This is a genomic window from Methylocystis sp. (assembly GCF_021731785.1).
GTDB lineage: Bacteria > Pseudomonadota > Alphaproteobacteria > Rhizobiales > Beijerinckiaceae > Methylocystis.
Window position 1 is genome coordinate 1 of sequence record NZ_JAKFWS010000061.1, and the last position, 56,800, is coordinate 56,800.

49 protein-coding genes, 2 other RNA genes and 1 pseudogene (1 of these 52 cut by a window edge) are annotated in these 56,800 nt (G+C 63.7%); 24 read left to right on the plus strand and 28 right to left on the minus strand.

The genetic code is table 11. From position 1 onward, the window contains the following. The 4 genes and pseudogenes from QZ964_RS11440 to QZ964_RS11455 all read left to right on the plus strand — a co-directional run. A pseudogene (locus QZ964_RS11440) lies at positions 1 to 177 on the plus strand (IS630 family transposase); the annotation flags it as partial. A 47-nt stretch (positions 178 to 224) separates the two neighbouring features. After that, entirely contained in the window at positions 225 to 770 is a 546-nt protein-coding gene (locus QZ964_RS11445; RefSeq protein ID WP_292531790.1) for a porin, read from the plus strand. A gap of 720 nt (positions 771 to 1,490) precedes the next feature. Next, complete coding sequence (locus tag QZ964_RS11450) at positions 1,491 to 2,159, plus strand: DUF4239 domain-containing protein (RefSeq protein ID WP_292531791.1); 669 nt, start codon at positions 1,491 to 1,493, stop codon at positions 2,157 to 2,159. 52 nt (positions 2,160 to 2,211) lie between these two features. Beyond that, on the plus strand, positions 2,212 to 3,045 hold the full coding sequence (locus tag QZ964_RS11455; RefSeq protein WP_292531792.1) for an SAM-dependent methyltransferase: 834 nt from the start codon (positions 2,212 to 2,214) through the stop codon (positions 3,043 to 3,045). A 109-nt stretch (positions 3,046 to 3,154) separates the two neighbouring features. On the opposite strand, the gene murC is transcribed toward QZ964_RS11455, so the two are convergent. From murC to rnpB, 11 genes are all read right to left on the minus strand, one after another. Next, positions 3,155 to 4,564 carry a UDP-N-acetylmuramate--L-alanine ligase gene (gene murC / locus QZ964_RS11460; protein WP_292531793.1) on the minus strand — a complete coding sequence of 470 codons (1,410 nt, stop codon included), beginning with the start codon at positions 4,562 to 4,564 and terminating at the stop codon, positions 3,155 to 3,157. Positions 4,565 to 4,566: 2 nt separating this feature from the next. Continuing rightward, on the minus strand, positions 4,567 to 5,676 hold the full coding sequence (murG, locus tag QZ964_RS11465; RefSeq protein ID WP_292531794.1) for an undecaprenyldiphospho-muramoylpentapeptide beta-N-acetylglucosaminyltransferase: 1,110 nt from the start codon (positions 5,674 to 5,676) through the stop codon (positions 4,567 to 4,569). Positions 5,677 to 5,689: 13 nt separating this feature from the next. Further along, on the minus strand, positions 5,690 to 6,844 hold the full coding sequence (locus QZ964_RS11470) for an FtsW/RodA/SpoVE family cell cycle protein (RefSeq protein WP_292531795.1): 1,155 nt from the start codon (positions 6,842 to 6,844) through the stop codon (positions 5,690 to 5,692). Further along, complete coding sequence (murD, locus tag QZ964_RS11475) at positions 6,841 to 8,268, minus strand: UDP-N-acetylmuramoyl-L-alanine--D-glutamate ligase (RefSeq protein ID WP_292531796.1); 1,428 nt, start codon at positions 8,266 to 8,268, stop codon at positions 6,841 to 6,843. Before murD ends, QZ964_RS11470 begins: the two co-directional genes overlap by 4 nt. Positions 8,269 to 8,270: 2 nt before the next feature. Then, positions 8,271 to 9,353 (minus strand): phospho-N-acetylmuramoyl-pentapeptide-transferase, encoded by a 1,083-nt coding sequence (gene mraY, locus QZ964_RS11480; protein ID WP_292531797.1) that lies wholly within the window; start codon positions 9,351 to 9,353, stop codon positions 8,271 to 8,273. A gap of 9 nt (positions 9,354 to 9,362) precedes the next feature. Next, the gene (locus QZ964_RS11485) at positions 9,363 to 10,781 is read right to left on the minus strand and encodes a UDP-N-acetylmuramoylalanyl-D-glutamyl-2,6-diaminopimelate--D-alanyl-D-alanine ligase (RefSeq protein WP_292531798.1); all 1,419 of its coding nucleotides are present in this window, start codon (positions 10,779 to 10,781) and stop codon (positions 9,363 to 9,365) included. Next, positions 10,778 to 12,229, minus strand: coding sequence for a UDP-N-acetylmuramoyl-L-alanyl-D-glutamate--2,6-diaminopimelate ligase (locus QZ964_RS11490; RefSeq protein ID WP_292531799.1), 1,452 nt, complete (start codon positions 12,227 to 12,229; stop codon positions 10,778 to 10,780). Before QZ964_RS11490 ends, QZ964_RS11485 begins: the two co-directional genes overlap by 4 nt. After that, the gene (locus QZ964_RS11495; RefSeq protein WP_292531800.1) at positions 12,229 to 14,004 is read right to left on the minus strand and encodes a penicillin-binding protein 2; all 1,776 of its coding nucleotides are present in this window, start codon (positions 14,002 to 14,004) and stop codon (positions 12,229 to 12,231) included. Before QZ964_RS11495 ends, QZ964_RS11490 begins: the two co-directional genes overlap by 1 nt. Continuing rightward, positions 14,001 to 14,414, minus strand: coding sequence for a hypothetical protein (locus QZ964_RS11500; RefSeq protein WP_292531801.1), 414 nt, complete (start codon positions 14,412 to 14,414; stop codon positions 14,001 to 14,003). The genes QZ964_RS11495 and QZ964_RS11500 overlap by 4 nt, the downstream gene beginning before the upstream one ends. Next, positions 14,414 to 15,415 (minus strand): 16S rRNA (cytosine(1402)-N(4))-methyltransferase RsmH, encoded by a 1,002-nt coding sequence (gene rsmH / locus QZ964_RS11505; protein WP_292531802.1) that lies wholly within the window; start codon positions 15,413 to 15,415, stop codon positions 14,414 to 14,416. The genes QZ964_RS11500 and rsmH overlap by 1 nt, the downstream gene beginning before the upstream one ends. A gap of 308 nt (positions 15,416 to 15,723) precedes the next feature. Next, positions 15,724 to 16,104: RNase P RNA component class A (gene rnpB / locus QZ964_RS11510), an RNA gene on the minus strand. A 159-nt stretch (positions 16,105 to 16,263) separates the two neighbouring features. On the opposite strand from rnpB, the gene smbP reads away from it, so the two are divergent. Together smbP and QZ964_RS11520 are read left to right on the plus strand one after the other, a co-directional pair. Continuing rightward, complete coding sequence (gene smbP, locus QZ964_RS11515; RefSeq protein WP_292531803.1) at positions 16,264 to 16,626, plus strand: small metal-binding protein SmbP; 363 nt, start codon at positions 16,264 to 16,266, stop codon at positions 16,624 to 16,626. A 230-nt stretch (positions 16,627 to 16,856) separates the two neighbouring features. Further along, positions 16,857 to 18,113 carry an NAD(P)/FAD-dependent oxidoreductase gene (locus tag QZ964_RS11520; RefSeq protein WP_292531804.1) on the plus strand — a complete coding sequence of 419 codons (1,257 nt, stop codon included), beginning with the start codon at positions 16,857 to 16,859 and terminating at the stop codon, positions 18,111 to 18,113. A gap of 21 nt (positions 18,114 to 18,134) precedes the next feature. Here the strand turns inward: QZ964_RS11520 and QZ964_RS11525 are convergent, their stop codons facing one another. Then, the gene (locus tag QZ964_RS11525; protein ID WP_292531805.1) at positions 18,135 to 18,626 is read right to left on the minus strand and encodes a hypothetical protein; all 492 of its coding nucleotides are present in this window, start codon (positions 18,624 to 18,626) and stop codon (positions 18,135 to 18,137) included. A 99-nt stretch (positions 18,627 to 18,725) separates the two neighbouring features. Between QZ964_RS11525 and QZ964_RS11530 the strand changes: the two genes are divergently transcribed. Then, positions 18,726 to 20,969, plus strand: coding sequence for a primosomal protein N' (locus tag QZ964_RS11530; protein ID WP_292531806.1), 2,244 nt, complete (start codon positions 18,726 to 18,728; stop codon positions 20,967 to 20,969). A gap of 23 nt (positions 20,970 to 20,992) precedes the next feature. Here QZ964_RS11530 and hrcA read toward each other — a convergent pair whose 3' ends face one another. The 4 genes from hrcA to QZ964_RS11550 all read right to left on the minus strand — a co-directional run bounded on the left by hrcA (position 20,993) and on the right by QZ964_RS11550 (position 25,737). Beyond that, positions 20,993 to 22,078 carry a heat-inducible transcriptional repressor HrcA gene (gene hrcA / locus QZ964_RS11535; protein WP_292531807.1) on the minus strand — a complete coding sequence of 362 codons (1,086 nt, stop codon included), beginning with the start codon at positions 22,076 to 22,078 and terminating at the stop codon, positions 20,993 to 20,995. Positions 22,079 to 22,161: 83 nt separating this feature from the next. Further along, positions 22,162 to 22,938 (minus strand): outer membrane beta-barrel protein, encoded by a 777-nt coding sequence (locus QZ964_RS11540; RefSeq protein WP_292531808.1) that lies wholly within the window; start codon positions 22,936 to 22,938, stop codon positions 22,162 to 22,164. 159 nt (positions 22,939 to 23,097) lie between these two features. Then, positions 23,098 to 24,372: a glycosyltransferase gene (locus tag QZ964_RS11545; protein WP_292531809.1), complete on the minus strand. Its 1,275-nt coding sequence runs from the start codon at positions 24,370 to 24,372 to the stop codon at positions 23,098 to 23,100. A 99-nt stretch (positions 24,373 to 24,471) separates the two neighbouring features. Continuing rightward, a complete protein-coding gene (locus QZ964_RS11550) occupies positions 24,472 to 25,737 on the minus strand; it encodes a glycosyltransferase (RefSeq protein ID WP_292531810.1) in 1,266 nt (421 codons plus the stop codon). A gap of 155 nt (positions 25,738 to 25,892) precedes the next feature. Here QZ964_RS11550 and QZ964_RS11555 point away from each other — a divergent pair, with 155 nt between their 5' ends. Both QZ964_RS11555 and QZ964_RS11560 read left to right on the plus strand, forming a co-directional pair. Further along, positions 25,893 to 26,786, plus strand: coding sequence for a hypothetical protein (locus tag QZ964_RS11555; RefSeq protein ID WP_292531839.1), 894 nt, complete (start codon positions 25,893 to 25,895; stop codon positions 26,784 to 26,786). Between the two features lie 118 nt (positions 26,787 to 26,904). Next, positions 26,905 to 28,074 carry an LptF/LptG family permease gene (locus QZ964_RS11560; protein ID WP_292531811.1) on the plus strand — a complete coding sequence of 390 codons (1,170 nt, stop codon included), beginning with the start codon at positions 26,905 to 26,907 and terminating at the stop codon, positions 28,072 to 28,074. Here QZ964_RS11560 and QZ964_RS11565 read toward each other — a convergent pair. Beyond that, positions 28,053 to 28,814 (minus strand): ABC transporter ATP-binding protein, encoded by a 762-nt coding sequence (locus tag QZ964_RS11565; protein ID WP_292531812.1) that lies wholly within the window; start codon positions 28,812 to 28,814, stop codon positions 28,053 to 28,055. The genes QZ964_RS11560 and QZ964_RS11565 overlap by 22 nt on opposite strands. Then, positions 28,804 to 29,628, minus strand: a complete 825-nt coding sequence (locus QZ964_RS11570) for an ABC transporter permease (protein ID WP_292531813.1) — start codon at positions 29,626 to 29,628, stop codon at positions 28,804 to 28,806. Before QZ964_RS11570 ends, QZ964_RS11565 begins: the two co-directional genes overlap by 11 nt. Before the next feature lie 184 nt (positions 29,629 to 29,812). Here QZ964_RS11570 and QZ964_RS11575 point away from each other — a divergent pair, with 184 nt between their 5' ends. Continuing rightward, positions 29,813 to 31,345, plus strand: coding sequence for an FAD-dependent oxidoreductase (locus QZ964_RS11575; RefSeq protein ID WP_292531814.1), 1,533 nt, complete (start codon positions 29,813 to 29,815; stop codon positions 31,343 to 31,345). A gap of 3 nt (positions 31,346 to 31,348) precedes the next feature. Here QZ964_RS11575 and glmS read toward each other — a convergent pair whose 3' ends face one another. Both glmS and glmU read right to left on the minus strand, forming a co-directional pair. Then, positions 31,349 to 33,178: a glutamine--fructose-6-phosphate transaminase (isomerizing) gene (gene glmS / locus QZ964_RS11580; protein WP_292531815.1), complete on the minus strand. Its 1,830-nt coding sequence runs from the start codon at positions 33,176 to 33,178 to the stop codon at positions 31,349 to 31,351. A gap of 96 nt (positions 33,179 to 33,274) precedes the next feature. After that, the gene (gene glmU, locus QZ964_RS11585) at positions 33,275 to 34,636 is read right to left on the minus strand and encodes a bifunctional UDP-N-acetylglucosamine diphosphorylase/glucosamine-1-phosphate N-acetyltransferase GlmU (protein WP_292531816.1); all 1,362 of its coding nucleotides are present in this window, start codon (positions 34,634 to 34,636) and stop codon (positions 33,275 to 33,277) included. Positions 34,637 to 34,880: 244 nt separating this feature from the next. Here glmU and QZ964_RS11590 point away from each other — a divergent pair, with 244 nt between their 5' ends. From QZ964_RS11590 to fae, 5 genes are all read left to right on the plus strand, one after another. After that, a complete protein-coding gene (locus QZ964_RS11590; protein ID WP_292531817.1) occupies positions 34,881 to 36,425 on the plus strand; it encodes a glucan biosynthesis protein in 1,545 nt (514 codons plus the stop codon). Then, entirely contained in the window at positions 36,413 to 38,641 is a 2,229-nt protein-coding gene (mdoH, locus tag QZ964_RS11595; protein WP_292531818.1) for a glucans biosynthesis glucosyltransferase MdoH, read from the plus strand. Before QZ964_RS11590 ends, mdoH begins: the two co-directional genes overlap by 13 nt. Before the next feature lie 28 nt (positions 38,642 to 38,669). Beyond that, positions 38,670 to 39,014, plus strand: a complete 345-nt coding sequence (locus QZ964_RS11600; RefSeq protein WP_292531819.1) for a DUF952 domain-containing protein — start codon at positions 38,670 to 38,672, stop codon at positions 39,012 to 39,014. After that, the gene (locus QZ964_RS11605) at positions 39,011 to 40,075 is read left to right on the plus strand and encodes a quinone-dependent dihydroorotate dehydrogenase (protein WP_292531820.1); all 1,065 of its coding nucleotides are present in this window, start codon (positions 39,011 to 39,013) and stop codon (positions 40,073 to 40,075) included. The genes QZ964_RS11600 and QZ964_RS11605 overlap by 4 nt, the downstream gene beginning before the upstream one ends. A 94-nt stretch (positions 40,076 to 40,169) precedes the next feature. Further along, positions 40,170 to 40,712, plus strand: coding sequence for a formaldehyde-activating enzyme (gene fae, locus QZ964_RS11610; protein WP_292531821.1), 543 nt, complete (start codon positions 40,170 to 40,172; stop codon positions 40,710 to 40,712). Here the strand turns inward: fae and QZ964_RS11615 are convergent. From QZ964_RS11615 to QZ964_RS11625, 3 genes are all read right to left on the minus strand, one after another. Beyond that, entirely contained in the window at positions 40,682 to 41,521 is an 840-nt protein-coding gene (locus QZ964_RS11615) for a DNA-binding domain-containing protein (RefSeq protein ID WP_292531822.1), read from the minus strand. The two genes, fae and QZ964_RS11615, sit on opposite strands and share 31 nt — an antisense overlap. Beyond that, on the minus strand, positions 41,518 to 42,363 hold the full coding sequence (locus tag QZ964_RS11620) for a DUF692 domain-containing protein (protein ID WP_292531823.1): 846 nt from the start codon (positions 42,361 to 42,363) through the stop codon (positions 41,518 to 41,520). The genes QZ964_RS11615 and QZ964_RS11620 overlap by 4 nt, the downstream gene beginning before the upstream one ends. 90 nt (positions 42,364 to 42,453) lie before the next feature. Beyond that, positions 42,454 to 42,684 carry a hypothetical protein gene (locus QZ964_RS11625; protein ID WP_292531824.1) on the minus strand — a complete coding sequence of 77 codons (231 nt, stop codon included), beginning with the start codon at positions 42,682 to 42,684 and terminating at the stop codon, positions 42,454 to 42,456. A 604-nt stretch (positions 42,685 to 43,288) separates the two neighbouring features. Here QZ964_RS11625 and rpsA point away from each other — a divergent pair. From rpsA to QZ964_RS11655, 6 genes are all read left to right on the plus strand, one after another. After that, on the plus strand, positions 43,289 to 45,031 hold the full coding sequence (gene rpsA, locus QZ964_RS11630; protein WP_292531825.1) for a 30S ribosomal protein S1: 1,743 nt from the start codon (positions 43,289 to 43,291) through the stop codon (positions 45,029 to 45,031). Positions 45,032 to 45,912: 881 nt separating this feature from the next. Next, positions 45,913 to 46,827 (plus strand): hypothetical protein, encoded by a 915-nt coding sequence (locus QZ964_RS11635; RefSeq protein WP_292531826.1) that lies wholly within the window; start codon positions 45,913 to 45,915, stop codon positions 46,825 to 46,827. 48 nt (positions 46,828 to 46,875) lie between these two features. Further along, positions 46,876 to 47,289: a hypothetical protein gene (locus QZ964_RS11640; RefSeq protein WP_292531827.1), complete on the plus strand. Its 414-nt coding sequence runs from the start codon at positions 46,876 to 46,878 to the stop codon at positions 47,287 to 47,289. A 273-nt stretch (positions 47,290 to 47,562) separates the two neighbouring features. Further along, complete coding sequence (gene rpsD / locus QZ964_RS11645) at positions 47,563 to 48,180, plus strand: 30S ribosomal protein S4 (protein WP_292531828.1); 618 nt, start codon at positions 47,563 to 47,565, stop codon at positions 48,178 to 48,180. A 175-nt stretch (positions 48,181 to 48,355) separates the two neighbouring features. Beyond that, positions 48,356 to 48,559, plus strand: coding sequence for a hypothetical protein (locus tag QZ964_RS11650; protein WP_292531829.1), 204 nt, complete (start codon positions 48,356 to 48,358; stop codon positions 48,557 to 48,559). A gap of 96 nt (positions 48,560 to 48,655) precedes the next feature. Continuing rightward, positions 48,656 to 49,306 carry a DsbA family protein gene (locus QZ964_RS11655; RefSeq protein WP_292531830.1) on the plus strand — a complete coding sequence of 217 codons (651 nt, stop codon included), beginning with the start codon at positions 48,656 to 48,658 and terminating at the stop codon, positions 49,304 to 49,306. A gap of 25 nt (positions 49,307 to 49,331) precedes the next feature. On the opposite strand, the gene recR is transcribed toward QZ964_RS11655, so the two are convergent. The 4 genes from recR to ffs form a co-directional block, all read right to left on the minus strand. Beyond that, complete coding sequence (gene recR, locus QZ964_RS11660) at positions 49,332 to 49,937, minus strand: recombination mediator RecR (RefSeq protein ID WP_292531831.1); 606 nt, start codon at positions 49,935 to 49,937, stop codon at positions 49,332 to 49,334. Positions 49,938 to 50,102: 165 nt separating this feature from the next. Continuing rightward, positions 50,103 to 50,426 (minus strand): YbaB/EbfC family nucleoid-associated protein, encoded by a 324-nt coding sequence (locus QZ964_RS11665; RefSeq protein WP_292531832.1) that lies wholly within the window; start codon positions 50,424 to 50,426, stop codon positions 50,103 to 50,105. Continuing rightward, positions 50,423 to 52,267, minus strand: a complete 1,845-nt coding sequence (locus tag QZ964_RS11670; protein ID WP_292531833.1) for a DNA polymerase III subunit gamma/tau — start codon at positions 52,265 to 52,267, stop codon at positions 50,423 to 50,425. The genes QZ964_RS11665 and QZ964_RS11670 overlap by 4 nt, the downstream gene beginning before the upstream one ends. A gap of 75 nt (positions 52,268 to 52,342) precedes the next feature. After that, an RNA gene (ffs, locus tag QZ964_RS11675) (signal recognition particle sRNA small type) lies at positions 52,343 to 52,439 on the minus strand. 242 nt (positions 52,440 to 52,681) lie between these two features. Here ffs and QZ964_RS11680 point away from each other — a divergent pair. Further along, complete coding sequence (locus QZ964_RS11680; RefSeq protein WP_292531840.1) at positions 52,682 to 53,833, plus strand: ATP phosphoribosyltransferase regulatory subunit; 1,152 nt, start codon at positions 52,682 to 52,684, stop codon at positions 53,831 to 53,833. Continuing rightward, positions 53,833 to 54,804, plus strand: coding sequence for an ATP phosphoribosyltransferase (hisG, locus tag QZ964_RS11685; protein WP_292531841.1), 972 nt, complete (start codon positions 53,833 to 53,835; stop codon positions 54,802 to 54,804). The genes QZ964_RS11680 and hisG overlap by 1 nt, the downstream gene beginning before the upstream one ends. Before the next feature lie 107 nt (positions 54,805 to 54,911). Here hisG and QZ964_RS11690 read toward each other — a convergent pair whose 3' ends face one another. Further along, positions 54,912 to 55,931, minus strand: coding sequence for a histone deacetylase family protein (locus tag QZ964_RS11690; RefSeq protein WP_292531834.1), 1,020 nt, complete (start codon positions 55,929 to 55,931; stop codon positions 54,912 to 54,914). A gap of 136 nt (positions 55,932 to 56,067) precedes the next feature. Here QZ964_RS11690 and ada point away from each other — a divergent pair, with 136 nt between their 5' ends. Then, a protein-coding gene (gene ada / locus QZ964_RS11695) for a bifunctional DNA-binding transcriptional regulator/O6-methylguanine-DNA methyltransferase Ada (protein ID WP_292531835.1) crosses the window boundary here: on the plus strand, positions 56,068 to 56,800 show its 5' portion. Its footprint extends 329 nt past the window's final position; the window shows 733 of its 1,062 coding nt (coding positions 1–733); its start codon is at positions 56,068 to 56,070; its stop codon lies beyond the right edge, outside the window.

Sequence of the window (56,800 nt, forward strand, 5' to 3'; positions counted from 1 at the left end):
GAACTCAACCCGGTCGAGAACCTCTGGCAGTTCATGCGCGACAACTGGCTCTCCAATCGCGTGTTCAAATCATACGACGACATCGTCGACCATTGCTGCGACGCCTGGAACAAACTCATCGAACAACCCTGGCGCATCATGTCCATCGGTTTGCGCGACTGGGCGCATCGGTTCTGATCAGCACAGGTTGGTATCAGCAGGTCAACCGCAACCCGACCAATATCATGCTCGCTCGTCTCGCGGGCGCATTCGCGCCCGGCGGCGCCTCGCACTATTTCAGCGGCTTTTATGTCTACGGACAATGGTATCTGACGGGCGAGGAACGCGCCGCCGCCTATGACGTAACGAACAAGCTCGGCGCGAACTTCAATCAGATCACGATCAAGCATCCGATGAGCGCGGGCGGCATTGGCGCAGTTGGGCTCGCGGCGCGCTACAGCGCGCTCAATCTCAACAGCGGACCCTATAGCGGATCAAGCCTGTACAACATGCTCGCCTATACGACGCTCATCGCGCCCAATCCCCCCGCGGCTTCCTATATCGCCAACGCCGGCGTGGTCGGCGGCCGCCAGCAGAACGTCACCTTGGGAATTAACTGGTATCCCGAGAATGGATTTCATTTCCAGTTCAATTGGATCCATGTGCTGCAGGCCTCCGCGCCCTTTAACGATTACGCTCTATACGCCACGGGCGTTCCGGCGCGACAGGGCCCCTACTACAACGGCGTCCACCCCGACCTCTTCGAGGCGCGCGCACAGGTCTATTGGTAGGACGCCCCCGAAAAACGTCGGTCGCGACGCCGGTCGGCCGACGCGACAAATTTGCAACGCTCGCCGAAATTCGTCGAAGCAGAGCGGAACACAACTTGATTTCACGTGTTGTTGGGGTGACGCTTCAGACTGGTTGTTCAGTGGTCCATCTCTAAAAAGGAGATTCCCCAATGACCACGAGAAAACTTCAACGACGAAGAAACGCCATCAGGACGCTTCTTCAAAACCTCGATACTCGGCCTTTCTGTGAGGACACGCTCCCGCAGTCGGGGGGATGGTTGAGCCATCCGCGGCCGAGGCTCTCACGAAACGCATCCGGCGCCGCCGGGCAAAGCGACCGCAGGTAAATTCATCGCAGCCCGGCCACCGGCGGGCGACTCTGTCGTCGGCTGAAGCGCCGGGATGCAGCGTGCGTTGACGCCGTTCTTTTGGAAAAACGCCCCGACCGTGGACGTAGCGGCGGGGCGTTGTGCGTTGGAGCGGAGACGCCGCGCTCGTCGTTGCCGAACTTTTATATTGCTAAAGGCGCGTTTCACCCAGGCGCGTCGCCTCGCCCCTATGCGATGATGTGGCGAATCTCGGTTAGAATGTCGTCCGATCACACGCATTGCGAGGGGACAGTGCTCCTAAAATTTTGGATGTCGCAGACGATGCCCGTCATGGCGCTCCTGCTTGCGGGCGCCATGTCCGCTCTCGCGCTTTTCCTGTGTTGGCTGAGTTTTGCCTCGCTTTGCAGCCCATGCGCAGGACTGGAAGGGCGTCGTGCCGCCCTTCGTAGGCGTTCCAGCGACGCTGTTCGGCCTGCTGATGACTTTCCTTTCGCAGGATGTCTGGGATGCAAATCGCCGCGCCCATCAAGCGGTCGCGCTGGAGCGCGAACAATTGGCGACCCTGTCCGCGCTCTCCAGCAATAATGGAATCGACTCCGACGGCATCTTAAGCGCCATACATGAGTATGTAGAGGCCGTCGTCGGCCTTGAATGGCAAGCCATGGAGGCCGGCGGCCAATCCCCCGAAACCGAGGCGGCGCTCAACAAGCTCAACGCCGCGGTGAGCGGCGCGAAAATTGGACCGTCCTTTCAGCGCGCGCTCATCGACGCCGTGATTGGTCTGCGATCAGCGCGAGATCAGCGGCTCGCGATTGCGAGCGCCTTTACTGACGATCGCAAATGGGCGGCGGTGCTGATCATCGCCTTTATCACTCAAATCGCGCTTGCCGTGACGCACCTCGACCGTCCGAAGCCGCAGCTTCTCGCGCAGGCGATTTTTGCTGCTGCAGCGATCGTGCCGATATCGCTCGTCGCTTCGGTGAATGACCCCTATTCGCCGCCAATTGCGATAACGTCCGACCAGCTGGCGCAGTTGCTCGAGCACTTTCCTCATAAGTGACTGGGCGGAGACAGAACGCGTCGGCCGCCGGGCGAGGAGCGAGTCCAACCATATGACCGAAATCCAAAAAGTCGCCGGCACCGCTTTCGTCGTCGCCGAGTTTCGCAATGACGAGAACAAGGAAGCCCATCCGCTCTATCACGATCCTTTCGTCCACCTGTTTCTCGATCGGGAATCAAAGAAGGCGGCGGATCGCATTTCGCAGTCTTTCCCGCCGATCAGGAACAATGTGCGTTTGAGGACGCGCTACTTCGACGACCGGCTTCGTCTTCAGATCGACCAGGGATTCCGGCAGATCCTCATTCTTGGCGCCGGCCTCGACACGAGGCCGCAACGAATCGCGAATGAGGGCGTCGCCTATTTTGAAATCGACGCGCCTGAAACTCAGGCGTTCAAGAAGGCGAAACTCGAAGAAAATTCCGTCGATCCCAACACGACATATGTCGGCGCCGATTATCTGACCGACGGCATGCTCGCTCTCCTACGACAGAGCGGATTGGATTTCAGCCTTCCCACGCACGTCATATGGGAAGGCAACACCATGTATTTGGATCACGGCGCCGTCCATCGCATTCTGACGGACCTCATGAGCGCGATCGGGCGCTGCTCGACGTCCTTCGACTATTTCGCCGAGGCTGTGATCCGAGACGAAACCGGCGATCCGGAAATCTCCAGCGTCGTCGCAAGATTCGCCGCGATGGGCGCGCCCTGGACTTACGGAATCGACGATCTGGCCGAACTCGCCGCCCGATGCGGCGCGAAAGTGCTTGATCGCGTCACGCTCGCCGACCTTCATCGAACGTACTGGCCGGATCAGCCGTTGGCGTCGCCGCTCTATGGCTATTATTCGCTGTGCACGGTCGAAAACGTTGTAGAGCGGGCTTGACGCGCCGAGGAAATCTAAGCCTCACCAATGAAAGAAACGGCGCAAACGACGTCGAACTCACGCATCGTCGTTTCGTCGAACACGCCAATCGCGTCGACCGCCGCCCCCGCTACATCGTCCCGCCCGCCGCGAGTTGCTCCGGCAGCGCATACGCCCACTGCGTAATATTGCCGGCGCCGAGGCACACGACGTAATCGCCTTGCGTGACGATTTCGCGGATCATCGCTGGCAGCACTTCGGGCGAGGGCAATCCCATCGCGCGCCGATGGCCGTGCGCCTTGATCGCCGAGACGAGCGCGTCGCGATCGGCCCCCGGGATCGGCTGCTCTCCCGCCGGATAGACGTCGGCGATGATGACCACGTCGGCGTCGTTGAAGCAGGTGGCGAAAGCATCAAAAAGCGACTGCAAACGCGAATAACGATGCGGCTGCATCAGCGCGACGACCTTGCCTTTCGTCGAGGCGCGCGCGGCGCGCAGCACGGCGGCGATTTCGACCGGATGATGGCCATAGTCGTCGAAAATCTGCACGCCGTTCCATTCGCCGGTCTTGGTGAAGCGCCGCTTCACGCCGCCAAAGCCGGCAAGCGCCTTGCGGATTTGTTCGGGTGAAAGGCCGAGCTGATTGGCGACGGCGACCGCCGCCGTCGCGTTCAACGCATTGTGATGGCCCGGCATCGGCAGGACGAGATTCTCGAGATAGATCGCCTGCGACGTTTTGCGGTCGCGCAAGAGCACATTGAACTTCGACACGCCGCCCTCAAGATCGACGTCGAGCAGACGCACGTCGGCCTGCGGATTTTCTCCATAGGTGATGACGCGGCGGTCCTCGATGCGGCCGACGAGCTCCTGCACGGTCGGATGGTCGAGGCACATCACCGCGAAGCCGTAGAAGGGAATATTCTCGACGAAGTTGCGGAAGGCTTCCTTGATGGCGTCGAATGTATGGAAATGGTCGAGATGTTCGGGATCGATATTGGTGACGATGGCGACGTCCGCCGGCAGTTTGAGAAACGTGCCGTCGCTCTCGTCGGCCTCGACCACCATCCAGTCGCCGGCGCCAAGACGCGCATTGGTGCCATAGGCGTTGATGATGCCGCCGTTGATGACGGTCGGATCGAGCCCGCCCGCGTCGAGCAGCGTCGCGACGAGCGAGGTCGTCGTCGTCTTGCCATGCGTGCCGGCGATCGCGACGCATTGCTTGAGGCGCATCAGCTCGGCGAGCATTTCGGCGCGGCGCACGACAGGCAGACGTTTTTCACGCGCCAAGACAAGTTCGGGATTGTCGCGCTTGATCGCGGTCGAGACGACGACGACCGCCGCGTCGCCGAGATTCTTCGCGTCGTGGCCGATGCTGACCGTCGCGCCCTTTTCGACGAGACGCTTGACATTGGCGTTTTCGGCGGCGTCCGATCCCTGCACCTTGTACCCGAGATTGAGCAGCACTTCGGCGATTCCAGACATGCCGATGCCGCCGATGCCGACGAAATGAATCGGGCCCAACTCTTTCGGCAGTTTCATCCCTAGCTCCGTTTCGTAGCGCCTCTTCGCGCCACGTCGATGATCAGATCGGCGAGCCGATCGGCGGCGTCGGCGACGCCGACGCTCTTTGCGGCTTCGGCGCGCGCGGCAAGCTGCGCCGGCGCATCGATGAGGTCGCAAAGCCGCCGCGTCAAAAATTCCGGCGTGAAGTCGCTCTGCTGCACGGTTTCAGCGCCGCCCGCCGCTTCGAGAAAAGCGGCGTTCGCCGCCTGATCCTGGTCGAGCGCATGCGGCAGCGGCACCAACATCGCCGGACGTCCAATGACCGCAAGCTCAGAGACGGTCGACGCGCCGGCGCGGGCGATAACATAATGCGCCGCCGCGACCCGCGCCGGGAAATCGGCGAAAAAGGACGCAATCTCGGCGCCGACCCCGGCGCCGGCGTAACTCGCCTCAACCCGCTCAAGATCCTCGCTGCGCGCTTGTTGCACGACGGCGATTCTCGCCCGCAGGGCGTCGGGGAGCGCCGCGACCGCCGCGGGCACGATGTCCGCCATGACGCGCGCCCCCTGAGAGCCGCCGGCGACAAGCAGCCGGAACATTCCATCGTCGGACGACGGATAGGGAATATTGGCGGCCTCGAGCACATTGGGACGCACCGGATTGCCGGTGACGACGACCTTGCCTTTAAGGGCTGGCGGCGCAACGAGCGTCGGCAGGCCGGCGGCGATCCTGTCGACGCGGCCGGCGAGGAAGCGGTTGGCCTTACCCATCACGCCATTCGCTTCGTGCAAGACGCTCGGCACGCCGAGATAGGAGGCGGCAAGCAAGGGCGGCACGGTCGGATAGCCGCCAAAGCCGATCACCGCGGCCGGCTCGATATGTCGCAGCAGCGCCGCCGCCTGCGCCGTCCCGATGGCGAGGCGCGCGACCGCCTGCGCCTTGGCGAAGAGCGAGCCGCCGCGCGGCGTCCCGGCGGGGATCACATGCATCGCCCGCGCGGGAAAATTCCCGCCATAGCGGAGCGCGCGCTCCTCGGTGACGAGTTCCGCCGCCAAACCGCGCGCGGCAAGCGCATGGGCGAGCGCCTCGGCCGGAAAGAGATGGCCGCCGGTGCCGCCCGCGGCGAGGAGAATCGGCGAATCGATCATGCTGAGGCTTTTATCACGCCGCGGCGGGAGCGCCGGTCGCGGCGAGCTCGCTCATCACCCTGGCCCGCGGCCGCTTGCGCGTGACGGCGAGCAGAAATCCCATGCCGAGCGACAGCGAGATGAGCGAGGAGCCGCCGTAAGAGACAAAGGGCAGCGTCATGCCCTTGGCTGGCATGAGATGCACGTTCACCGCCATGTTGATGCAGCTCTGCAGACCGAACAACATCACCAGCCCCGCTGTCGCAAAGCGGCAGAAGGGATCGCTGTTGCGCGCCGCCGAGAAGAGTCCCCGCACCACCACGAACGCGAAGACCGCGCCGAGCGCGATGCACACGAGAACGCCAAATTCCTCGCCGATGACCGCGAAGATGAAATCCGTGTGAGAGTCGGGCAGGATGCGCTTGATCGCCCCTTCGCCGGGTCCCCTGCCGAACCACGATCCGGCGATGAAACTCTCGAGCGCCGTCTCCGACTGAAAGTTGGCCGGCACGCCGGCGACCGGCGGCGGCGGCTCCAGAAACGTCTCGATGCGCGTATGGACATGCGGCACGAACTTGTAGGCGAGCAGCGCCGAAGCGCCGCCTAACCCGCCAAGTCCGACAACCCATATCCAGTGCAGGCCGGCCATGAAGAACAGCGCCGCCCAGACAATCGAAATCAGCATCGTCTGCCCGAAATCCGGCTGCAGCATCAGCGGCGCGATCGCGATCGGCAGCAGCAAAAGCGCGATGAGATTTCCGGGAACATCCTTGCGGCGCGCCCCTTCGGAGAACGCCCAGGCGACGAGCACGACAAAGGCGGGCTTGAGAAATTCGGAGGGCTGGATGCCCAAGATCCATCGCTTCGCGCCCTTGACCTCCTGGCCGTAGAAAATTGTGGCGAAGACAAGCGCGAGGGAGACGACGAAAATCACCAGCGCGAGCCGGCGCACATGGCGCGGCGAAAGAAATGACGTGGCGACCATCACCACGAGCGCCGGCACAAGATAGATCGCCTGCTTGTTGACGAAGTGGAAGGTCGCCAGATGCAACCGCTCCGCGACGGGCGGGCTGCCGGCCATGGCGAAGACGAGTCCGGCGACGATCAGCAGGGCTACGCTTGCAAGCAGCCAGCGATCGACCGTCCACGCCCAGTCCGAGAATGGCGTTCGGTGCGCGCGCGAGATCATGACAGCCCTCCTTTTCGCGCCGCGATGACGGCGGGAAGCCCCTCGACGAGGCCGCGAAAGGCATCGCCGCGCGCCTCGAAATTGGCAAATTGGTCATAGGACGCGCAGGCCGGCGACAGCAGCACGACAGGCTCCGGCGCCCCTCCGCCGAGCGCGTCGAGCGCCGCGCGCGCCGTCGCAGTGTCGAGCGTTCCGCAACGCTCGAAAGGCAGCGCCCCCTCCAGCACGCGCGCAAAATCGTCGGTCGCCTCGCCGATCAGATAGGCTTTGCGTATCCGCGAGAAATGCGGCCGCAGCGGCTCGACGCCGCCCTCTTTCGATCGGCCGCCAAGAATCCAGTAGATATCGGTGAAGCTCGTCAGCGCCTTTTCGGCCGCGTCGGCGTTGGTCGCCTTCGAGTCGTTGACGAACAACGCGCGCTCGATGCGTCCGACTTCCTCCATGCGATGCGGAAGGCCAGGGAAGCTCAGCAGGCCGCTCGCAATCTCGTCGTCGTCCAGCCCGCACTCCCATCCGGCGGCGGCGGCGAAAGCGGCGTTTTGCGCATTATGCGCGCCGCGTAGCGCGCGCGCGCCTTGAAGCGAGCTGATCAGTTCGGCTTCGTCAGGCGGATGCCCTTGCTCGCGGAAGTAGACGCTGCGATCCTCGACGTAGAATCCCCAATCGAGCGCGCGCTTCGCCGACACCGGCACGACACGCTTCTCGGGCGGCGCGGCTTCGGCCAGGCGCGCGCCGATCGCATGGCAATAGGGATCGTCGACGCCAACCAAGGCCACTTCCGCCGCCGCGACCAGCCGTTCCTTGATGGCGGCGTAATTTTCGATCGTGCCGTGGCGGTCGATGTGATCCGGCGTAATATTGATCAGCACGCCGATCGTCGGCGCCAGCGAGGGCGCGAGATCGATCTGGAATGACGAACATTCGATGACGTGAATGCGATCGTCCGACGGCGGCTCGAGATCGAGAATCGGCACGCCGATATTGCCGCCGAGCTGAACGTCGCGGCCGGCCTCGCGCAAGATATGCGCAATCAGCGCGGTCGTCGTCGATTTGCCGTTGGTGCCGGTGATCGCGACAAACGGCGACCCGCCGGCGCGCGCCTCTCTTTCGCGGCAGAACAGTTCGACGTCGCCGATGATCTGTACTCCGGCGGCCTTCGCCGCCTGCACAACCCAGTGAGGTTCGGGATGAGTCAGCGGCACGCCGGGCGACAGGACGAGCGCGTCGAAGCCGCGCCAATCCGCCGCCGCGAGATCTTCGAGCGCTATGCCTTGCGCCACCGCTTTTAGGCGGCCCGCTTCGCCGTCGTCCCACGCAGCGACCCGCGCCCCGCCGGCAAGAAGCGCGCGGGCCGTCGAAAGGCCCGAGCCGCCGAGGCCAAAGAGCGCCACGCGCTTGCCATTGAAGGTCTCGACCGGCGTCATCGTCACCTCAGCTTCAAGGTCGAGAGGCCCATGAGGGCCAACACGAAGGCGATGATCCAGAAGCGGATGACGATCTGCGGCTCCTTCCAGCCCTTCTGCTCGAAGTGATGATGAATGGGGGCCATCAGGAAGATGCGCTTGCCGGTGAGCTTGTAATAGACCACCTGGAGGATGACCGACGCACCTTCGATGACGAAAAGTCCGCCGACGATGACGAGGATGAATTCCTGCTTCACCGCCACCGCCACCGAGCCGACGAGACCGCCTAGCGCCAGCGAGCCGGTATCGCCCATGAAGATTTGCGCCGGCGGCGCGTTGAACCATAGAAAGCCCAGTCCTGCGCCGATGAAAGCCGAGCAGACGATGGTCAATTCGCCGACGCCGGCCACGTAGTTGACGCCGAGATAGTTCGAAAAGATCGAATTGCCGACGAGATACGCAAAGATCGCGAAGGCGCCGGCGGCGATCATCGACGGCACGATGGCGAGTCCGTCGAGTCCGTCGGTGAGATTGACGCAATTGCCCGCCGATACGATGACGAATGCGCCAAACAGGACGAAAAATGGGCCGAGCGTGGCGACGTAGCCCTTCACCATGGGAATGGCGAGCTTCGTCATGTTCTCTCCGCCGTTATGCATCAGCGCGTAGCAGGCGAGGCCGGCGATCAGAAACTCCAGCGCCAGTCTTAGCTTGCCGGAGAAGCCGGCGTGCGACTGCTTGGTCACCTTGAGATAGTCGTCGTAAAAGCCGATGAGGCCGAAGCCGACCGTGACGAAGAGCACGATCCACACATAGGAATTGCGCAAATTCGCCCAGAGCAGGGTCGCAGCGACCAGTCCCGACAGAATCATCAGGCCGCCCATTGTCGGCGTGCCTTTTTTGGTCACGAGATGCGAAGCCGGCCCGTCCTCGCGGATCGGCTGCCCCTTGCCCTGCTTGATGCGCAACGCGGCGATCACGCCCGGTCCGAAGAAGAAGACGAAGAACAGCGCCGTCGCCGCCCCCATGGCGGCGCGAAAAGTGATGTATCGGAAGACGTTTAGCGGACTATAAAGATACGAAAAGTCCGCAAGCAGCGTCAGCATCGTCTCTCCTCAATTCGCCATTTCGTGGGCCAACGCGGCTTTCAAGGCCGAAACGATCCGCGACATCCGCGAACCATTGGAGCCTTTGACCATCACCACGTCGCCGGGCCGAACGGCGGAGAGAACCGCCTCTTCCAGTTCCAGCGGCGTCGCCCGATGCGCGGCGCGCATCGAATCGGGCGCAGCGTAACTCAGGCGCGACATCAACGGCCCGGACGTGAATAGCAGATCAACCCTGGCGTCGATAAGGTCCTGGGCGAGCGCGGCATGCAGTTCGGCGGCCTGCGGCCCGAGCTCCAGCATGTCGCCCAAAACCGCGATCCGACGGCCGCCCGGCCCTGTCGGCGCGCCGCCAAGCAGCTCCAGCGCCGCGCGCATCGAGGTCGGGTTGGCGTTGTAGCTTTCGTCGATCAGCGTAAAGTCGCCGCCTGACGTCGATATTTTCTCTCGCCGTCCCCGTCCCGACGGCGGCTGGAAATCGGCGAAGACCGACGCCGCTTCCTCGAGATCCACGTCGAAAACGGCGCCGACGAGCAGCGCCGCGAGCGCGTTGACGGCGAGATGCCTGCCCGGCGCGCCGATACGGAAGCGCAGTCGACGCTCGAGAATCTGCGCTTCGACCAGAGCGCCTTCGCCATCCGGCGCGTAAGACAGGAGCCGCGCGTTGGCGCCTTCCGTCTCGCCAAAACTGACGACATGGCTGGCGTTCGGCGTCGCCGCCACGGCGAGACGCTCGTAAAAACCATCGTCGCGGTTGATGATCGCGACGCCGCCGTCGAGCCCCGAAAAGATTTCGGCTTTGGCGTCCGCAATCTTTTCGATCGAACCGAAATATTCAAGATGAACCGGCGCGATGCGGGTGACGACGGCGACGTGCGGTCGAACCTGGGCGACGAGCGCGGCGATTTCCCCCGCATGGTTCATGCCCAGTTCAAACACGCCAAAGCGCGTCTCCGCCGGCATACGCGCAAGCGTCAAGGGCACGCCCCAGTGATTGTTGTAAGACGCCGCTGAGGCATGCGTGTCGCCAAAGCGCGACAGCATGAGCCGGGTCATGTCCTTTGTCGACGTCTTGCCGACCGAACCGGTGATGGCGGTGATGAAGGCTTCGGTTCGTTCCCGCGCGCGCTGACCAAGCGATTCGAGCGACTGTTGCACGTCCCTGACGACGAAAAGCGGCCCTGCGCCGGAAAGCTCGCTCGCATGGGCTTCGTCGATCACCGCCGCCGCCGCGCCCTTCTCGAAGGCTGTCCGCACGAAGTCATGACCGTCGCGCGTTTCGCCCTTGATGGCGAAAAACAGGTCTCCGGGCTGAAGCGTGCGCGTGTCGATGGAAACGCCAGCGGCTTCGCGCGCAAGGCCGCCGCTGGCGCGCGCGCGCAGCGCACCGACCAGCGCCAATCCCGACCATAGCGGCCTCCCGGTCATGGATGGTGCTCCTTTAGCGCCTGTGCGATCGCCTCATGATCGGAGAACGGCAAAACGCGCCCGCCGACGATCTGCCCGGTCTCGTGACCTTTTCCCGCCACGACGAGCGCATCGCCTGTTTGAAGTTCGGCGACGGCGCTGGCGATCGCCGCGCGCCGGTCCCCGATCTCGATGACATGCGCCGCGCCGCCGCGGGTTCCTTCGAGAATTTCTGCGCGAATGGCGGCGGCGTCCTCGCTGCGCGGATTATCGTCGGTGACGATGGCGACATCGGCGGCGCGGGCGACGATTTCGCCCATCAGCGGGCGTTTGCCACGGTCGCGATCGCCGCCGCAACCGAAAACGACAATCAGGCGATTTTTTGTCAGCGGCCGCAAGGTGGCGAGAACCTTCTCCAGCGCGTCCGGCTTATGGGCGTAGTCGACGAAGATCGGCGCGCCCTTGTATTGCCCGACGCATTCGAGCCGGCCTGGCGCGCCTTTGAGCGCTTCGAGCGCCGCAAACACCCGAGAGGGGTCATCGCCGCTGGCGATGGCGAGGCCGGCGGCGACAAGGGCGTTTGAGACCTGAAACGCGCCGGCGAGCGGCAGGTTCGCCTCATATTCAACGGCGCCATGGCTGAGCTGCAAGGAGGTGGCGAGGGCGGATGGCGTCGACGAATGGAGCTTGATCGCTTCGCCCTTGAAACCGACGCTGAAAATCCTGAGGCCGCTCTTGCGGCAAATGTCGATCACGCGCGAGGCGACGTCGCTGTCGGCGTCGATCACCGCCGTCTGGCCCGGGCGCATCAGCGTATCGAAGAGCCGCATCTTCGCGGCGAAGTAGTCCTCCATGTCGGCGTGATGGTCGAGATGGTCGCGCGAAAAATTGGTGAAGCCAGCGACGTCGACGCGCATCCCGTCAAGGCGGCGCTGATCGATCCCGAGCGACGAGGCCTCCATCGCGAGATGCGTCACGCCGCGTCCCGCAAGATCGTCAAGGGTCTGATGCAGTTCGACCGGTCCGGGCGTCGTCAGCGCGCCGTAATGCGCGCCGTGCGAATCAACGATTCCAACGGTGCCGAGCGAGGCCGCCTCATGTCCGAGCGCAGCCCAGATTTGGCGCAGGAAGGCGACGACCGAGGTCTTGCCGCTCGTTCCGGTGACGGCGGCGATCGTCGACGGCTGACGCGGAAAGAAACGCGCCGCCGCAAGCGCCAGCGCCCGCCGAACGTCGTCGACGACGATGAGCGGCAGCGGACATTGCGCGGCGCGCTGGGCAACGACGACGCAGGCGCCGCGCGCGGCGGCGTCGGCGACAAAGGCCATGCCGTCGCCGGCATGGCCGGGTATTGCAAAAAATGCGAAGCCGTCGCGCGCCATTCGACTGTCGGCCGTCAGGCCGGCGATCTTGAGCCCGCGCAAGGCGGGCTCAAGATCTGGCGTCGCAAGCAGTTCCGAAAGCAGCATCAATGTCCTCCGCCGCCGCGGGCCGGAACATTGGCATAGCCATATCCCAATTTGGCGAGGAGCGGGAAAGGCTGGTGCGGCGGCTCGAATCGCGGCGTAAGTCCGAGGATCGGACCGACGCGCTCGATGATTTCACCCGTCACCTGGCCAGCATTGTAGGCGGCCGTCGCATAGCCGCCGGTTTCCGGCAGTCCCTGCGGTTCGTCCATGATGGTGAGGAACAGATATTTCGGCTTGTCCGACGGCGAGACGGCCATGAAGGTGTTAAACAGCCGGTTCTTCGAATAATGGCCGTTAATGACCTTTTCCGCGGTGCCGGTTTTGCCGCCGACGTAATAGCCAGGGACGTTCACCTTCCGCGCCGTGCCGATTTCGGCGTTGAGACGCATGAGATAGCGCATCGCCTCGCTCGTCTCCGGCTTCACGACGCGTTCGGCGCCCGCCTTCGCGTCCTCCTCGCTGCGCTTGATGAAGGTCGGCGTGATCAGATAGCCGCCGTTCATCAGCGCGCCGACCGCCATCATCGCCTGGAGCGGCGCCACTGCGAGACCATGTCCGAAGGCGATGGTCATGGTGTTCAGTTCTCCCCAGTTTTTCGGCACGATCGGCTCGGCGCTCTCCGGCAGTTCGGTGCGCATGCGGGTAAGCTGACCCATCTTGCGCAAGAACGCCTTGTGCCGCTCCACGCCTTGGCCCATCGCCATGCGCGCGGTGCCGACATTGGAGGAATAGGTGAAAACTTCCGGCAACGTGAGCGCGCGATTTTGCGCGTGATAATCATGGATCTTGAAGCGACCGAACGACAGCACGCCGCGCGCGTCGAGCCTTGAATTGAGATTGACCTTGCCGGAGTCGAGCGCCATTGCAATGGTCAGCGCCTTGAAGGTCGAGCCCATCTCGTAAACGCCGACGCTCATGCGGTTGATGTGGATCGGATCGAGCGCGTCCGTCGGCTTGTTCGGATCGTAGTCGGGCAGCGACGCCAGCGCGATCACTTCTCCGGTGTTGACGTCGAGGATCGCCGCGGCGCCAGCCTTCGCCTTGAAGTGCGTAACGCCCTTCTCTAGTTCGTCGCGGAGCGCATGCGTCGCGCGCATGTCGAGCGAAAGCGATACGGGCTTCAGCTCCTCCGGGGTCACGCCGAAGCCCGCCCCGTGCAGGTCGGCGAGCCCCTGCCCGTCGATGTATTTTTCGATGCCGGCGATGCCCTGATTGTCGATGTTGGCGAAGCCGAGCACATGCGCGCCGATCGGCCCATTGGGGTAGACGCGCTTATTTTCGGCGATCAATCCGACGCCTGGCAGTCCGAGATGAAACACCTCGTCGCGCTGATGCGGCGTGACTTCGCGCTTCACCCACACGAAACCTTTTCTGGACCCGAGCCGCTCGCGCAGTTCACGGGAGTCGAGCCCCGGCAGAACGGCGGTCAACAGTTCGGTCGCTTCATCCTTGTCGATGATGCGGCGCGGCTCGGCGAAGACCGACATCACCTTCACGTCGCTGGCGAGCACCTCGCCATTGCGATCGAGAATGTCCGGGCGCGAAGCCGCGACAGCCTCCGCAGCGGCGCGCCGCGTCGTCGCCGCTTCCGGCTTGAAGCCCAGATAGACGAGCTTGATGGCGATCACCCCATAGAGCGCCAGAAAGCCTAGCGCCGCGAGCCGCATGCGCGCCCCGCTCAACTCGAGACTTGTCGTAAACACCGCGCGCAGCAGCGCGCGCATTCGATGCGCTGGCGAAGGCGATGGTGGCGTGTCGCGCATGGTCTGGGTCATGGCTTGTGTCGCTCTTGGCTTTGTCCCTGCGCTTTGGGCGTCGTTGTCGAGGCGCTGCCTGCGACGGGCGGCGTCGCCGGCATGCTCAATCCGAGCGAGTCGAGCTTCTGGCCGATGGAGTCGACGCGCGGCGATCGTTCGGGAAGCGATTGGGCGGCAACGATCTGGAGCGCGTCGATCTGCTTCATGCCCGGCAGATAGGCGTCGGCGAGCTGCTGAATGCGCTCGGCCCGGGTCATATAGGCCCATTCAGCGCGCAAAACCGCAATCGCGTCGCGTTCCTGCCGGATCTCGATCTTGGTTTTTGTAATCTGCTCGGCGCGATAGCTCGTCTGATACTTGATCGAGTAAGCGTAAACCGCCGAACCGACAAGGGCGAGAATCGCAACGATGTTGAGGAAACGCAGCATCAGGCTTTTCCCTTGACGCGATCGGGCAGGCGAACGAGACGCGCGAGCCTTTCATCGGGGGGATAAGGCGCCGCCGCCGTGCGCATCGCGTAGCGCAGCTTGGCCGAACGCGCGCGCGGATTGGCCGCCGTCTCGGCGTGCGTGGGCGTGATCGGCTGGCGGCCATCGCAGACGAAACTCGGCGCCGGCGGAACCGCTTCGCCGGGCAGGCGGCGCGATCCGGTTTCGCCGCGCCCGCTCCTTTCGGCGAGAAACTGTTTGACGATGCGATCCTCGAGCGAATGGAAGGTCACGACGACGAGTCGACCGCCTTCGGCGAGAAGCCGTTCGGCGCCAATCAGCCCATTCAGCAGTTCCCCAAGTTCATCGTTGACGGCGATGCGCAGCGCCTGGAAGCTTTTGGTCGCGGGATGAATGTCGATGGCGCGGTTGGGAGCGACGCGAGCGATCATCTCGGCCAGCGCTCTGGTCGTTTGAAAAGGCGCAATCTCACGGTCGTGGACGATAGCGCGGGCGATGCGCCGCGCGGCGCGCTCCTCGCCGTAGAAATAGAAGATGTCGGCAAGCGTCTCTTCATCCGCTTCATTGACGATGTCGGCGGCGCTGCGGCCCCTCCCCTCCATGCGCATGTCGAGCGGACCGTCGGCGCGGAAGGAAAAGCCCCGCGCCGCCTCATCGAACTGCATCGACGAGACGCCGATGTCGAAGACGACCCCGTCGACCGGCGCGAAGCCTTGCGCGCGCGCGATGTCCTGAAGCTGCGAAAAACGCGCTTCGACAAGCGTGAGTCGTCCGCGCATCTCGTCGACGAGCGAACCGCCGGCCTTCACCGCCGTCCGATCGCGATCGAGCGCAAGCACGCGCGTATCCGGCTGCGCGAGTAACGCCCGCGTATAGCCGCCGGCGCCGAAGGTCGCGTCGATGTAGCGGCCTCCCGGACGAATGAAGAGAGCGGCCATCGCCTCATCGCGCAGCACCGGAATATGCGGCGCCGACGTCATGATCATGCTCCTCATCCGGCGGCGCGCGACCCGAGGCGGCCGGCGCGACGATCCTGTGCGCCCGGCGAGCGCTAGCTCGTCGAGACGGCTTGTTTGCGGCTGGGCGGTCTTGATCGACATGGAACCGCGGGGCGTTGGAAGCAGGCTGGTCGCCACGCGCCAATCTCGGCAACCGCCTTCATTAGGCTTTGTTATCGTTAAGGGAGCGTTTACGGTGGCGCGAATTTGGCGGCATCGAGGCGGCGCAAGCAAAATGACGCGGAGCGTCCCTGCCGCTAAGTTTGATTGACGACAAAACAGGCTGTTTGAGCGCCAGTCGGCCTGTAAGCCGGGTTCTGTACGTCCTTTGCAGAACGTGACGACCATTCCTCTGGGACGGACGTTGCCGCCCGCCTCGAGCAACCAACCCGGGCGACAGTCCCGGAGACGGGTTGAAGGCAAAAAGCTCGCGCTTAAGGCCTTCCGTCGCCCCTATTCGGTCTTGCTCCCGGCGGGGCTTGCCGTGCCCCGAACGTCGCCGCTCGGGCGGTGCGCTCTTACCGCACCCTTTCACCCTTACCGCTTGCGCGGCGGTTTGCTTTCTGTGGCGCTATCCCTGGGGTCGCCCCCGCCGGACCTTATCCGGCGCCGTGTCTCCGTGGAGCCCGGACTTTCCTCTGCGTTTCGGCAGCGGCCGTCCAGCCGACTGGCGTCACAAGGGATAGGCGCCCCGGCGACGGAATGCAAGGAGGCGTCAAAACGTCGCCTTGGAAAGCTAAGCAATAGCCGCCATCTCAAAATTGGCTCTCGTTTGCAGACGGGCGCCGCAAAGGTCCGAAACTCAAAAATCAGCTAGGGGAGTAACAGTAATGCTGGCACGTCGTTCGATTTTGGCCGCTTTGGCCATCGCGGCCGCTTTTCTTGTGACGCCGCATATGGCGTTGGCGCAGAGTCGTAGCGAGCATCTGACTCAGGCGATCGACGAGACGAATGAGGCGATCAAAGAAGGCAAGCAGCATAACGCCTCCTCCTTCGCCGAGCATGCGCATAACGCCTGGGATCACGCCAAATCGGCGAGCGGTGAAGACCCCAAGGGCCATATCAAGACCGCGATGAAGCATCTCAGTCAGGCGCTCAAGACCGCCAAGCGCACCCATCACGCGAGCCGGATTGACAAAGGCGTGCGTCATGCCGAAACCGCGCTCATTCATCTGAAGGCGGCAATTCAATAGAGCGGCGAGACGCGATGCGCATCCTGCGCGTCGCGGCTCTCTCCTGCTGTAGCGGACAATTCTGCGAAGTCTTTCAGCGATCGTCGTCTCCATCCAGTCCCTCTCCGCCGCGAATGTCGGCGAGGCGCCGGCGAGCCAGGTTGGAACATTGTAAGCGTTTCACGGCTTAAAGCCCGAAGCCGCGATCAGCGCTTCCGATAAACGGCGCGCCTGGCGATAGGTGGTGCATCATGCAGCAAAGCAGCGCCGATTCGCGCAAGCCTCGTGTCGTGATCATCGGCGGCGGCTTCGCCGGGATCGCAGCGGCGCAGGCGCTCGCCGGCTCCGGCGCGCGCATAACGATTCTGGACAGCAACAACCATCATTGCTTCCAGCCCCTGCTCTATCAGGTTGCGACCGCGGCGCTCGCCGCGCCGGAAGTCGCTTGGCCGATTCGCCATATCGTGCGGCGCCAAAAGGACGTAACAGTGCTGATGCTCACGGTCGAGGGCGTCGATACGGCGCGCAAAGTCGTAAAGACGGACAAATGCGAGATTGGCTATGACGTCCTCGTCGTCGCGACCGGCGCCACGCACTCTTATTTCGGTCACAACTGGACGAATTTAGCGCCGGGGCTGAAATCCATCTCAGATGCGACGCTCATCCGACGCAGGCTGCTTCTCGCCTTCGAACGCGCCGAAGTCAGCGACGATCCCATCGAGCGAGAGAGACTGCTCACGTTCGTCATTGTCGGAGGCGGTCCGACCGGAGTCGAACTCGCCGGCGCGATCTCCGAACTTGCACGCAGAACGTTGCCACCGGAGTTTCGTCGAGCCGATCCAAGGAACGCGCGCATCATTCTGCTTGAGGCGGGCCGCCGCATTCTTGCAGGCTTTCCTGAACGGCTTTCGGATTACGCCCGCAATTCGCTCGAAAAAAACGGCGTTGAGGTGCGCACGGATACCTCGGTCGACCAGGTTTTCGAGGACAGAATTGTTACTGGAGATAGGGAAATTCGCGCAGGCGTCATTCTCTGGGCCGCCGGCGTCCGGGCGTCGCCCGCAGCGCATTGGCTGGGCGTTGAAAGCGACGGCACCGGGCGCATTGCGGTGGGCGGGGATCTGACGGTTCCCGGCCTTCCTGATGTCTACGTCATTGGCGATCTCGCCCTTCTGATGGATTCCAACGGGGCGCCGGTTCCGGCGCTCGCCGCTTCCGCAAAGCAAATGGGCACATACGCCGGACACGCCATCCGGCTCCGCCTCGACGGGCGTTCTCCAAAAAAATCTTTTCGCTATCGGGATTACGGAACGCTGGCGACGATCGGCCGGAACTCTGCAATCGTCAAGCTGGGCCGACTGGAGCTGACGGGCTTCCCAGGCTGGCTCTTCTGGAGCGTGGTGCACATTTATTTTCTGGTGAATTTGCGCAGTCGGATATTCGTGGCGATGAGTTGGATCGCCACGTATCTGACGAGCAATCGAGGCGCGCGGATAATCGCGCGCTAAATTTAAGACGGCCGGAACGGACTAACTTTGCTTAATCTCCGAGTGGCCCAAGAGCGCACGAGACGCCATTGCGCCACCCGCCAAGCCGAGCGCGAGGGCGGCGAAGGCGGCGACCATCGACCGGTCCGACAAGGCGAGCTCCCAACCCGGCGTGATCCGCTTAGGCGCGGCGCCATAATCGACAGTGGCTGCGATTCCAGACATCATCGCGGCATCGCCGATCAGTTCAAGCGTTGAGCGGGGCGGCTGCATCGCAAGCCAGGCCTCAAACGGGAATGCCCAGAAGATGGCCGACGCGTGGTGCGTCGCGTAACCCACAGCCGTGTGCGCGACGTCAACGTCGCGTCGGCCGCGCGATTTACGCCCCCAAAGCCAATGGCTCGTTGCGTTCGTCGGCTCCAGAGCGCCCTTGCCTTCGAGCTTCGCCAGCGCCGCGAGCGCTGCGGTGGAAATGAGACTTGCGACGCTTCCTGTCACAAGCGCAGAAAGACCGATGCGCGACCATTTTTCCATGAAAGCCTCCGTCGGGCGTTGCGCTACTCGAACCCCGGCGCAGCCCGCTTCGTTCCAAAAAAGTTCCGATTGGTATCGGAAATGGATTAAGTCCTCGCCATGAGCGCGGCGCAGCCCGAGGACGAAAGAGCGCGAGTCGTCGAGATTCTCGCGCCCGTCGCCATCGACACGGCCTATTCCTATCTCGCGCCGCCGGCGATGCGGCTTCAACCTGGCGACAGCGTCATCGCGCCGCTCGGCAAGCGGGAGGCCTATGGCGTCGTCTGGTCCGTCGACGGCGGCGGCGCTCCCGGAGGCAATCTCAAGACCATCCGCGCGCGTCTCGACCGTCCGCCGCTTTCGCAAAGACTGCGCGACTTCATCGACTGGCTGGCGCGTTACACGCTCACGCCCCGCGGCATGGCGCTGCGGCTCGCGACGCGGGCCGCCGAAGACGCCGGACCGGAAGCGCCGCGCACGCTCTATCGCGTGAGCGGCGCCTCGCCCGAGCGATTGACGCCGACGCGCGCGAGGGTGCTCGCGGCGGCGGAAGGCGGCATCGCTTTCGCCAAGAAAGCGCTTGCCGAAGCCGCCGCCTGCTCGACCGGCGTCATCGACGCGCTCATCGACGAGGGCGCGCTGGAGGCGATCGCGGCGCCGCCGGAGCCGATCGCGCCGCCGCTCGATCCTCACTTCGCCGCGCCGGCGTTGGAGCCCGCGCAGCAGGAGGCCGCAAATGCGTTGACCGCGGCGCTTTCGTCGCAGGCGTTCAAGCCGTTCCTTCTCGAAGGCGTCACCGGCTCGGGCAAGACCGAAGTTTATTTCGAGGCGATCGCCGCGGCCCTTCAGGCTGGCGGACAGGCGCTCGTCATGATGCCGGAAATTGCGCTCACGACGCAATTTCTCGAGCGTTTCGCAGCGCGTTTCGGCGAGAAGCCGGCCGAATGGCATTCCGGCGTCAGCGCGCGCAAACGCGCGCGCATCTGGCGCGGCTGCGCGACCGGCGACGTGCGCGTGGTCGTCGGCGCGCGGTCGGCGCTATTCCTGCCCTTTTCGAATTTGCGGCTGATCGTCGTCGATGAGGAACACGAAGGCGCCTATAAACAAGACGACGGCGTCAGCTATCACGCGCGCGACATGGCGGTGGTGCGCGCGCGGATGGAGCAGGCGGCCATCGTTCTCGCCTCGGCGACGCCGTCGATCGAAACACGCGTCAACGCCATGCGCGGACGCTACGGCTATCTCCGACTCGATTCGCGTGCGCGCGCGCGGCTGATGCCGACTCTCGAAGCGATCGACATGCGCAAGGAAGGTCCGCCCCGCGGCAGATGGATCGCGCCGCGGCTCGCTCTCGCGGTCAGCGAAACGATCGCGCGCGGCGAGCAGGCGCTGCTCTTTCTCAATCGCCGCGGCTATGCGCCGTTGACGGTCTGCCGGACATGCGGCCATCGCTTCCGCTGCGAACATTGCGACGCCTGGCTGGTCGAGCATCGTTTTCGCCGCGCGCTGATGTGCCATCATTGCGGCCATGTCGAGCGTCGTCCTGACGTCTGTCCCGAATGCGGTAGCGAGGATTCGCTCGCCGCCTGCGGACCCGGCGTCGAGCGCCTCGCCGAAGAGGCGGCGACGCTCTTTCCAAACGCCCGCATACTCGTGCTCTCGTCGGATTTTCCAGGCGGCGCCGACCGGTTGCGGCGCGAATTGGAAGAGATTGCGAAAGGCACCTTCGACATCGTCATCGGCACGCAACTCGTCGCCAAGGGCCACAATTTTCCTTATCTCACGCTTGTCGGCGTGATCGACGCGGATCTGGGATTGGGCAGCGGCGATCCGCGCGCCGCCGAGCGCACCTTCCAGCTCCTCAATCAGGTGACGGGACGCGCCGGGCGCGGCGACAGTCCCGGCCGGGCGCTCATCCAGAGCTTTCACCCGTCGCATCCGGTGATCGAGGCGCTACTGTCGGGCGACGCGGAGCGCTTCTATGCGCAGGAGATCGCGGTGCGCGAGCGCGCGGGACTGCCGCCCTTCGGCCGTCTCGCCGCGCTGATCGTTTCCGCCAAGGACGCCGCCACGGCGGAAGCGCATGCGCGGGCGCTGGCGCGCGCGGCGCATGAACTGCCGCCATCGCCGCGCTACCGAGTCGCCGCACAGGGCGCCTGGCCGGAAGAACATGAGATCGCGCTGCTCGGTCCGGCGGAAGCGCCGATCGCGCTCATCCGCGGCCGCTACCGATTTCGGCTGCTCGCCAAAGGACCGCGGAACGCCGACATGCAAGCGTTCTTGCGAGACATGCTCGCCGGCGGTCCGAAAGAAAGGAACGGCGTGCGCGTGCAAGTGGACGTCGACCCGCAGAATTTCTCGTAACGAATGTGACCGTCTCCGACGCTTCACCCGCCGACGACGCGGGCGACGATCTTCGCCGTATAGTCGACCATTGGAACAATTCGCGCATAGTTGATCCGGGTCGGGCCGATGACGCCGAGCGCGCCGATGATCCGCCGTTCGCTGTCGCGCAGCGGCGCAGCAATCATCGACGAGCCCGACAGCGAGAAGAGCTTGTTCTCCGAACCAATGAAGATGCGCACCCCTTCGCCCTGTTCGGCGCGCTCCAAGAGGTCGATGACCTCGGTCTTCGTTTCCAGATCGGCAAACAGCAGCCGAACGCGCTCAAGATCAGCGGCGGCGGTCAGATCTTCGAGAAGATGCGCCTGACCGCGCACGATCAGCTGTCGCGATTCGCCCATCGCGCCCGCCCAGGTCGCGAGCCCCGCTCCGACCAGCCGGGCGGTGAGTTCATCGAGCTCATTTTGTGCGGCTTGACGCGAGCTTTCGATGCTTGCTCTGGCCTCGGCGATCGTCCTTCCGGAAACGCGCGCGTTGAGATAATTGGCGGCTTCGGTCAGCGCCGACGCCGGAAGATCGCGCGGGACGGGTATCACCCGGTTCTCGACCGATCCGTCATCGGCGACCAAAATCACCAACGCCCGCTCGGGCTCGAGCCGAACGAAATCGATCTGCTTTAAGCGCACATTGTCCTTGGAGGCGACGACGACGCCGGCGACGCGCGTCAGGCCCGACAGCAAACTCGTCGCTTCGGCGAGAACGCCGGAGAAATCATGGTCTTTAGACGCCGCTTCGACTTCGGCGGCGATGCGCGCGCGCTCGTTTTCTTCGACATCGCCGATCTGCAGCATCGAATCGACGAAGAAGCGCAGGCCAAGCTCGGTCGGGAGCCGTCCCGCGCTGGTGTGCGGCGCGTAGATGAGCCCGAGTTCCTCAAGATCCTGCATGACGTTGCGCACCGACGCGGGCGACAGCGTCATCGGCAGAAGCCTGGCAAGGTTGCGCGAGCCGACCGGATCGCCGGAGGCTAGATAACTGTCGACGATCTGTCTGAAGATTTCGCGCGAGCGCTCGCTGAGCTGCGCGAGGCTCAACGCCGAAGGGTGGGCAAGCGGGAGATTGCGGATCATTTCTCAAGAATATCGCAGAAGGGCCCCAACGAAAAAGCCCGGCCGCGAGGCCGGGCTTCGTCGACGCCGGGGAGGACAGTCGATCAGAGGCCGAGTTCAGGCATGCCGATCAGCGCGCCGATGCTCTTGACCTGATAATTGACGCCGATGCGGGCGATGTTCGTATCCAGGTAGTTGCCTGTGCCGGTGCGGTAAGTGAACGGGAAGGAAATGTTCGCGCTGGTAGCGCCTTTCATGCGGGTGAAGATATACTCGGCCTTGATGCTCCAATTGTCGAGGATGGCGTATTCGATGCCGGCGCCGATGGCGAAACCGCCCTGCCACACGGACTGGCTGACGGGGAACAGCCCTCCCCACTGCTGGCCATAGGGGAGCACCTTGCCGTAGGCCAAGCCGCCGGTGATGTAGGGCAGAAACCGGCCGTACGCATAGCCGAAGCGCAGACGCTCCATGCCAAACCATTGCAGGCGGCTGCTGGCGCTGACGCCTCCAAAAAACGTACCCGTATTCGTCGCGCGAACTTCAGCGTAGTTGAATTCGCTTTCGTAACCGGCGACGAGGCCGTTGGCGAACACCCAGTTATAGCCGTTCTGGTAACCGACCAAATATCCGCTCGTGCCGATCGAGCTCGACGTCGGAATCGCCAGGAAGGCCCCGGGCGTCAACAGGTAGACTTGCGAATATTGGCTGGAGACGCCGCCGGCGTAGGAGCCGCTGATGCCGATGTGGAAGCCGTCCCAGCTGAAGGCCGGCGGCGGCGGCGGCGGCGGAGCCTTGTAGCGGGGAAGATCAGCCGCCGAAACGGCGCTGGCCGCCAGCACTGACGCAAAGGCGCCAAACACATAGGATCTGAAAGACATCTGAGGCGCCTCCAATAAGCTCGTCCTCTCGGGACGAACGGCAGTTTCGAAGGCAAAGTAACATTATCAATCCTAAGACGTAATTAGCGCCCTTGGTTGGAACGCCGTTTTTCCGGCGCCGTTGCCGATGGGCCACACCCACCATCAACATTCTGTTTTTCAATCACAATTCGCAACGCAAGCGCTAATCAGCGCGGCCGTCAGCACGCCGAGGCCCGACTTGTAGGCGGCGAGCGAGAAACGTGACTCGTAATATCGGCGCGCCGAACTCACGCGACGCGCGGATTCGTCCAAAGGCGCGATCGCCGCCGCCCGGTTCAGCGCATCGGCGAATTCCGGAGCGGAATCGGCAATGACGACGCCGGGCAGACGCAACGCCTCCTCATCCATTCCCCGCATCGCCTGCGTGGTGGCGATCAGCGGCAGACCGCTCGAAAGCGCTTCGACCGACTTGATCGAAAGCCCGGTGCCGCTGATTGTCGGAAGCAGCGCGATACGCGCGTTCGCATAGACCGCGCCGGGATGATCGACTCGGCCCACAAACCAGTCTTTATGCGCGGCGTAATGCTCAGGCGCCTTTGAGCGCACGGCGACGTCGACATTGCCGACGATCTTCACCGCGACGCCCTGCGTTTTGGGCGCGACTTCGCGCAGGAACCAGATCACGCTATCGACATTGGCGGCGTTGTTGCTCGCGACGAGAACGATGTCAGGCCCCCCGGGTCCGGTCGGCGCCTCGGGAATGGCCGGATACAGCAGCGCATGCGCCTTCTCGGGCAGCAGAGCGCGAAAATCTCCGGCCTCCTGAGCGTTGAGATGCAACAGCAGATCGGCGCCGCGCATCGCTTCGAGTTCTCGCGCCAGCATCGACTCGTAGGTGGCGCGGGGAGAAAGCCAGGGCATCGTTTCATTGATCAGCGCGAATTGACGCGCCTGCAGATCATGCGTGTCGAGCAGGATCGGGGCAGTCCCGCGACAGAGCCGGCGCGCGATCGGCATCAGAAAAAAATGATTGCAGTGAACAAGATCGAATGTCGCGCCGTCGAGGGCGGGCGATACACGCGTGCGCTCGGCCATGCCGAGGCGCACCACCGCCTGATCGCCGTGGATATAGGGCCACAGCACATCGCGCAGAAAGCGCGGCGCGAACACCACGGAAAGCGGCGCGCCGCCATAATAGCGGGGACCGTCGTCAAGCTCCGGAGTCGCCTGATTGAACGCCTTCCATATCCAGTTCCGGCCTGGAACGAAGCCGGGGTCGGAACTGATTGCGATCGGAAAAACCTCGGCGCCCAGCGCGCGATAGGCGGCGACTTGGCCAAGTACGACGCGATAGGTGCCGCAGGAATGCCAAGCCGGATGGATGAGTGCGACGCGCCGGCCGCGAAGCGGACGCTCGGCGCACGCCGAGCGGTCACTTGATGAAGCGGTCAACCCGATCCTCCAGCTGGCGCACGCCGCAGCCTAATCCGACTTTGACCGTTCCGACAATCTTCCGGCGCGCTCTTTGAAGCGCCTGGAAAGTCGAGATGCTCAGAGCTCGGCCGCGACCGTCGCCAGCGCGCGCGCATAAGCCTCCTGGCTGAACGCCTCTTCATAGAGGCGGCGGGTGTCGCTTTGCTCCGGCACCGCCGCCTCGCCACGTTCGGCCCTCGCCTGGGCGTCGCGCCAAAGCTCCGCAAATTGCGCGGCGTTTTCAGCGAGCGCGACATTGCCCAATTTCGCCGGATCGACCTGCATGCCGCGGAACGCCAGAGGAGTCGCGACGAGCGGCGCGCCGCAGGACAGCGCCTCGACCGCCTTGATCGACAGGCCATGGCCTTCGACGGTCGGGAGCAGCACGCATCCTGCGTTGGCGTAAATCGCGCCGATGTCATCGACCCGGCCTTTGAACAAAGCGCGGTGCGCTTCATAGAGACCTGCGTCGCGCCGCTTCACGCCGCCGTCGATATTGCCGTAAATTGCGACGCGCGCATCGCCCGCCAACGGCGCGACCTCTTCCAAGAACCAGCGCAGACTCACGTAATTGCCGTAATTGTCGCTCGCGACGATGATGATGTCGCGTCCACGCGCCAGCGGGGCTGATGGCGCCGCCGGGTAGATCAGCGCGTGCCGAAGCTCCGGCAGCAGCTTCTGGAAATCGCGATGCTCCTCTTCATTGAGATGCGCGCAAAGATCTGCGCGCCGCATCCATGAGAGTTCGACCTCAAGCATGTCGTCATAGGTTGCATATGGCGGAATGAAGAACCCGCCCTTGTTGCGCAAGACATATTGGCGCGCCTGGATGTCTTGCGTCTCCAAAACAACCGGAACCTTACGCCCTCGCATCAGCGTCTCGACGAAAGGCAGCGTGAAATAATGATTGGCGTGAACGAAGTCGATCGTTTCGCTCTCCAAGCCCGCAGGCGGCGGCGTGCGCTTGGCGAGTTCGATCAGCCACGACGCCTGATCGCCGTGGATCAGCCGCCACCAGCCATCCACGAGAAGTCGGGACGCCAGGGCGGAAGGCGGCGCGCCAGAATAGAAGCGGCGGTCCGCGCCGATGTCGTGCGAGGCGTTGATATAACTCAGCCAGCGCGCGCCGCGCGGCGGGCGAGGCGCAAGATCGTCCATCATCGCGATAGAAATGACGCGCGCGCCGAGCGCCTGATACGCGGCGATCTGACTGACGTTCACCTGATAGCTGCCGCAACTGTGCCAGGCAGCGTGAACGACGGCGACGGTCTTGCCGGCGAATGGCCGCGACTTTGCGCCTGGCGAATTGGCCCGGTCTGTCGCGGATGGGGAAAGTTGGCTCATCGTGTCAGAGGTCGCGCTGCAACATGGCGGTTGTCTCAAATTCCTTATCAAAATCGAGCGCGTGGCCTCGCCGCTAAAGGCGTCCGGAATTGGCTCTTCGCTTCATACTGGGCTGCCTCTTGCATTTACCCGCCATTTTCAAATACATCCCCTATATGAGGCTTCGCTTCCCAAATCCAGTCTTATCGCCCGAGAGCGCGGCGGCGCCAAGCGGCGACCCGGTCGGACGTTACGGCGTCGCCATCGTCGGCAACGACAAGATCATCGACTGGCTGCTGCCTTTTCTCGAAAGCTACCGAGACACCAACGCCTCATTGCCGCTTTATCTCATTCCCTATGACGACAATGTCGCCATGACGCGCCGCGCCGCTGAGATTTACGGCGCGCATTACGTCGACGAAGAGCCGACTGAAATTGACAAGCTCTCGCATGAACTTTACCCGGGCATCTTCAACGCCAATCGCCGCCGGTTGAGAAAACTTCAGGCGCTCGCTCTGCCGCTCGACGAAGTCGCCTATGTCGATGTCGACGTCATTCTGTTTCGCGACTTGGCGCCCCTGTTCGGCCGCCTAGAGAGCGGCAGGACGGAGTTCATCGTCGCCTCGCCGAGCTTCGAATATGTCTACAACGACAGGCGCGACCGCTATCCGTTTCTCAAGGATGCGCTGCTCTTCAATGACGGCTTCTGGGTCACCTCGAACCAGTATCTGAAGCTCTCGGACTTCATCGAGACAATCCGTGACGACGCCGTGATCTTCCACGATGTGCGCAAGCGCGGCCAGCTTTTCGCCCAGCCGCTCGTCAATTTCGTCACCCACCGGCGCGGCGTCAAAATCGAGCTCTTGCCAAATGTGATCTCAGGCGCCTCGCACGAAAGCTTCTACAAAGCGCCGGGCGTCGAATTCCAGAACGGCAAGCCTGTCGACTACGAAGGCAAGGAGATCTATTTCGCCCATTGGGCGGGCGCGACCGCCCTGCCGAAAAGCGGCGTCTTCGACGAGGCGTGGACGCGATATTCGAAGGCCGCCTGGGCGAGGTTCAAGCAGTGACGACTGGCGCCTTGCATCGCGGCCCGTTTCGCGCCAAAGCGTCGCTTTTCCCTTTGCGCCGTACGACGCGGATGTTCTTTTCCGCTCGAAACGGCGAACGATAGAGCGGACGCTCGCCATGCCGCGCCTGTTGTTCCTGTATCTGTTCAAGCGCATCGGGTTTGGCGTGCTCGTCGTGCAGTTCGCGCTCTCGATTCCCGTCGTCCTGTCCTATCTGCTTTATCAGCTGCCGCCCGCCGCGGTGCGCGGCGGCCTCGTCATCCCGGCGCTGATCGGCGTGACCCCGACGGTAGCCTATGTGACGCTGCCGATGGCGGTCGGCGTCGCCACCGCGCTTGAGTTCGGCCGCATGGCGAGCGAGGGCATGATCGCCGTTCTCTATGCATTGCGCCTTTCGGTCTGGGCCATTTGTCGCCCGGCGGTGGCGTTGGCGGCAGGCGTCGTCGTCCTCGGCTATCTGCTCGCCAATTTCGCGGCGCCGCACTATTCGAGCGAAATGCAGGACGTGCTCAATGTCGTGCGCAATTCTCTCAACCACCGGATGCTCGACGCCGCGCATTTCTACACTTTCGATAATGGCGTGAAGACGCTCTACATCGAGCGCTGGGAGACGCCCGACCTCGCGGTCAATTTGTTCGTTCGCCAGCTTTCTGTCGAAAAGATGCAGGAAGAGACGGTGACGGCGGCGCGCGCCGAATTTCGCCGGAATGAATCAGGGGTCATCGTCGCGCTCTCCAACGGCAGCATCCAGACGCGCTCATTGACCACAAACGACGTGCGCATCGCCAATTTCGACGAATACGCCATGGCCTTGCCGATGCAGGGCAGCACATCGCTGCCCGACCGAGGCTGGCGGGGGGTCTATGAACTGTCCGCCGGCGATTTTCTCGCCAATTACGCTGCGGCGAAACGCGATCCGCGCCAACTCGGAGAGTGGACGGCCGAGGCGGCGAAGCGCTTCGGCGTGCCGACGCTCGCCATCGCCCATACGCTCCTCGCAATGGCGCTCGTCCTGACCTTCGGCAACATTACCGGCCGGCGCGGCGCGGCGGGCGGCCTCACCACGATCGCGATACCAGTCGTGCACATCGGCTTTCTGGTCGCGCTTGAATCGCTGCTGCGCATCAACGGATTGTTCGTCTTGCTGCTCGCCGCGCTGGCCGTCGCCGAAGTCGGCGCGTCCCTCTGGCTCATCGCGCGGCTCAATTGGAGCCCGAAGCCAAAGCGGCTGTTCGGCGGGCGCGCGTCTTCCGCCCCGCGAGACGCCTACGCGACGCCGCTCGCCTGACCCTCTTCGGCGTGCATTGCCTTACGGTAGTCGCCGATCACCTTCGCTGGATCGCCCGTCTCGCGCACGACGCCGCCCTCAAGCCAGAGCACGCGGTCGCAGAGCGCGGCGAGAAAGTTGAGATCGTGCGACACCATCAAAATGGTGCCGGTTCTGGCGAAGTCGGCGATGTATTTCTCGCATTTGCGCTGGAATATTTCGTCGCCGACCGATAGCGCTTCGTCGACGATGAGCACGTCGGCCTTGGCGTAGGCGCAGATCGCGAAAGCGACGCGCGCAATCATGCCCATCGAATAGGTGCGCATCGGCTGTTCAAAGAAGGGCCCGATGTCGGCGAAAGCGGCGATGTCGTCGATGCAGGCATCGACCTCCTTGCGTGACAGCCCCAGAATCGCCGCCCCGATGCGGGCGTTTTCGCGCCCGGTCAGGAGCCCGTCGAAGCCGGAGCCAAGCGCCAGAATCGGCGCGATTCGGCCGGCGACCCTGAACTCGCCCTTCGTCGGCTGGGTGATGCCGCACAGAATCTGCAGAAGCGTTGTTTTGCCGGCGCCGTTGCGTCCGACGATGCCGACGCGCTCGCCCTTCTCTACCGTGAAATTGACGTCATGGAGCACCCATTTGTCCCTGTAGAACTTCTTCCACAGGCCAAACAGGATCTGTTTGAGCTGGTCGTTCTGATGCGCATAGAGCTGGAAAGCCTTGCCGACGCCCGCGCAAAGGATAGAGGGCTCAGATGACATCGACGATGACCGATTTGTAGCGCATGAAGAATTGATAGCCGCCTATGAATACGGCGTAGGAGATCGCGACGAGCGCGAGATAGCCGAAGACGTTCGGCACGGTCCCGTCGAGCGCGACGCCCCGCAGCATCTCGATATAATCGCCGACAATATTCAGTCGTAGCCAGAGCGCCACCGATCCCGACATGGCGGCGATCTGGTCCAGGCGATAAAAGATCGGCGTCGCGAACATCAGCACCGGCACGATCGAAGCCATGATATGGGCGACATCGCGTGTGAACGCCCCGAGCGCCATCAGAAACCACACGACGCCCAAAACGAACAGGAAGAACGGGGCGATGAGAAACGGCGTCAGCACGATCGTTAAGGGAAGCGTTCCGGCCGTCAACAATCGAAAGACGATATAGACCGCGAACGCTACGCCGCCATATGTGAACGCCCGGATGGTCGCCGTCCAGGCGATGGTTTCGCTGGGGAAAATCGACTTTTTCACGAAGTTGACATGCTCGTGCAAAAGCATTGGCGCGCGATAGGCCAGTTCGCTGAACACATTAAATGCAATGAGCCCGATGAAGATCGAGCTTGCATAGTCGGTGACGCTGATGCCGGCGGAAAGCTGCGGAACCGTGACCGAGAACAGCGCCGTATAGGTGAGCAGCATGATGAGCGGCGCGAGCACCGCCCAGAGCGGTCCGAGCGCCGAGCCGCGAAACCTGGAAATGAATTCCCGCCGCACCACGGCGCGGATAAGCTCCCGATTGCGCCAAGCCCGTTCGAAGGGCGCGACATAGGCGGGAGGAATCGAGGCGAGCAAGTGTCGACGCATCCTTTCAGGCTTGGACCGTGATCTCGAATAGCGCGGTGCGTCCGTTGAACACGAATGCGCAGTCGGGCGCTGGCGCGACCGGCGCGGCGTCGCCCGCATAGACCAGTTCAGCCTGCCTCATGTCAATGGCGGCGCTCAACCCTCAAGGGGACGGGATGAATATTCGAGCGCAATGTCTTCGCAGGCGGCCATGGTGACTCGGCGGGAGGCGATCGCCGGGCTGGGCGCCGGCCTGGGCGCTTTGGGCGTGGGACTCATCCTGCCGGGCGGCGGAGCGGCGCAAGAGCAGCAGCCTTATGTGCTGGGCGATTGGACCGGCGACAGTTTCGCGCCGATGCACGCGATTCGTGACGGGCTGTCGCGCGCGCCGCTGCCGCCCCCGGAGCGGCGCGTCGACGTCGCCGTCATTGGCGGCGGGCTCGCGGGCCTCGCCGTCGCCTCGCTGCTCCAAGATCGCGACGTCATCGTCCTGGAGCGCGAGCCGGAGCCCGGCGGCGTCGCCAAATCGAAGCGCTGGCGCGATGTCGACTATGCCCTTGGTTCTGCATATATCGTTGATCTTTCAGAGCCTTTCAGCAGATTCTATGATACGCTCGGTCTCGCGCCGCGACCGGTCAGCGCGCCAGTCGACAGGGCGCTGACAGGCGTCGCCGGCGAAGGCGATCCTCGGGACGGGAAGTGGCGAAGCGCCTATGACGACCTCAAAGCGCTCTTGCGCCGGCTCCGCGAAAGTCGGGACTTCCCCGGGATGCCGATCTCCGAGGCATCGGCGCCGGCGCTGGCGCTGGACAGGCTGTCGTTGTTCGATTTCTTGCGCGGCGAGCATATCGAGGCCGAACTTTTCGGTCTGATCGACGCCTACTGCCTGTCGGCGCTCGGCGCGCCCGCCGACGAGATTTCAGCCTACGCCGGCGTCAACTTTCTCTCTGAGATCAATGCGCCCATCTACGCGTTCCCGGGCGGCAACGCCGCGATCGCCCGGGCAATGGCGGCCCGCATTTCAGGCGCCGGCGAAGGGCGCATCGTCACCGGCGCCGCCGTCTATGCGATCGAGCCGGCGGAGGGCGGCTACGCCCGCGTCGGCTGGTTCGACGCGCTTCATCCCGGCGAGCCCCGCTGCCTCGAGGCGCGATGGGCGGTCGTCGCGGCTCCCTACTTCTTCGCGGGCCGCATCCTGCGCGGGGTCGATCCGGCCGCGACGGCCGCAATGACGTCGCTGCGACAGGGAAGCTATCTCGTCGCCAACTGCTGCTTTGAGGGGCCTCCGCCGGAGCTGCATTACGACAGCTGGGCGCTGGGCGCGCAGAGCTTTAGCGACGCGATCAGCGCGACCGCCGTCCTTCCCGCCGCCGAGCGGCCAAAGGATCACAGCGTGCTCACCGTCTACGCGCCGTTTCGCGATCCGCGCGCGGGCCGCGCGCGCCTGCTCGCGGGCGATCGTGCCGCCCTCGCCGCGCCGATCGTCGAAGAACTGCGACGCTTCCTGCCTGAGACGTTCGGCGCCGCCCGGCTTGTCGAAGCGCGGCTGACGCGCTGGGGGCACCATCATACGATCGCCGCGCCAGGGATCGTCGCGACGATGCGCGCTGTGCCCAAGCGCTTCGGCAATGTTTTGCTCGCGCATTCGGACGGACAGGGGATGCCGGCGGTGGAGAGCGCGATCGTCGAGGCGCTGAGCGCCGTCGAGATCATCAAAAGGGGCTGAGCCCTACTCCACCGTCACGCTCTTTGCGAGATTGCGCGGCTGATCGACATCTTTGCCCATGAAGGTGGCGACGTGATAGGCGAGCAGTTGCGCGGGAACGGCGTAAGCGATGACCGCGAACGGGCCTGCGACGCTCTCCGCCATTTCGATAAAGCCGGCGAGTTCCGCAGCCGCGGCGTCCCGCGCATGCGGCGATCCGATCAAGATCAGATGTCCGCCGCGCGCGGCGACCTCCTGGAGATTGGAAACGGTCTTCTCAAGACTCGCGTCCGGGGGCGCCAGCACGATCACCGGCATGGCGTAGTCGATGAGCGCGATCGGCCCATGTTTCAACTCGCCCGCCGCATAGCCTTCGGCATGGATGTAGGAAAGCTCCTTGAGCTTCAGAGCGCCTTCCAGCGCCAAAGGAAAGGCTGGGCCGCGTCCGAGATAAAGCACGCTCGAGGCGCGCGCGACGTCGCGCGCCACAGGTTCGATCTGCGCCTCGCGCGCAAGCGCCTGCGCCATCTGCCCCGGCGCGGCGACGAGTTCCGCAACAAGTTCGCGTTCGCGCTCCTTGCTCAGCACGCCGCGCGCGCGGCCCAGCGCCAGCGCCAGACAGGCGAAGACCGCGAGCTGACAGGTGAAGGCCTTGGTCGAGGCGACGCCGATTTCGGGTCCCGCCAATGTCTGCGCCACCGTGTCGCTTTCGCGGGCGATCGTCGATGATTCGACGTTGACGATCGAGAGAATGTGCTGGCCGTGTTCGCGCGCGTAGCGCAGCGCGGCAAGCGTGTCGGCCGTTTCTCCCGACTGGGAGACGAGAATGGTTAGCCCGTTCTCGGGCAGCGGCGCCTCGCGGTAACGAAATTCGGACGCGATGTCGATTTCGACCGACAGGCGGGCGAAGCGCTCCAGCCAGTAGCGCGCCACCAGACCGGCGTAATAGGCGGTGCCGCAGGCCGAAATGGTCACGCGCGACAGCGCCCTCGGATCGAATTTAAGTTCGAACGGCAGGCGCACGACACCCTCCGCGAGATCGAGGTAGTGCGCCAGCGTGCGGCCGACGACCTCCGGCTGTTCGTGAATCTCCTTGGCCATGAAATGGCGGTAGTTGCCTTTGTCGACCAGGAAGGAGCCGGCGAGCAGCGGCTGGAAGCGCCGCTCGACGGGCGCGTCGTTGGCGTCGTGGAAGCGCGCGCCTTCGCGCGTCAGCGTCACCCAGTCGCCCTCGTCGAGATAGGCGATGGCCGTCGCGAACGGCGCCAGCGCCAGGGCGTCGGAGCCCAGATAGACGCCTTCGTCGCTCCTGCCGACGGCCAGCGGCGAGCCGCGCCGCGCGCCGATGAGAAGATCGTTTTCGCCTTCGAAAAGAAAAGCAAGCGCGAAAGCGCCCTTGAGCCGCTTCAACGCCGCCGCGACCGCCGCTTGCGGCGTCGCGCCGTTGCGCAGCGCGTCGGCGACGAGATGGACGACGGCCTCGGAATCCGTCTCGGTCGAAAAAACATGGCCCTTCGCCGTCAGTTCAGCGCGCAGCTCCCGGAAATTCTCGATGATGCCGTTATGGACCACGGCGACGCGATCATTGGCGTGCGGATGGGCGTTGTTCTCCGTGGGGCGGCCATGAGTCGCCCATCGCGTGTGGCCGATGCCGACGGCGCCGGAGAGCGGCGCCGCCGCGAGCTTTTCTTCAAGATTCTTGAGTTTGCCGCTCGCCCGCAGGCGGGTGAGCCGCCCGTTCTCCAGCGTGGCGATCCCGGCGGAATCATAGCCCCGATATTCGAGACGCTTCAGCGACTCGATAATCTTGCCGGCGACCGGAGTCGTTCCAATAATCCCCACAATGCCGCACATGACGACCTCCAAAAGCGATCATAGCAAGAGCGCCGCCAAAGCGGGATGGGCGCGGAGTTGACGTCGGATTTAGGTGAGCGGCTCAAATGCGCGACATTATCGTTTCTCGGCCTTCTTCGCCGTCTGCGTCGCCCGGAATGTCATCGCCCAGCCGGCCTTCTCCATCTGCCGGCCGCGCGCCACCGCGAGCGAATCGGGGGCGATGTCCTTGGTGATGACGGAGCCGGACCCGACATAGGCGCCCTGCCCGATCGTCACCGGCGCTACAAGCGACGAATTCGAGCCGATGAAGGCGTTCTCGCCGATCGTCGTGCGATATTTTAAATAGCCGTCGTAATTGCAGGTGATGGTTCCTGCGCCAATGTTGGCGTTCGCGCCAACGTCGGCGTCGCCGATATAGCTCAAATGATTGACCTTGGCGCCATGCGCGACGGTGGCGTTCTTGATTTCGACGAAATTCCCGACCTTGGCTTTTTCGGCAAGCGTCGCGCCCGGCCGCAACCGCGCGAAGGGGCCGACGCTCGCGCCTTCGCCGACGCGCGCGCCTTCGAGATGCGAGAAGGAATGGATCACGGTGCCGTCGGCGATTTCGACGCCCGGGCCGATAACGACATGCGGTTCGATCGTCACGTCGCGGCCGATCAGCGTATCGGCGGAAAGAAACACCGTTTCCGGCGCGATCATCGTCGCGCCTCCCGCCATGGCGGCGCGGCGCAGGCGCGTCTGCGCGACGGCTTCGGCCTGAGCGAGCTGGATGCGGTCGTTGACGCCGAGCACTTCGCTTTCGTCGGCGACGACGACTTTTGCGTCGCGTCCGTCGGCGCGCGCCAGTTCCACCACATCGGTGAGATAGAATTCGCCCTTGGCGTTTTGGTCGTCGATCCTTTCAAGCAATCGCAGCGCGCGGGCGCCGTCGATCGCCATCAAACCGCCATTGCACAGCGTAACCGCGCGTTCTTCGTCGCTGGCGTCCTTTTCCTCGCGGATTGCGACGAGGCGCCCGGCGGAGTCGCGCAACAGCCGTCCGTAGCCGAAGGGGTCTGAGGCTTGAAAGCCCAAGACCGCCACGGCGGCGCCCTCGGCGATAGCGGCGCGCAACGCGCCGATCGTCGGCGCGGTCAGCAGCGGCGTGTCGGCGAAAAGCACAATCAGGTCGTCGCATCCCTGGGCGATGGCGCCGCGCGCGGCGAGAACGGCGTGCGCCGTGCCGCGTCTTTCGCTCTGGACGAACATTTCCGCGTCGGGGACGCAGCGTCGCGCTTCCGCGCTGACGTCGTCTCGTCCCGGGCCGACGATCACCGCGACCCGGCTGACGCCCGCTTTAAGGGCGCTCGACAGCACATTTGCGAGCATGGAGCGGCCGGCGACCTCATGCAGCGCCTTTGGGCGGTCGGATTTCATCCGCGTGCCTTCGCCGGCGGCGAGGACGATCGCGAGCGCGCTTCTTTCTGTAGGCATCAGGCGCCCGGGGCTATACGTTGCGAAAGGAAACGGCGGAGCGGCGCCGCTTGAGCCGCGGTTCTGGCAGATTCGAGCGGCAGAGCGCAAGGCCGCGGCCTTCTCGCGCAGCCCCCAAAAACCTCCAAGAAAACCATTTTGTCTCCTCGCCTTTCTTGTATAGAGGGACTGTCGCCAGCCCAGCGCCGCAAAAAGGCTCAACCGCCCGTTCTGGACCGCTCGGATCGGCTTCCTTTGGTAGCTCATGTTCGAACGTCGAGATGTTTTAAAAGCGGGCCTGGGCGCAATCGCGGCGGGAATCGCTCCGCCGCCGTCAAGCGCGGCGACGGCTGGCCCGGCGCCCAACCCGAAGGTTCCAGAGTCGGCGCCTTTTTCGCGGGACATGGTCGTCGAACTGGCGCGCGCTCTGGCCGCAAAGCCCTATATGCCGCCACGGACCGACCTGCCCGAGCCTTTCGCCAACCTCTCCTACGAACAGTTCGTGGGAATCAAGACGAAGCCGGATTCGGCGATTTGGCGCCAGGACAACGCCGGTTTCAGCATCGAGCCGCTTCACCGCGGCCATATTTTTGCCGCCGCGGTCGACATCTACCTCGTCGAGAACGGCGCCGCCGCGCGGCTGCCTTATGAAAGGCGCCGCTTCGACTATGGCGCGATGCGTGTCCCCGACGCGCTGCCCGACCTGGGGTTCTCGGGTTTTCGGGTGCTCCACACGCAGCATGGCGACGCTGAAGCGGAACTCGCCATATTTCAAGGGGCAAGCTTCTATCGCGCGGTCGCGCGCGGGCAGAATCTCGGCGTGACGGCGCGCGGTCTGTCGATTCGGACCGCCGATCCGCGCGGCGAGGAGTTTCCGGCGTTTCGAAGCTTCTGGATCGAGAAGCCCGCCTTGGGCGACAACGCTCTCGTCATCCACGCGCTGCTCGATTCCCCGAGCGTCGCCGGCGTTTACCGCTTCACGCTGCGGCCGGGCGAAGCGACGCTCATTGACACTGAATTGACGCTCTACCCACGGACGGCGATCGATCATTTCGGGCTTGCCGGATTTGCGGCGGCTTCGCTGTTTACGCCGCTCGACCGCGCCAGGCCCGACGATTGGCGGCCGATGGTCGCCGACATCAACGGCATTCAGATGCTCACCGGCCAGCGGGAATGGCTTTGGCGACCGGTATCAAACCGGGAAAGTTTGCAATTCTCCGCTTTCGTCGACACAAATCCGCAGGGCTTCGGCTCGCTGATCCGGCAGCGCGACATCGACGACTACGACGACGACCAGCAGCACTGGGAGCGTCGTCCGTCGCTGTGGGTCGAACCGCTCGGCGAATGGGGCGATGGCGCCCTGCAGCTTGTGGAGATTCCCTCTGAATCCGAAGTCAACGCCAATATCGTCGCCTATTGGCGGCCAAAGACCGCTCTCGTCGCCGGTAAGGAGACGTCCTTCGCCTATCGGCAGTTCTGGTGCTGGGAGCCGCCGGCGCGGCCGCCGCTTGCGATCGCGGCGAGCGCGCGCTCCGGCCGCGGGCCGGTGGGCAAGCTCCGCCGTTTTGTTGTCGTCTTTTCCGGCGATCTATTGGCGGATCCGCAGCGCACGGCGCAACTCAAAGCGGCGTTGACGACCTCACCCGGATTGGCGACCAATATTCAGACCTATTTGAATGCGTCAGCGAAGTCGTGCCGCGTCGTTTTCGACGTTGACCCGTCCGGCGAGAACTACTGCGAGCTTCGGCTCGTTCTGCAGTCGGACGAGCGCCCGATCAGCGAGACTTGGCTTTACCGATGGACGTCGTGACTTTCGCCGCCTTGGACCACCCGCCGCCAGCAACGGAACGGAGAAGCGCCGATTCCGATCCCGCCGCCGCGCCGCCGACTCCTCCTGAAAGCCGGTTGTCGATGCCGGCGCAAAATCTCTTCAAGTTCGATCGGCGCCAGCGACGGAAAGCCGAGGCGCCATGGCTGTGGCGTACGCCGTGGCTCGCGCGATTCTTGACATTTGGCGGCGGTTTCGCGCTGACCGCCTATGGCGCGTATCAAATGTACAAGGTCGTCGACGTGGGCGGCGTGACCACGTTGAAGTGGGCGCTGCTGGCGTTGTTTGTGCTCAACTTTTCCTGGATCGCGCTCTCCTTCGCGAGTTGCCTCGTCGGTTTCGCCCTGCTGATGCGCCAACGCCGGCGCGCGCCCCTGCCGTCGGCGCTTGCCGAGACAACGGCCGTGGTGATGCCCATCTACAATGAGGCGCCAAGCCGGGTCTTCGCCGCCCTGCAGACCATCTACGAAGACGTTCAAGCAACGGGCCTTGGCGCGCATTTCGATTGGTTTTTCCTGTCCGACACGACTAATCCCGATATTTGGATCGCGGAAGAGCGCGCCTTCGTCGCCATCCGCCGGCGGCTCGGCCCGCAGGCCCGCATCTTCTACAGGCGGCGCGAAAAGAACACGGCGCGCAAGGCCGGCAATATCGAAGATTTCGTCTCGCGCTGGGGCGGCGCCTATAAGCACATGGTCGTGCTCGACGCCGACAGTCTGATGACCGGCCCGACGATCGTGCAACTCGCCGCCGCAATGGAGGCCGACCCCGACAGCGGCATCATCCAGACTCTGCCGCTCATCATCAATCGCAACACGCTGTTCGCCAGGGTTCAGCAATTCGCCGCGCGCATCTATGGCCCCGTGATCGCGGTGGGGATGTCGGCGTGGATGGGCCGCGACGGCAATTATTGGGGCCATAACGCCATCATCCGCACCGAAGCCTTCGCGAAGCACTGCGGCCTGCCGGATTTGCGCGGCCGTCCGCCCTGGGGCGGCCACATCCTCTCGCACGATTTCGTCGAGGCGGCGCTAATCCGGCGCGCCGGCTATGCGGTCTACATGATGCCGACGCTCGGCGGCTCCTTTGAAGAAAGCCCGCCCTCGCTGATCGATTTGTCGATTCGCGACCGTCGCTGGTGTCAGGGCAATCTGCAGCATGCGCGCGTCTTGTTCGGCAAAGGCTTTCACTGGGCGTCGCGACAGCATTTTCTCACCGGCATCTTCGGCTATCTGACCTCGCCGCTGTGGCTCTTGCAGCTGCTCATCGGCATCGTAATCGTCTTTCAGGCGAGCTATTTCCGGCCGGAATATTTCACCGGCGAATTCGCGCTCTTTCCCACCTTTCCGCGGTTCGACGCCGAGCGGTCGCTCGAACTCTTCGGCCTCACCATGGGCATCCTGCTCGCGCCCAAGGCGCTGGGCCTGATCGTCGCCATCGCCGAGCCGGAAACGCGCAAAGGCTCCGGCGGCGTGATCATGCTGCTGATCTCGACGGCTTTCGAAATCGTGCTGTCCGCATTGCTCGCGCCGATCATGATGCTGATTCAGACCGGCCATGTGCTGCATATCGTCTTCGGTTTCGACACTGGTTGGGATCCGCAGCGACGCGACGACGGCTCCGTGCCTTTCATGGACATCGTCCGTCGACATTTCTGGCATGTTGCGCTCGGACTGCTGAGCCTTATCGCCGGCTTCATGATTTCGCCCTCGCTGGTCGCCTGGATGTCGCCGACAATCGCCGGCCTGGTGCTCGCGATTTTGATTTCATGGGCCACGAGCCAACGTTGGCTCGGGCTGGTGCTCCGGCGCGCCGGCGCGCTGATCACGCCCGAAGAAACGACGACCCCACCGATCGCCAAGCGTGGCAAGGCGCTGACCAAGACGCTCGCGCGCGCCGGCGAAGACGACGTCAATGGTCTGCTGGCGATCCACGCCGACCCGGAGCTGCGCGAGCTGCATGAAAACTGGTTGCCGACTCGCCGGTCGCGGCAACGTGGACAAATCGGCGCGGATCGGGCCTTGGCTGAGGCCAAGATCGCCGACGCCGAGACGATCGAGGACGCGGTCAATTGGCTGAACCGCGGCGAGCGGCTCGTGGCGCTCTCCGACCGCGCGTTGATCGGCATGGTCGCGCGTCTGCCGCGCCGCGCCGAGCTCGCGGCCGCAGCACAGAGAACCGCGCGCGCCGCGGAGTGACCGCGCTCATGATGAGGCTGGCCGGCGGGTGACTCGCATTTACAAAATCGTCTCGCGCGCCGACTGGGACGCGGCGGAAGCGTCTGGCGTTTTCAATGGCGCCGCGATCGACGTCGCCGACGGCTTCATTCACTTATCGACCGCCGAGCAGGTCGAGGAAACAGCCGCGAAATATTTCGCCGGTCGGACCGATCTGCTGCTCGTCGCTGTGGACGCCGCCGCGTTCGGCGATGCGCTCAAATGGGAGGTTTCGCGCGGCGGCGCGCTGTTCCCGCATCTTTATGCGCCGCTGCCTTTCGAGAAAGTCGCGCGCCTCGATCCGCTTCCAATAGGCGCGAACGGTCGACACGATTTCTCCGGCGTCCTTAAATGATCGACGCCTTCGCGATCGCATCGCCGCTCCTGCGCCTGCTCGACGCGGAAACGGCGCATCGCGCGACGATCGCCAGCCTGAAATTACTGCCGCCACGTGCGCCGCCACCGAACGATCCGCGTCTCTCGATTTCAGCCTTTGGGCTCGAATTTGCCAATCCCATCGGCCTCGCCGCAGGCTTCGACAAGAACGCGGAAGTCGCCGACGCGATGCTCGGTTTCGGCTTCGGCTTCGTCGAAGTCGGGACGCTGACGCCGCGCGCGCAGCCCGGCAACCCGCGTCCGCGCGCCTTTCGCCTCGTGGAGGATCGCGCCGTCATCAATCGCTACGGCTTCAACAATGAAGGCCATGCGCCGGCGCTGGCGCGCCTGTCAAAGCGCGCGCGGCGCGGAATTGTCGGCGTCAACATCGGCGCCAACAAGGACGCCGCCGACCGCGTCGCCGACTATGTCGCGGGCGTTCGCGCTTTCGCCGACGTCGCGAGCTATTTCACGATCAACGTCAGTTCGCCCAATACGCCTGGGCTGCGCGACCTGCAGGAGCCGGACGCGCTTTCTGAACTGCTCGCGCATGTGATCGAAGCGCGCGACGCGGCGCGTATCAGGCGTCCCGTGCTCCTGAAAATCGCGCCCGACCTCACGCTGGCACAGCTTGACGGCATTGTGCGCGTCGCGCGCGAGCGGCGCATCGACGGCATTGTCGTATCGAACACGACGATTACGCGCCCCGTGACGCTGCGTTCGCCATTGGTGAAGGAAAGCGGCGGCCTTTCCGGCGCGCCTTTGTTCGACCTCTCGACGCGCATGCTCGCGCAAACATTTCTACGCGTCGACGGGCAGTTCCCATTGATCGGCGTCGGCGGCGTCGACAGCACGGAAGCCGCGCTCGCCAAGATCGAAGCCGGCGCGACGCTCGTGCAGCTTTATTCCGCGCTCGTTTATGAAGGCCCCGGTTTGATCGCGCGCATCAAGCGCGGTTTGATCGATATTCTCGCGCGCGAAAACGGAGCGCTGTCGGCGAGTATCGGCGCGCGCGCGAAGGCGTTTTGCGGCGCGGACTGAAGCTCCTATGCGTCGGACTTCGTGCCGATCGCTGGCTTCCATATGACAGCGCTCGATGCTATCGAGCGCGCAACTCAACGAAAGAGGAACGACGATGACCGACCATATCTGGCTGGCGACGGGCGAAGCGACGGTTTTGGCCAGGGACGGACAATATACCGACGCCATGCCGGAAGTGATGATCGGCAATGTCAAGGGCCCGGTTGGGCACGCCTTCGCCAGCATGGCGGGCCAGGTCGCCGGGCATCCGCGCATGTTCGTCATCCGCGACCTCAATCAGCAGGTGCGGCCGGCGACAATGATGACCACCAAAATGACGGTCAAGTCGGAAGAGTATGTTGAGCTTCTCGGCGGCGTTGTGCAGGCGGCGACCGGCGACGCTATCGTCGATTGCATTGCTGAAGGGATTATCCCGAAGGATCAGATCAACGAGCTGTGCATGGTCATCATGGTGTGGCTCGATCCGCGTTGCGCCAAGCACAAGAAGCTCGACAAGAAAGACCTCTATCGCACCAATTATGAGGCGACGAAGCTCGCGATCTCACGCGCGATAAAGGGCGAGCCGACGGCCGACGAACTCATCGCCAACCGTAAGAGCGTGCAGCATTACGCGCTTGAAGGCGTCTTCGACGACTGATCTTCGCCGAGGACGCGTACGCCGATAATCATGCCGTCCTGAAACCAGCTCGACAGACATTGCGCCAGCCGTTCTGGCGCAATCTCTCCGGCCTGCTGAAAAGCGGTCATCTGACATATGTCGCCGAAGGCGTGGCCGGCGCGCGCTTCATTGAGCGCGACATATTCGTCGGGCTCTAGCGCATGATAGGCAGATTCGTAATTGACGCGCCACACCGCGGCATATTCAACCTCATCGCCCGCCGGCGGCGCTTCGACCTTGTCCTGCTCCTCCTCGCTGATCGCCGCGTCATAGGCCGCGATCGTGCCGGCGGCGAGTTCGAGCAAAGCAAGGCTCGGGTCGAAATCGAAGGCGAGCCTCGGCCAATCCTCCGGCGCGAATTCCGCCAGCGCCTGCACCGCCAACTGCGTTTCGTCAGGAGAGTCGAAAGCGTCGACCATCGCGCGCTCGAACAGCGCCATGGAAACGGCCGCAGCATCGTCGCGCCAGCGCGCGCTTTCACGCATGAAATCCGGCAGTCCGGTGGTAAAAAAGCGGGCGTTGGGATCGCGCGAGGGGCGCTGGTCGATGTAGTCGTCGACCAGCGCCTCGAACGCCTCATCTCCGAGAATCGCACGCAGGCCGGGGTGATCCTCGGAAACGAATTCAGCCAGTCGTATGCGGTAGCCGCTCTGATAGACGCCAAGCAGCGTCTCGGCAGTCGCGCCGCGCGGCGACAATCGCAATTTTTTCAGCAGCGGCTTGTCCGCCTCTCCGGAGCCGGCCAGCACGCGCTGCTGAAACAGTGATTGGAAATCAACGAGCTTCATGCCGCGGTGAGCGCTCGCTCTTTTGAGATGCGGGCGTCGATGTCGCGCATATGCTGCAGCTCGTCGAGAAGATCCGAGAGCGGAGGAAAATTGTCGTCGCGCTCGATCATGGCGGAGACGTCGCCACAGCGCCGCCGCGCATGCTCGTAGAGCGCCCAGACTTCGTCGCAGACTGGCTGGTCATGTGTGTCGACGCGATGCGTCTCGTTATCGGTATGGCCCGCCATATGGAACTGCACGACGCGCTCGGCTGGAACGCCGTCGATGAACGCCACCGGATCGAAGCCGTGATTGAAGCTCGAAACGAAAACATTATTGACGTCGAGCAGCAACAGACAATCGGCGCGCTCCGCCATTTCGCGAACGAACTCATGTTCGCTCATCTCGGAGTCGACGAAGGAAACGTAAGTCGAAGCGTTTTCGACGACGAGCTGGCGCTTGAGGAAATCCTGCACCCGCTGGATGCGCGCGGCGATATGGGCAAGCGATTCTCGCGTATAAGGAATCGGCAACAGATCATGGAGCGTGACGCCGTGAACGCCTGTCCAGGCGACGTGATCTGAAACCCATGCCGGCTGGACGCGTTCGGCGAGCGCCTTCAACTGCCGCAAATAGTCGAGGTTAAGCGGATCGGTTGACGCAAGCGACATCGAGACGCCATGCATGACGATGGGATAATCGGCGCGTATCCGCTCCAACATCGCCAGTGGCCGGCCGCCGGCGAGCATGTAGTTTTCAGAAATGATTTCGAACCAGTCGACCGGCGGGCGCGACGACAGGATCTCTTCATAATAGATCGGCCGCAGGCCCAAGCCGTAGCCAAGCGGCGGGGGCTTTTCCATGACGTGTTCCCCTCTCGGGCATCGCCGCTCATGCCGGAGCCGCATCAGCGTGGCGGGGACGACCATAGGCGCCGCCCCCGCACAAGGCGATTACTTTGTGTGGCAGCGGCTCTTCATGTTGCAGCGGCCCTTGTGGTGGTGACACTGCGCCTTGTGGTGGCATTTGGACATGCCGCGGCAGCTGGACTTGCCGCCGCAATGGCTCTTGGCGTGGGTCGCCTTGGCGCCATGCGCATGGGCGGGCGCAACCGACGCGCCGCTCAAGGCAAGGGCGATGGCTGCGGCTGCGAGCGCCGGTCCTGAAATAATATTGGGTTTCATTTTTCTCTCCTCTTATATCCCCCTCGCGATGAGGGGAAGTCGACGCTCTGGCCGCTCGCGCGGCGCATGCCAGCTTCTACTTAGCGCTCGCGGGCGTTGTGTCGGCCCCGGCGGCGCGGGAAGCAACAGCCCAACAGCATATTGCGCTGCTTCCTGCTTCCGCGACTGTGCCCCTGCGGATCAGCGCGATCCCGGAACGCAGTCCAAGCTTGGCCACGCAGACTAAGCATGCGACTTCGATTCCGCCAGCAGTAAATTCGACGATACAGGCGCGCTCTCGCGTTATGTTTAATATATTAAATCAGTATATTAGTAGTATATTGCATTGCAATATCATGGTTTTGCCGCAGCTTTCCCCGCAACGGTTTCTGCTTCGAGCGCTTGCGGAGGCGGCGCGGCGCTGATAGATAACGCCCGCGCCGGAGATCAAGCCGGCGCATTCGCTTTGGTTTTCGACCTCGGGCCGCGCCGGCCAGTTCGTTTAGCGAACTTTTTCGTTCTCCCTCGCGTTTCAGCGGCGGAAGGACGCTCCGATGGTCGAGAGCCGAACTGCAACGCGAACCCTATGCCGGCGCCGCCCTTTCTGGGGCCTTCAGGAGAACAAATGTCCGCTACTACCGATCGCGTCCCCACGCGCGAAGATTTCGCCGCCCTGCTCGATGAAAGCTACGGCCAGAACGAAGCATTCGAAGGCTCCGTCATCAAGGGCCGGGTCGTCGCCATCGAAAAGGATGTCGCCGTCATCGACATCGGCCTCAAGACCGAAGGCCGCGTCCCGATCAAGGAATTCACCGGCTACGGGCGCGACCCTGCCCCGCAGGTCGGCGAAGAGGTCGAAGTCTATTTGGAGCGCGTCGAGAATGCGCTCGGCGAAGCCGTCATCTCGCGCGACAAGGCGCGCCGCGAAGAGAGCTGGGTGAAGCTCGAAAAAGCGTTCGAGACCAATGAAAAGGTCGACGGCGTCATCTTCAATCAGGTCAAGGGCGGGTTCACCGTCGATCTCGACGGCGCGGTGGCGTTCCTGCCGCGCTCACAAGTCGACATCCGACCGATCCGCGACGTCGGCCCGCTGATGAACGTGCCGCAGCCGTTCCACATCCTGAAGATGGATCGCCGTCGCGGCAACATCGTCGTGTCGCGCCGCACCGTGCTCGAAGAGAGCCGCGCCGAGCAGCGCCACGAGATCGTCGCCAACCTCGAAGAGGGACAGGTGATCGACGGCGTCGTGAAGAACATCACCGACTATGGCGCCTTCGTCGATCTCGGCGGCATTGACGGCCTGCTGCATGTCACCGACATCGCCTGGCGGCGCGTCAATCACCCGTCCGAGGTGCTGACCATCGGTCAGACCGTCAAAGTGAAGATCATCAAGATCAATCACGAGACGCACCGCATCTCGCTCGGCATGAAGCAGCTGCTCGAGGATCCGTGGCAGGGCATCGAGGCGAAATATCCGATCGGCGCCAGGTTCCACGGCCGCGTGACCAACATCACCGACTACGGCGCTTTCGTCGAACTGGAGCCCGGCATCGAAGGCCTCGTCCATGTCTCGGAAATGAGCTGGACGAAGAAAAACGTCCATCCCGGCAAGATCGTCTCGACGAGCCAGGAAGTCGACGTGCAGGTTCTCGAAGTCGATCCGGTCAAGCGCCGTATTTCGCTCGGCCTCAAGCAGTGCCTGCAGAACCCATGGGAGGCTTTCGCCGAAAAGCATCCGGTCGGTTCGAGCGTCTCCGGCGAGGTCAAGAACAAGACCGAGTTCGGCCTGTTCATCGGACTTGATGGCGATGTGGACGGCATGGTCCATCTCTCCGATCTCGACTGGAACCGCCCCGGGGAGCAGGTGATTGAGGATTATAAGAAGGGCGACGTGATCAACGCCCAGGTCCTCGACGTCGACGTTGAGAAGGAGCGCATCTCGCTCGGCGTCAAGCAACTTGCCGGCGATCCCTTCGCTTCCGTGAGCGCCGAAGAAGGCGGCGAGCTGAAGAAGGGCGTCGTCGTCACTTGCGAAGTGATCGAGGTGAAGGACTCCGGCATCGACGTAAAGATTTCCGGCACCGATCTCACGACCTTCATCAAGCGCAGCGAGCTTGCCCGCGACCGCGCCGATCAGCGCCCCGAACGGTTCGCCGTCGGCGAAAAGGTCGACGCCCGCGTAACGCTTTTCGATCGCAAGGCGCGCAAGGTCTCGGTCTCGATCAAGGCGCTGGAAGTCGCCGAGGAAAAAGAGGCGATCGCGCAATACGGTTCGGCCGACTCGGGCGCTTCGTTGGGCGACATCCTCGGCGCGGCGCTGAAAGCCCGCGAAGAGACGCCAAAGAAGGGCAAGAATTCCGAGGAGTAGAATTCCCCGGTCGTCAAATACCAGCCCGCGCCGAACGGCGCGGGCTTTTTTTTGCGCGCGCCACGCTCCTCTTGAAGGGAGGCCGAAGTCGCGCCTTACAAAACTTATCCCCACCCCCAAAACCTCGCCCATACTCGCCCCGCCTCGCCAACTGCAAGGGGCGTCGTCACGGATCGGCGACGCTGGCGGGGATGGTTAAGCGCAAGGCGACGATCCGCGACCTTGCGTCGGGTCTCGCGCCGCTGGCCGGGCCGCCGCCAGATGCGTGGCGGGCGCATGAGTTGCTCATGCGCGAAATGGCTGGGCTGGAGAAGTTAGGGCCGCACGCTGGGAACGACTACCGAAACGGGAAACGTCCCGCGGCACGAGGCGGCGCATAGGAGGCCCTTGCGACGCGCCCCTATCGCGCACAAGCGATAGGGGAAAGAAGCGGCGCCGTCTGGCGCCGTGTCCGGCAGAACGGCGTCCGCCATCCGGGGGCGTAGCGGCTGTCGGAAAAGGTGCGTCGCGGAAAAAGACCGTGTCCGGGATCGTCTCAATGACCCCGACCTATATTCTGCTTTTCACGCACTCGGCCGAGTAACGGGGCCGAGGCGTCCCGGACCGCCCTTGCTCACCCGCGTCGAAAGACGATGGGAAATTTGGCGCTGCGCGACTCCACCCTCCCCTTTCGAAGGAGAATCGCGTTGCGTAGCAAAGCGGGATGGGGCACCAGCGCGGATGAATCCATAAGGAGAGACGCGGCGCGGCTTCGCCGCGTCAATCCTTTATTCACCAAAACTCAATTCAGGCTGCGCCGTTAACCCCAACTTCCGAGGCGACGACGCAAACTCGGCGCGTTTTTCCATATGCGGCGCTGCAGGCCGCCGGAGTCGCGCCCCATGAGCGTTGCCGAATTCGACCCGAGCGACAGGCACTACGCGCGCCCGCTACGCGCACGGCCGGCGGGCGCGCGCGCGGCGATCGGAATGGGCGTCAGCGCGACGCTGATTCTCCTCGCGGCACTCATCTTTCTTCCACGCGAACCCAGGACTGCTGAACCGAAGAGCGCGCCGAAAATTGCGCCGCCGCGCGTCACGCACGCGCCGGGCAAGATCACCGCCAAGATCTCCGTTGACGCAATCGAGGCTTCGGCGCTGATGGCGAAACCCTTCAGCACATTCGATATCGCAGCGCCCCAATTTGCCAGGGAGAAAAAGACGATCGCTGCGCGCGACGGAGAGAAGGGCGCTGGCCGCATCGACACGATTTCAATCGGGCAGTTCGCGGCAGGCGCGCCATTCATGCGCGTCGACATTCATCAGGATATTACCGATGGTGAAAAGACGTCCGATTTCTTCCTAGACATGACGCGACACGCCGCGCAGGAGGGACTTAATGTCGCAAAGATCGGTCGGCCGAGCCCGCTCCTCGTCCGATTGGGTTCATTCGAGACGGCCGAAATACGATTGTCGCAACCTGCGTCCGAAGGCGTCGGCGCGAGCGAACGCAGCTGTCTCGCCACGCGATACGTCAATGGGACGCTTGCGCTCGAAATCGCCGGACTCGCATGCGGCCCGGCGGGAAGACCGATTGACCGCGTCGCGCTCGGCTGCCTGCTCGACCGCATCAACTATACGGCGAGTCCGGACATGCCCGGATTGAATGATTTCTTCGCACAGGCGGCGGCGTCCCGTTCCATCGGTTGCGACAATTTCTCGCGCGATGACCTGACCGCGACGATTCCAGCCAAAAAGAAAGCCGCGCATCGCGCCCATTCCAGGACAACGCAAGAAGGCCCCCAACTCGCGCGCTAAGCGCTTCGAGCCGAAGCATTCACCCTGAAGGCGAATTAATGGCGGGAAATGGCGGCGCCAATTCGCTTTTGCGAAACGATCCGCTATTATGATCCCTGGCGTTCAGTCCAAAAGGGGATCGTGATGCGCAAAATTGAAGTGCTGTCGGCCGGGCTCGCATGTCTGGCGTTGTTTGCAGCGGGCGCCGCGCTCGCCAAGTCGCGCTATCGCGTTTCTTCGGACGACCCTTGTTGCGCTCGGGGCCCCATCGATATCCAGCGCCGCAGCTGGCTCGATCCAGGAACCCAGGCGCCGGTCGGCAGCACCAATCGCTACATGGTCCAGCAGACCTACCTCAATAACGATCCCATCGAGCGCAACCAGCGTAGCTGGTATATGCAGGAAACGCTTCCGCAGCGGCCGCCCTACAACGCCGACATGATCGTCCCTTACGACGACGGTTTTTCTTTCCCTTGGCCGTAAGTTCAACCATTTCGAAGGAATCTTGACTTGCGGAGCGCTTTCCTTTAGCTCCCCACGAGCTTGACGCGGACCCTTCGCGCCAAGCAAGCACCCGTGGCGTTTGCAGCAAACGCCTGTCGGCCGGTCGACGGCAGAGGAGGGCGCGTTCTTGATGCCCCAGCGGCGCCGGGGCGGCGAGAGACGCGGTTCGAGATGACGCCCAGAGCGCAAGGCTCCGGGCGATTTTCGTCTTGTCGCCTCTCTCGCCCTAACGCGAGCAAAAGAGGACGAAAAGTGACGAAACGCTCAGAAGCAAAACATAAGCTGGACCGCCGCCTAGGCCAGAATATCTGGGGCCGGCCGAAGAGCCCGGTCAACCGCCGCGAATACGGCCCCGGGCAGCATGGTCAGCGCCGCAAGGGCAAGCTCTCGGACTATGGCACGCAGCTCAAAGCCAAGCAGAAGCTCAAGGGCTATTACGGAAACATCTCGGAAAAGCAATTCCGCAAATATTATGCAGAGGCGATCCGCATGAAGGGCGACTCGGGCGACAATCTGATCGGCCTTCTGGAGCGGCGACTCGACGCCATTGTCTATCGCGCGAAGTTTGTTCCGACGGTTTTCGCTGCGCGCCAGTTCGTCAATCACGGCCATATCCGCGTCAACGGCAAGCGCGTCAACATTCCGTCCTATCAGGTGAAGGTCGGAGACGTGATCGAGGTGAAAGAGGCCTCGAAGCAGGCTGTGACCGTTCTTGAGTCGGTTCAGCTCGCCGAACGCGACACGCCGGAATTCTACGATGTCGACCATTCCAAGATGATCGCGAAGCTCGTTCGGGTGCCGCACGCGACAGAAGTGCCCTATCCGGTGCAAATGGAGCCGAACCTCGTCATCGAATTCTATTCGCGGTAACCTCGGCGCGCAGGAATTTCGCGAAAGCAGCCGCTCCGAGCGGCTGTTTTTTTGTTCGCAATTCTTGACTGGGGAAGCGCGATCGGAAAGTCTAAGCGCAAGAAGCCGTCACCGCTCGCGCAGCCAACAAAATAAGACGGTCGGAACGGCAGGGGAAACGACAAGGGAGAGGCGCTTGTCCGGGCTGTCAAAGAAGCCGCCGCAAAAGAAAGAACGCAGTCAGCGTCCACTCTGGATAGCGATCGGCGGCCTGTTGGTCAGCGTTCTCAGCTACACCATGAAGGACCTGCAAATCGGCGACGTCGTTTTCTGGTTCGGCGTCGTTCTCGCATTTCTCGGCGTGCTCTACTGGTTCATTCAGCCGAAACACGGACTGTAGAGTCCTGTCCGCGGCTTCTCGTCCGGGCCAGATTTGATTTGCCACAATTACCGAAGACGTTATGGTCTTCCGCGTCGCAACCGTTATGGACCGCACATGCCCCTTGCCTTTATGCCCCGTCGCCGTTTTCTTGTGGCCGCCGCCTGCGCGCTCTGCGCCGCTGCGCCCGCCTATGCCGACAAGTCGCCTTCCGGCAAGGTTTCGGTCGACGAGCTGATGGCGCCGAACGCCCTCCCCGACGTGGTGGAGGGCGCGGCGAGCGCTCCGGTGACGATCGTCGAATATGCGTCGATGACTTGCAGCCATTGCGCTGCGTTCCATCACGACGTCTATCCCGAGCTGAAAAAGAATTATATCGATACCGGCAAGGCAAAATTCATCCTGCGCGAGTTCCCGCTCGATCCGCTGGCGACGGCGGCTTTCATGCTGGCGCGCGAACTCGGCGACAAGCGCGATGCGGCTGTCGATCTCCTCTTCTCGCAGCAGAAGAACTGGGCCTTTTCAGATAAGCCGCTCGACGGACTGGCAAATGTGTTGAAACAGACTGGGCTCGGCCAGGAAAAGTTCGAAGCGGTGTTGAAGGATCAAGCGCTTTACGAAAATGTGAACAAGGTGCGAAATCGCGCCGCCGAGAAATTCGGCGTCAACTCTACGCCGACATTCTTCGTCAATGGCGACAAATACAGCGGCGAGATCGGCGTCGAGGACTGGGACAAGATCATCCAATCGAAAATCGCCGCGAAGTGATGACGCCGGAATATTTCTCGCCTCGCTAAAACGCTGTCCGCCGCTCCAGCGCCGCCGCAAGCGTGCCTTCATCGAGATAATCGAGTTCGCCGCCGACCGGCACGCCATGGGCGAGCCGCGTCACCTTCACGCCTGACGACGACAGCGCGTCGGCGATGTAGTGCGCGGTCGTCTGTCCATCGACCGTTGCGTTGACCGCAAGCACGACTTCGCCAGTCCCCTCTCCGCGCACGCGCGCAACGAGGCTCGCAATGGCGAGATCGTCCGGGCCGACGCCGTCTAGCGGCGACAACACGCCGCCGAGCACGTGATAGCGCGCGTTGAGCAGGCCTGCCCGCTCCAACGCCCAGAGGTCGGCGACCGTCTCGACGACAAGCAGGATCGTCCCGTCGCGGCGCGCGTCGCGACAGATCGTGCACGGATCGCTGGTATCAATATTGCCGCACACCGAGCAGGCGACGATGCGCTCATGCGCGACGCGCATCGCCTCGGCGAGCGGCGCGAGCAGTTCTTCGCGTTTGCGGATGAGATGCAAGACCGCGCGCCGCGCCGAGCGCGGACCGAGTCCCGGCAACTTCGCGAGCAGCTGCACGAGCTTTTCGATTTCGGGGCCGGCGACTTTTTCAGCCATGGCCGGATCAAACGCCTCATGAGGTTTCGCGTCATGCCCACGCTTGTCGCGGGCGTGAACGCCGGAGCGCTACGTATAAAAGCAATCTTTGGACGGCGTCATTACGTGGATGGCCGGCTCGAGGCCGGCGATGACGCAAGACACGGCGGCGACGTCGAAGCCATCTCAAAATGGCAGCTTCATTCCCGGCGGCAGCGGCAGGCCGCCGGTCAGCGCCTTCATCTTCTCGGCCATCGCGTCCTCGGCTTTGGCCCGCGCCTGCATATGCGCCGTGAGGATCAAATCTTCGAGAATTTGCTTCTCTTCCGGCTTCAACAGACTCGAGTCGATGGAGACGCTCCTCATCGAGCCCTTGGCGGTCAGCACAACTTTCACCAACCCACCGCCCGCCTCGCCTTCAACGACGGTCTGTTCGAGCTCCAATTGCGCTTCGGCCATCTTGGCCTGCATCTGCTGCGCCTGCTTCATCAGGCCCATGAAGTCCATCATTGCGCTTCTCCGTCGTCTTCCTCGATTGGCGACGCGTCATCATAAAGCGTTTCGGCGGACGCCGCGCCCTCGTCCCTGCCCCGCACGGCGACGATCTGCGCGCCCGGAAAACGCGCGAGCACGCTCGCCACCAGCGGATCGGATTCGAGAGAGGAGCGGCGCCTGCGCTCTTCCGCTTCGCGCTGCTCCTTGAGAGTCGGCGCGCCGCCCGAGGCGACGATCGACACCATCCATCGCTCGCCGGTCCAAGCCTGAAGCTTCTGCATCAAAGTCGAAGCCAGTTCGCGCGCGCCGCCGGGCGCGAGCTCAAATTCGATCCGCCCGGGCTCAAATCGCACTAGCCGCACTTCGGATTCGAGCCCGATCTTGAGGCGCATGTCGCGCTTCTGCGCGGCAAGCGCGACAAGCGCGTCGAAGCTCTCGATGACCACTCCCGGAACTGGGGCTGCAGACGGCTGAGGCGTTGCGGGACGCGGCGCCGCCGCGAGTTGTGAACCGCCGCGCGTCGGCGAACCGCTGGCTCCCGCCGGCCTTGCGCCTTGTGGCGAAATGGATGCTTCAACGGCGCCAGGAGCGCTTTCGCCAAAACCCAGACGCCGCAGCGCCTCCGCCGGCGTCGGCATGTCGGCGGCGTAGGCGAGCCGCACGAGCACCATGTCGGCGGCCGCCAGCGGCCGCTGCGAGCCACGCAATTCCTCGACGCCCTTCATCAAGATTTGCCAGGCGCGGGTCAGCGCCGGCACGGAAAGGCACGCGGCGGCGTCTTCGCCGCGGCGTTTTTCTTCGGGCGTCAGCGCGGCGGAATGCGCGGTCTCCGGCGCAAGCTTAAAGCGCGTCGCGAGATGCGTGAATTCTGCGAGTTCGAGCAGCACCTGCGCCGGATCGGCGCCGCCATTATACTGATCTTCGAGAATGCCGATCGCCGTAGAGATGTCGCCCGACATCGCCGCGTCGAACAGGTCGATGACCCGCGCCTTGTCGGCCACGCCGAGCATCAGACGCAGATCCTCGGCGACGATCGCGCCGCCCGCGGAATGCGCCGCCCCATAAGCGATCGCCTGATCGAGCAACGACAGCGCATCGCGCGCCGAGCCCTCCGCCGCGCGGGCGATCATCGCGAGCGCTTCCGGCGCGATGGCGACGCCCTCGGCTTTGCAAACGCCGAGCAGATGATCGGCAAGTAGTCCGGCGTCGATGCGGCGCAGATCGAAGCGCTGGCAGCGCGAGCGCACCGTCACTGGCACCTTGTCGATTTCCGTCGTCGCGAAAATGAACTTCACGTGCTCCGGCGGCTCTTCGAGGGTCTTTAAGAGACCGTTGAAGGCGGCCTTTGAGAGCATATGCACTTCGTCGATGATGTAGACCTTAGTGCGCGCCATCACCGGACGGTACCGGGCGTTGTCGATGATCTCGCGGATGTCGTCGATGCCGGTGTGCGAGGCGGCGTCCATCTCCAGCACGTCGACATGACGCGAGTCGATGATCGCTTGGCAGTGAACGCCAAGCTCCTCCATATGGATTGTCGGCTGATTGATCGCGGGCTGGCCGTCTCGCGCCGGCAGCTCGTAGTTGAAGGCGCGCGCGAGGATGCGCGCGGTCGTGGTCTTGCCGACGCCGCGAACGCCGGTGAGCAGATAGGCCTGATGAATTCGGTTGAGATCGAACGCGTTTTCAAGTGTGCGCACCATCGGCTCCTGGCCGATGAGGTCCACGAAGGTGGTCGGTCGGTATTTGCGCGCGAGCACGCGATAGGCCGAAGGCGGCGCCTGTTCGGCGCCAAAAAGCGAAGGCCCATCGTCGGGCGCCAGCGATGGCCTCGGCGGATCGTGCTCGTGGTCCATCTGCATCCATCCGGCGACAGACGAGCGACGAACAGCGCGATTGTTGCGCCACGCCATCCGTTGCTCGCCGAAAGAGGTGGGAGGCTGAACGAAGACCCGCCCAAGCTCGTTAGGGCTGCTTCCTTCCGGACCTGACCCGGTTGGCGAGTGAAGCGTCCACCGCCAACCTCCCGGCCCCTATGTGGCAGACGAGGCCTTGGGATGCAAGACATAGCATCGCATCGTCCGCAGGGCTGCGGCGGAGCCGGCAACAAACCGGAAGTCATGCCGAAGCGGCGCGTTGGGGGCCGGGACGGCGAAATAGGAGAAGCCGCCTGGACCACGGCCTTTGCTTTGGGACGTTCACCTTTCGCCCGGAGCAGGGGTGTCGCTGGCGCGGCGCACTTGCTAAAGAGAGCGCAAATTTCGAGGGATTTGCGCTTGAACGCCGTCACCCCCACCTCAGCAGAACGCGACGCCTCACGCCTGGCGGCCATCCTTGCGCATTTCGCGCGGGAAGGTTTCGCGCGCTGCGAGCCTCGACTCCTGCAGCCAGCGCATGTCTTTCTGGATCGCTCCGGAGAAGATTTCCGCGGCCGGCTTTATCTGACGAGCGACGGCTCAGGCGCGGAATTCTGCCTGCGGCCCGAATATACAATCCCGGTCTGCCTCGATTATCTGGGCTCCCCCATGGCGGGCCAGCCAGCCGCATATGCTTATGGGGGCGCGGTCTTCCGCGCGCCTGAGCGTGGCGCGACCGGCCATGGCGAGTTCCTTCAGGCGGGACTCGAGAGCTTCGGCCGCCAGGACCGCGAAGCCGCGGACGCCGAGATTCTCGTCGCTGCGCTGGAAGCCGCCGCCGCTGCGGGCGCGACGGCGCTCAACGTCCACATCGGCGACGCGGGGCTCGTCGCCGCCTTTCTCGAAAGGCTCGACATGCCGCCCGTCTGGCGTCGGCGTCTCGCCGCCGGCCATGCCCGCGGCCAACGGATCGCCGATATTTTTGCCGCGCCGAGGCGCAACGGCGGGTCGGAACAGTCCGGCGTTCTCGCGGCGCTGACGAAAGCAGACCCGGCCGACGCGCGTCGGCTCGTCGAGGATCTGCTCTCGATTGCGGGCATCGTTGCCGTCGGCGGGCGGAGCGCAGCTGAAATCGCCGAGCGCTTTCTCGACCAGGCGACGCTCGCCGACGGCGCCGGCGTTTCCGAAGAGACGCGCGCGCTCGCCGAAGCTTTTTTTGCAGTTGAAGGCGCGCCCAAATCGGCGTCCGCGGCCATGCGGAAGCTGGCCGAAGCAGCGCGGCTGGACCTCTCCGCCGCGCTCGACGCTTTCGACACGCGCGCCGACGCTATCGCGGCGCGCGGCCTCGCGGTCAATGCGATGCGCTTCTCGGCGAGCTTTGCGCGCCATCTCGACTATTACACCGGCTTCGTGTTCGAGGCGCGCCACAGCGACGACGGCGAACCGGTGATCGGGGGCGGACGCTACGACCGCCTGCTCAAAACGCTCGGCGCAGCTTCGGACACACCGGCCGTCGGCGCCGCCATCTGGATCGACCGTCTTTCGCCCGGCGCGGGAGAAGCATGATGTCGCCGGCACAAAAACTCATCGTCGCCTCCCCTTCAAAAGGCCGGCTGCAAGAGAACGCCGCGGCCTTCTTCGCGCGCGCCGGGTTGGAGCTGACGCAAGGACGTGGCGCGCGGGATTATCGCGGCGCGGTCGCCGGAGTCGAAGGCGCGGAAGTCGCCTATCTCTCCGCTTCCGAGATCACGCGTCGGCTGGCCTTGGGCGAAGCGCATCTCGGCGTGACCGGCGAAGACTTAGTTCGCGAGGAAATCGCCGACGCAGAAATAACGGTGGAGCTTCTCGCCCCGCTCGGCTTTGGCGCCGCCAATGTCGTCGTCGCGGTTCCGCAAGCCTGGATCGACGTGCGCTCCATGAGCGATCTCGCAGATGTCGCCGACGGATTTCGCGCACGCCACGGTCGCGGACTGCGGGTCGCGACTAAATATGTGAACACGACCCGGCGCTTCTTCGCCGCGCACGGCGTCTCCGACTATCGGATCGTCGAGAGCTCCGGCGCGACCGAAGGCGCGCCCGCCGCTGGCTCCGCTGATCTCATCGTCGATATCACGACCACCGGCGCGACGCTCGCGGCGAATGCGCTGAAGGTGATCGAGGACGGCGTGATTTTGCGCTCGCAAGCCAATCTCGTCGCCTCGCTGACGGCGCCTTGGAGCCGGACCGCGCGTGAAGCGGCGCGCATCATTCTTTCGCGCATCGCCGCGGAAGAGGAAGCGCGCACGACGCGCGAAGTGCGTGCCAGTCTGCCCGCTCTGAGCGAACAAATCCAAAGAGAGGCTGAAGCGAACTTCGGCGCAGAATTACGTATTAAGGACAGCCGCTCGGCGAGTTTCTCCTGTCCGGCGACCAAGGTCGCCGCGCTCGCCGATTGGCTGATCGCTCAAGGCGCCACAAGCGTCACCAGCGCCGGGCTCGACTATGTCTTTCGGGCGGAGAACGCCTTATGGAGCAAGCTCGCGGCGCGGCTTGGGTGAGACGTTCGTCATTGCGAGCCGGAGGCGAAGCAATCCAAAAGGCGCGCGGCGATTGCTGGATTGCTTCGTCGCTGCATTCCTCCCAATGACGAACTGAAGCGGCCTGATCACGCTTCCATCAATGCGCCGACATGCGCTGCGACGCTGCGCGCAAGATCTTCCGGGCGATAACCGCCTTCGAGCAGCGAGACGACGCGACCCTTGCAGCGTCGCGCCGCGATCTCCAACACCCGCAGCGTGACGTCCCTGAAATCGTCGGCAATCAGCCGCAATCCGCCGAGCGGATCATGCAGATGGGCGTCGAAGCCGGCGCAGAGAATGACGATATCGGGCGAAAAATCGTTGAGGCGCGGCAGAATCCGAGACACAAGCGCTTCGCGAAATTGCGCGCCGCCGTCGCCCTTGGCGAGCGGCGCGTTGACGATATTGTCATAGGAGCCGGTTTCGCTTATCGCACCCGTGCCAGGATAGAACGGCATCTGATGCGTCGATGCGTAAAGCGCGCTTGGATCGCTCCAGAAGATTTCCTGCACGCCATTGCCATGATGCACGTCGAAATCGACGATCGCGACCCGCGACGCGCCATGAGCCGCGCGCGCATGCAGGGCGGCAATAGCGGCATTGTTGAAGAAGCAAAATCCCATCGGCGTATGGCGCGTCGCATGATGTCCCGGCGGCCGCATAGCGACGAAAGCGTTTTTGGCGTGGCCGCCCATGACCGCGTCGACGGCCGCGATCGCCCCGCCGGCCGCGCGCGAAGCGGCCTCTTGGGTGGCGCCGTTCATGGCGACGTCTGGGCCAATGCGTACATATCCGTTCGCTGGCGCCGCCGTCGCGAGACGCGACAAATGTTCGGAACTGTGCGCCCGCAGCAGCGCCTCTTGCGACGCTAAAGGCGCTTCGGCGCGCAAGAGACCCGCAAAGCGCGCGTCGTCAAGCGCGCGCAGAACGGCGCGGAGACGCTCCGACCCTTCGACATGGGCTGGACCCATGTCATGCGCGAGCGCCGCGGGATGGGTGACGAGCAGGGTCGAAGTCGTCGCCGCTCGCGCGCGCAAGCAGGCAAGGCTTGCGCTCGCGCCGGCGATTGCCGCTCGGCGCGTGAAGGCGGCGTTGCGTCCCGGCATGTCGCGTCCAATCGATACTTCAGACGCCTAGCATAGGATCGCTTGAGAAGCGTGTCAGCCTGTCTTGGATTGGACAGCAAGAAACGCATTGCGGCGATCGTCGATAAGGGGATGATGCGCGAAGAGGACCAGGAACATGACCGAGGCACATTCGCTCGAACTCGACGACGCGCGCTGGGCGGCGGTTGTCGCGCGCGATTCGCGCCAGGACGGCGATTTCTATTATTGCGTCGAGACGACCGGCGTGTATTGCCGCCCGTCCTGCCCGTCTCGGCCGGCGAAACGCGCCAATGTCCGCTTCTGCGCGACACCGGCGGAAGCCGAGGCGCAAGGGTTTCGTCCGTGCCGTCGCTGCCGGCCTAATGCGCCGTCGCAGCAGGAACGGGACGCGGACAAAGTCGCCTGCGCCTGCCGAATGATCGAAGGCGCCGAGGTCCCGCTGACGCTTGGGCAGCTGGCGCGCGCCGCGGGGCTTAGCCCATATCACTTCCATCGACTGTTTTCGCGCATCGCCGGCGTCACGCCCAAGGCCTATGCTCAGGCGCATCGGCGCGCGCGCTTGCACGACAAACTCATGAAAGTTCAGACAGTGACCGAGGCGATCTACGATTCTGGCTATAATTCGAGCGCGCGCTTTTACGCGACGGCCAAGGAAACATTGGGCATGTCGGCAAGCGCCTATCGCGCCGGGGCGCCGCGCGAAACGATCCGCTTCGCCATCGGCCAATCGTCTCTCGGCGCAGTGCTCGTCGCCGCGAGCGCAAAAGGCGTTTGCGCCATTTCGCTCGGCGACGACCCCGAAGAACTGCTGCGCGATCTGCAACGTCGATTTCCGCAAGCGACGCTCATCGGCGGCGACGAGGCGTTCG

Excerpts from the sequence above, each read along its gene's own strand:
- QZ964_RS11670 (WP_292531833.1), bottom strand. The coding sequence starts at position 52,267 with ATGGACCACGAGCACGATCCGCCGAGGCCATCGCTGGCGCCCGACGAT.
- QZ964_RS11625 (WP_292531824.1), bottom strand. The coding sequence starts at position 42,684 with ATGAAACCCAATATTATTTCAGGACCGGCGCTCGCAGCCGCAGCCATC.
- glmS (WP_292531815.1), bottom strand. The coding sequence starts at position 33,178 with ATGTGCGGCATTGTGGGGATTATTGGAACGACTCCGGTCGCCGGCAAG.
- mdoH (WP_292531818.1), top strand. The coding sequence starts at position 36,413 with ATGGACGTCGTGACTTTCGCCGCCTTGGACCACCCGCCGCCAGCAACG.
- QZ964_RS11470 (WP_292531795.1), bottom strand. The coding sequence starts at position 6,844 with ATGATCTCGCGCGCGCACCGAACGCCATTCTCGGACTGGGCGTGGACG.
- QZ964_RS11575 (WP_292531814.1), top strand. The coding sequence starts at position 29,813 with ATGTCTTCGCAGGCGGCCATGGTGACTCGGCGGGAGGCGATCGCCGGG.
- QZ964_RS11530 (WP_292531806.1), top strand. The coding sequence starts at position 18,726 with ATGAGCGCGGCGCAGCCCGAGGACGAAAGAGCGCGAGTCGTCGAGATT.
- QZ964_RS11555 (WP_292531839.1), top strand. The coding sequence starts at position 25,893 with ATGAGGCTTCGCTTCCCAAATCCAGTCTTATCGCCCGAGAGCGCGGCG.
- QZ964_RS11565 (WP_292531812.1), bottom strand. The coding sequence starts at position 28,814 with ATGTCATCTGAGCCCTCTATCCTTTGCGCGGGCGTCGGCAAGGCTTTC.
- QZ964_RS11640 (WP_292531827.1), top strand. The coding sequence starts at position 46,876 with ATGGCGGCGCCAATTCGCTTTTGCGAAACGATCCGCTATTATGATCCC.
- QZ964_RS11445 (WP_292531790.1), top strand. The coding sequence starts at position 225 with ATGCTCGCTCGTCTCGCGGGCGCATTCGCGCCCGGCGGCGCCTCGCAC.
- QZ964_RS11655 (WP_292531830.1), top strand. The coding sequence starts at position 48,656 with ATGCCCCTTGCCTTTATGCCCCGTCGCCGTTTTCTTGTGGCCGCCGCC.
- smbP (WP_292531803.1), top strand. The coding sequence starts at position 16,264 with ATGCTGGCACGTCGTTCGATTTTGGCCGCTTTGGCCATCGCGGCCGCT.
- hrcA (WP_292531807.1), bottom strand. The coding sequence starts at position 22,078 with ATGATCCGCAATCTCCCGCTTGCCCACCCTTCGGCGTTGAGCCTCGCG.
- QZ964_RS11635 (WP_292531826.1), top strand. The coding sequence starts at position 45,913 with ATGAGCGTTGCCGAATTCGACCCGAGCGACAGGCACTACGCGCGCCCG.
- murD (WP_292531796.1), bottom strand. The coding sequence starts at position 8,268 with ATGACGCCGGTCGAGACCTTCAATGGCAAGCGCGTGGCGCTCTTTGGC.
- murG (WP_292531794.1), bottom strand. The coding sequence starts at position 5,676 with ATGATCGATTCGCCGATTCTCCTCGCCGCGGGCGGCACCGGCGGCCAT.
- rpsA (WP_292531825.1), top strand. The coding sequence starts at position 43,289 with ATGTCCGCTACTACCGATCGCGTCCCCACGCGCGAAGATTTCGCCGCC.
- mraY (WP_292531797.1), bottom strand. The coding sequence starts at position 9,353 with ATGCTGACGCTGCTTGCGGACTTTTCGTATCTTTATAGTCCGCTAAAC.
- QZ964_RS11590 (WP_292531817.1), top strand. The coding sequence starts at position 34,881 with ATGTTCGAACGTCGAGATGTTTTAAAAGCGGGCCTGGGCGCAATCGCG.
- rsmH (WP_292531802.1), bottom strand. The coding sequence starts at position 15,415 with ATGACGTCGGCGCCGCATATTCCGGTGCTGCGCGATGAGGCGATGGCC.
- QZ964_RS11495 (WP_292531800.1), bottom strand. The coding sequence starts at position 14,004 with ATGACCCAGACCATGCGCGACACGCCACCATCGCCTTCGCCAGCGCAT.
- QZ964_RS11550 (WP_292531810.1), bottom strand. The coding sequence starts at position 25,737 with ATGAGCCAACTTTCCCCATCCGCGACAGACCGGGCCAATTCGCCAGGC.
- QZ964_RS11540 (WP_292531808.1), bottom strand. The coding sequence starts at position 22,938 with ATGTCTTTCAGATCCTATGTGTTTGGCGCCTTTGCGTCAGTGCTGGCG.
- QZ964_RS11615 (WP_292531822.1), bottom strand. The coding sequence starts at position 41,521 with ATGAAGCTCGTTGATTTCCAATCACTGTTTCAGCAGCGCGTGCTGGCC.
- glmU (WP_292531816.1), bottom strand. The coding sequence starts at position 34,636 with ATGCCTACAGAAAGAAGCGCGCTCGCGATCGTCCTCGCCGCCGGCGAA.
- QZ964_RS11455 (WP_292531792.1), top strand. The coding sequence starts at position 2,212 with ATGACCGAAATCCAAAAAGTCGCCGGCACCGCTTTCGTCGTCGCCGAG.
- QZ964_RS11620 (WP_292531823.1), bottom strand. The coding sequence starts at position 42,363 with ATGGAAAAGCCCCCGCCGCTTGGCTACGGCTTGGGCCTGCGGCCGATC.
- QZ964_RS11525 (WP_292531805.1), bottom strand. The coding sequence starts at position 18,626 with ATGGAAAAATGGTCGCGCATCGGTCTTTCTGCGCTTGTGACAGGAAGC.
- QZ964_RS11485 (WP_292531798.1), bottom strand. The coding sequence starts at position 10,781 with ATGACCGGGAGGCCGCTATGGTCGGGATTGGCGCTGGTCGGTGCGCTG.
- murC (WP_292531793.1), bottom strand. The coding sequence starts at position 4,564 with ATGAAACTGCCGAAAGAGTTGGGCCCGATTCATTTCGTCGGCATCGGC.
- QZ964_RS11665 (WP_292531832.1), bottom strand. The coding sequence starts at position 50,426 with ATGATGGACTTCATGGGCCTGATGAAGCAGGCGCAGCAGATGCAGGCC.
- recR (WP_292531831.1), bottom strand. The coding sequence starts at position 49,937 with ATGGCTGAAAAAGTCGCCGGCCCCGAAATCGAAAAGCTCGTGCAGCTG.
- QZ964_RS11560 (WP_292531811.1), top strand. The coding sequence starts at position 26,905 with ATGCCGCGCCTGTTGTTCCTGTATCTGTTCAAGCGCATCGGGTTTGGC.
- hisG (WP_292531841.1), top strand. The coding sequence starts at position 53,833 with ATGTCGCCGGCACAAAAACTCATCGTCGCCTCCCCTTCAAAAGGCCGG.
- fae (WP_292531821.1), top strand. The coding sequence starts at position 40,170 with ATGACCGACCATATCTGGCTGGCGACGGGCGAAGCGACGGTTTTGGCC.
- QZ964_RS11500 (WP_292531801.1), bottom strand. The coding sequence starts at position 14,414 with ATGCTGCGTTTCCTCAACATCGTTGCGATTCTCGCCCTTGTCGGTTCG.
- QZ964_RS11490 (WP_292531799.1), bottom strand. The coding sequence starts at position 12,229 with ATGCTGCTTTCGGAACTGCTTGCGACGCCAGATCTTGAGCCCGCCTTG.
- QZ964_RS11690 (WP_292531834.1), bottom strand. The coding sequence starts at position 55,931 with ATGCCGGGACGCAACGCCGCCTTCACGCGCCGAGCGGCAATCGCCGGC.
- QZ964_RS11520 (WP_292531804.1), top strand. The coding sequence starts at position 16,857 with ATGCAGCAAAGCAGCGCCGATTCGCGCAAGCCTCGTGTCGTGATCATC.
- QZ964_RS11605 (WP_292531820.1), top strand. The coding sequence starts at position 39,011 with ATGATCGACGCCTTCGCGATCGCATCGCCGCTCCTGCGCCTGCTCGAC.